Below are 56327 nucleotides of genomic sequence, written 5' to 3' on the forward strand. Positions count from 1 at the left end.
CATCGCTGGCTGGAAAGGCATCGAAGCTTCCGACATGATCCTGATGCCGGACGACAGCACTGCCGTACTCGACCCGTTCACCGAAGACCCAACCCTGATCATCGTCTGCGACGTGATCGAGCCTTCGACCATGCAAGGCTACGACCGCGACCCACGTGCGATCGCCAAGCGTGCCGAGGAATACCTGAAGTCGACCGGTATCGGCGACACCGTATTCGTAGGCCCGGAGCCAGAATTCTTCATCTTTGATTCGGTCAAGTTCAAGTCCGACATCTCCGGCTCCATGTTCAAAATCTTCTCCGAACAAGGTTCGTGGATGTCCGACCAGGACGTGGAAGGCGGCAACAAAGGCCACCGCCCAGGTATCAAAGGCGGCTACTTCCCGGTTCCACCATTCGACCACGACCACGAAATCCGTACCTCCATGTGCAACGCCATGGAAGAAATGGGCCTGGTCATCGAAGTTCACCACCACGAAGTGGCCACTGCCGGCCAGAACGAAATCGGCGTGAAGTTCAACACCCTGGTGGCCAAGGCTGACGAAGTTCAGACCCTGAAGTACTGCGTACACAACGTGGCTGATGCCTACGGCCGTACCGCTACCTTCATGCCTAAGCCACTGTACGGCGATAACGGTTCGGGTATGCACGTTCACCTGTCCATCGCCAAAGATGGCAAGAACACCTTCGCTGGCGAAGGTTATGCCGGCCTGTCCGACACCGCCCTGTACTTCATCGGCGGTATCATCAAGCACGGTAAGGCCCTGAACGGCTTCACCAACCCGTCGACCAACTCCTACAAGCGTCTGGTCCCAGGTTTCGAAGCACCGGTAATGCTGGCCTACTCGGCGCGTAACCGTTCCGCCTCGATCCGTATTCCTTACGTGTCCAGCCCTCGCGCTCGCCGTATCGAAGCCCGCTTCCCGGATCCGGCAGCCAACCCATACCTGGCCTTCGCTGCCCTGGTAATGGCTGGCCTGGACGGTATCCAGAACAAGATCCACCCTGGCGACGCTGCCGACAAAAACTTGTACGACCTGCCGCCTGAAGAGGCCAAAGAGATCCCACAAGTGTGCGGCAGCCTGAAAGAAGCCCTGGAAGAACTGGACAAGGGCCGCGCGTTCTTGACCAAAGGCGGCGTATTCAGCGACGACTTCATCGATGCCTACATCGAGCTGAAAAGCGAAGAAGAAATCAAGGTTCGCACCTTCGTACACCCACTGGAATACGAGCTGTACTACAGCTGCTGATCCGGTAGCGCCGCGTAAAGTGGCGTGATGAAAAAAGACCGCCTTCGGGCGGTCTTTTTTTTGCCCGGGATTTAGTTGACCGGAACCTGAAACGAATGAAAATTGTGGGAGCTGGCTTGCCTGCGATAGCGCACCACCAGCCACCTGATGTATGACTGATACAGCGCAAATCGTCGCACCGCCGCCCCCACAGGAGATCACCCTTGAAGTTTCGACTTGTGTTCGCTCTGTTATTTTTCAGTGCTACAGCAAACGCAGCGCCCGCCACCCTCGAACCGCTGCTCAACAGCATCGCCGAACGCCTGGCCATCGCCGACCAGGTGGCCCTGAGCAAATGGGACAGCCACAAGGCCGTGGAAGACCGCCCCCGCGAGCAGGCCGTGCTCGCCAGTGTGAGAACCCAAGCCCCCGGCTACAAACTGACGCCTGAGGCGGCCGAGCAGTTTTTCTCGGCCCAGATCGAGGCCAATAAACTGGTGCAGTACACCCACCTGTCCGACTGGCACTTCAAAGGCAAGGCACCTGAAACCCCGCGCCCGGACCTGGTCGGTAAAATTCGCCCGGCGCTGGATGAGCTGCAAAAACATTTGCTGCAACAACTGGCCGACTTCAGCCCAGAGCGCACCAACCCACAGTGCCCGCAATGGGTAGCGCAGGCCGTGCATCAACCGCTATACGACCCGCTGCAGCAAATCGCGATGACCCGCGCCACCGCCGAGCTGTGCATCTACAAAGGTTAAAGCCTGCAAACCCAATCAAAAACTGTGGGAGCGGGCTTGCTCGCGAAGGCGGCGTGTCAGCCAATACCTATCTCGACTGAACCACCGCTTTCGCGAGCAAGCCCGCTCCCACATTTGGACAGCGTGCATTCAGCCACCCGTGAGACAGCTTCCTGAACAAACCTTCCAAAACCGCACTATATTGGTGCGGTAGGTTGCACCTTTCCCACCCCATCAGCCCATTTTGGTTCGAAACTTCCTGAGCAAGCTGGCATAACGCCACAGTTTCGCGCCTCAAACGCCCATTTCAGGGGTTTCGCGCTTCTTTTCGGAGCCTTGGTTTGGTTTTTGCATTTTCCTTGTATCAGCGTGTGCCCGAAGCCTGCGCCTTGCTCCAAAAGAGGTCCCGATGACCATCAGCGATGCACTGCACCGTTTGTTACTCGACAACCTGACCACCGCGACCATCCTGCTCAATGACGACTTGCGTCTTGAGTACATGAACCCGGCGGCGGAGATGCTCCTGGCCATCAGCGGCCAGCGTAGCCATGGGCAGTTCATCAGCGAATTGTTCACCGAGTCGGCCGAAGCCTTGAGCTCGCTGCGCCAGGCCGTGGAACAAGCGCACCCGTTCACCAAACGCGAAGCGATGCTCACCGCCCTCACCGGCCAGACCCTGACCGTCGACTACGCCGTAACCCCGATCCTGAGCAACGGCGCCACCCTGCTGCTGCTCGAAGTGCACCCGCGCGACCGCCTGCTGCGTATTACCAAAGAAGAAGCGCAGCTGTCGAAGCAGGAAACCAGCAAGATGCTGGTGCGCGGCCTGGCCCACGAGATCAAGAACCCGCTGGGCGGGATTCGCGGTGCCGCGCAGCTGCTGGCGCGCGAACTGCCGGAGGAGCATCTCAAGGACTACACCAACGTCATCATCGAAGAGGCCGACCGCCTGCGAAACCTGGTGGACCGCATGCTTGGCTCCAACAAGCTGCCGTCGCTGGCGATGACCAACGTGCACGAAGTGCTGGAGCGTGTTTGCCAACTGGTCGAAGCCGAAAGCCAGGGTTGCATCACCCTGGTGCGCGACTACGACCCAAGCATCCCCGACGTATTGATCGACCGTGAACAAATGATTCAGGCCGTGCTCAATATCGTGCGCAACGCCATGCAAGCCATCAGCAGCCAGAACGAGCTGCGCCTGGGCCGCATCAGCCTGCGCACCCGCGCCCTGCGCCAGTTCACCATTGGCCATGTGCGCCATCGCCTGGTGACCAAGGTCGAGATCATCGACAACGGCCCGGGCATTCCTGCGGAACTGCAGGAAACCATCTTTTTCCCCATGGTCAGCGGCCGCCCGGACGGTACCGGGCTGGGCCTGGCCATTACCCAGAACATCATCAGCCAGCACCAGGGTCTGATCGAGTGTGAAAGCCATCCCGGCCACACCACGTTCTCGATCTTTCTGCCACTGGAACAAGGAGCCCCATCGACATGAGCCGTAGTGAAACTGTCTGGATCGTCGATGACGACCGTTCTATCCGCTGGGTCCTCGAGAAAGCCTTGCAACAGGAAGGCATGACCACCCAGAGCTTCGACAGCGCCGATGGGGTGATGAGCCGCCTGGCGCGCCAGCAGCCGGATGTGATCATCTCCGACATCCGCATGCCCGGCGCCAGTGGCCTGGACTTGCTGGCGCGGATTCGCGAGCAGCATCCGCGCTTGCCGGTGATCATCATGACCGCGCACTCCGACCTGGACAGCGCTGTCGCGTCTTATCAGGGCGGTGCCTTTGAATACCTGCCCAAGCCATTCGATGTGGACGAGGCGGTAGCACTGGTCAAGCGCGCCAACCAGCACGCGCAGGAGCAGCAAAATCAGGAAGCGCCACCGGCCCTGACCCGCACCCCGGAAATCATCGGCGAAGCGCCGGCGATGCAGGAAGTGTTTCGCGCCATCGGGCGTTTGAGCCACTCCAACATCACCGTGCTGATCAACGGCGAGTCCGGCACCGGTAAAGAGCTGGTGGCCCACGCGCTGCACCGCCACAGCCCACGGGCGGCCTCGCCGTTCATCGCGCTGAACATGGCGGCGATTCCCAAGGACCTGATGGAGTCCGAGCTGTTCGGCCATGAGAAAGGCGCGTTCACCGGTGCAGCCAACCTGCGTCGCGGCCGCTTTGAACAGGCTGACGGCGGCACGCTGTTCCTCGACGAAATCGGTGACATGCCGGCCGACACCCAAACGCGCTTGCTGCGCGTGCTGGCCGACGGTGAGTTCTATCGCGTTGGCGGCCACACGCCGGTCAAGGTCGATGTACGCATCATCGCCGCGACCCACCAAAACCTCGAAACCCTGGTGCACGCGGGCAAATTCCGTGAGGACTTGTTCCACCGCCTCAACGTGATCCGCATCCACATTCCACGGATGTCGGACCGTCGCGAAGACATCCCGACACTCGCCCGCCACTTCCTCAGCCGCGCCGCGCAAGAACTGGCAGTTGAGCCAAAGCTGCTGAAAAGCGAGACCGAGGAATACCTGAAGAACCTGCCATGGCCGGGCAACGTGCGCCAGCTGGAGAACACTTGCCGCTGGATCACGGTGATGGCGTCCGGGCGCGAAGTGCACATCAGCGACCTGCCGCCGGAGCTGTTGAGCCTGCCGCAGGATTCAGCACCGGTGACCAACTGGGAGCAGGCACTGCGTCAATGGGCGGATCAGGCGCTGGCACGCGGCCAGTCGAACCTGCTCGACAGCGCCGTGCCGGCGTTCGAGCGGATCATGATCGAAACCGCCCTGAAGCACACTGCCGGCCGCCGCCGCGACGCCGCCGTGCTGCTGGGCTGGGGCCGCAACACCTTGACGCGCAAGATCAAGGAGTTGGGGATGAAGGTCGATGGTGGGGATGATGATGAGGGTGATGAGGGCTAGACCCAAAATCCACTGAAATTCCAAGTGGGAGCTGGCCTTGTGTGGGAGCTGGCTTGCCTGCGATGCAGTCACCTCGGTGTGTCAGTCACACCACAGTGATGCTATCGCGGGCAAGCCCGGCTCCCACATTTGTTTTGTGCCGCGACAACTACTGTGCACCGCTTCAATGCACCACGAACCGGCATCGGGCACGGATCCAACACCGGAAACGCCCATCCAATCAAGAAAATATTAAAAGCCAAAAACACCAAAGCCCCGTACTCCGGGGCTTTGCGCTTTCTGGCGTAATTTTTTGGCACACATTGCAACTTCTGGCACGCGCCCTGCAATAACCCTTGTACAACCCAGTTTCGGGGACCTTGGTACAGGCAGGCCGAGAATCCCCTCTTTACACCCGGGGTGCTTGATGCGAACCGCGTCGCGCTCCACACCGCTTTGGGGAACCCCGGTACAGGCAGGCCGGGGACTCCCTCTTTAACACCGAAGCCTTTAAGGCTTCACCCCGTTTTGGGAGCCCTGGTACAGGCAGGCCGGGAACTCCCTTCTTTACACCCGGGGCTTATGCGGCACAGCGCCCATAGCCCCAGCCCGTTTTGGGAACCTTGGTACAGGCAGGCCGGGGATTCCCTCTTTTATTGCTCTTGGAGATGGACCTCCAGCCGCCAGCGGCCATCGACCTTCTCCCCCTTCCACTCTCCATGCAACGGCCGAGCCGCCACCAGGTTCAGCAGCAGGCCGCCATCGGTCTTGCGCACGCGCCAGTTCACATCCTTGTCATTCACCTTGAGTTGACCGCTGGCCGCCTTGCCCTGGGCGTCAAACAGCAAAGCCACGGTGCCGTCGACATGCTCGCCGTGCAGCTTGGGTTCGCTGTTAAACCACACCACCACACCGTCTGCCGTGATCTCGACCTGTTGCAGCTCAATGGGGTCCGGGGTGGTCAGGCGGCCGATCATCAGGCCGATCATCAGCCCCACAATCGCCAAAGAGCCCATCACCCGCGGCAATAGCTTCGGCCTTGGGTCGTCTTCAGGGGTAGAATGCAGCGCATCTTTGCCTTCGGAGCCGTGCATGTTTCACGTCATCCTTTTTCAACCAGAAATTCCGCCGAATACCGGCAACGTTATCAGGCTGTGCGCCAACAGTGGCTGCCACCTGCATTTGATCGAGCCGTTGGGCTTCGACATGGACGACAAGCGCCTGCGCCGTGCCGGGCTGGACTACCACGAGTACGCCACGCTCAAACGCCACGCCGACCTGGCCAGTTGCCTGGAAAGCCTGGGGCACCCACGGCTGTTCGCGTTCACCACCAAGGGCTCGCGGCCGTTTCATGATGCCAGCTTTGCCGAAGGCGACGCCTTCCTGTTTGGCCCCGAGAGTCGCGGCCTGCCGGCCGAGGTGCTGGATGCCCTGCCTGATGGCCATCGCTTGCGATTGCCGATGCGTGAAGGGTGCCGCAGCTTGAACCTATCGAACACCGTCGCCGTTGCCGTCTACGAAGGCTGGCGCCAACTGGGCTTCAAGTAACACACAAAACAAAATGTGGGAGCGGGCTTGCTCGCGAAAGCGGTGTGTCAGTCACTGAAGATATCGACTGAAGTACCGCATTCGCGAGCAAGCCCGCTCCCACATTTGATCGGTGTCGCTGTTTAGAACCGCTTACTGAACAGTCGACGAACCTTCCTGTTGCATGCGCTGCAGCTCTTGAGCGTACAGGGCATCGAAGTTCACCGGAGCCAGCATCAGCGCAGGGAACGAGCCACGGGTGACCAGGCTGTCCAGGGTCTCACGGGCATACGGGAACAGGATGTTCGGGCAGAACGCGCCCAGGGTGTGGCTCATGGACGCTTCGTCCAGGCCCTGGATCAGGAAGATACCAGCCTGTTGCACTTCAGCAATGAACGCCACTTCTTCACCGTTCTTGACGGTAACGGAGAGGGTCAGCACCACTTCGTGGAAGTCACCTTCCAGGGCTTTTTGACGGGTGTTCAGGTCCAGCGCAACGCTTGGGGTCCATTCCTGGCGGAAGATGGCCGGGCTTTTCGGCGCTTCGAACGACAGGTCACGCACGTAGATCCGCTGCAGCGAAAACTGTGGGCCTTGAGCTTCTGCTGCTTCGGTGTTCTGTTGGTCAGTCATCGCAGATCCTTCTTGATCTTGGGGTCTTTTAGGGTTTATGAGTCAGACGAGCAGCAGCGCATCGAGTTTACCGGCGCGCTCCAGGGCGAACAGGTCGTCGCAACCACCGATATGCCGGGCGCCGATCCAGATCTGCGGCACGGACGTGCGCCCCGCCTTCTGGGCCATCTCGGCGCGCACCTGGGGTTTGCCGTCGACCTTGATTTCTTCGAAGGCAATGCCCTTCTTCTCAAGCAGGGCCTTGGCCCGCATGCAGTAAGGGCACCAATCGCTGGAATACACGACAACCTGACTCATATCACTTCACCAGCGGCAGGTTATCGGCCTTCCAGCTGCCGATACCGCCGGACAGTTTGGCGGCAGTGAAACCGGCCTTGAGCATTTCACGGGCGTGGGTGCCGGCGTGCTGGCCTTGGGCGTCGACCAAAATGATGGTCTTGGCTTTGTGTTTTTCCAGCTCGGCCAAGCGCGCGATCAGCTTGTCTTGTGGAATGTTCAGGGCGCCAACGATGTGGCCGCCGGCGAAATCCTTGGCTGGGCGGATGTCCACGACAACGGCCTCATCCTTGTTGACCAGTGCGGTCAGCTCCGACGTGCTCAGGCTGCGGCCACCGCGGCTCATTTCGTGAGCGATCAGCAGCGCCAGCAGGATGACGAAGGCACCCGCGAGCAGGTAGTGGGCAGTGGCAAATGCAATCAGGTGATCAACCATCAAGGAGGTTCCAGGGCGTTAAAATGGCGGTAAGTATACACAGCCGTCCGGGGGGGCCAACCCCCGTAAAGCGGTGACGTGGTTGGAACTTCGCTTTAAACTGCCACTCCCTTTTCAATTGTCTTCCTTTATTACGCCGCGAGAGGATCTATGACTACTACGCCTAAACCTTTGGTCCTGATAATTCTCGATGGCTTCGGACACAGTGAAAGCCACCACGACAACGCCGTGTACTCGGCCAACAAGCCGGTACTGGACCGCCTGACCGCCACCGTACCGAACGGTTTGATCTCCGGTTCAGGCATGGACGTCGGCCTGCCGGACGGCCAGATGGGCAACTCGGAAGTCGGCCACATGAACCTCGGCGCCGGACGAGTGGTATACCAAGACTTCACACGCGTGACCAAATCGATCCGCGATGGCGAGTTTTTCGAGAACCCGACCATTTGCTCAGCCGTAGATAAAGCGGTCGCCGCCGGCAAAGCCGTGCACTTTATGGGCCTGCTGTCCGACGGCGGTGTACACAGCCACCAGGACCACCTGGTTGCCATGGCCGAACTGGCCTTCAAGCGCGGCGCCGAGAAGATTTACCTGCACGCCTTCCTCGACGGCCGCGACACCCCGCCCAAAAGCGCGCAATCGTCCATCGAGCTGCTCGACGCCACGTTCGCAGCGCTGGGCAAAGGCCGCATCGCCAGCCTGGTCGGCCGCTACTTCGCCATGGACCGTGACAACCGCTGGGACCGCGTTTCCCAGGCTTATAACCTGATCGTCAACGGCGAATCCGAGTTCAACGCCGCCACCGCCCAGCAAGGCCTCGAAGCCGCCTACGCCCGTGGCGAAAGCGATGAGTTCGTCAAGGCCACCACCATCGGTGAGCCGGTGAAGGTTGAAGATGGCGACGCCGTGGTGTTCATGAACTTCCGCGCCGACCGTGCCCGCGAGCTGAGCCATGTGTTCGTCGACGCCGGTTTCAAGGACTTCGAACGCTCGCGCCAGCCGAAAACCGAATTTGTGATGCTCACCCAATACGCCGCCAACATCCCGGCCCCGTCGGCCTTTGCGCCGGGCAGCCTGGACAACGTGCTGGGCGATTACCTGGCAAAAAACGGCAAGACCCAACTGCGCATCGCCGAAACCGAAAAATACGCCCACGTGACCTTCTTCTTCTCCGGCGGGCGTGAAGAACCCTTCCCGGGCGAAGAACGCATCCTGATTCCGTCGCCAAAAGTCGCCACCTACGACCTGCAACCGGAGATGAGCGCACCGGAAGTCACCGACAAGATCGTCGATGCCATCGACAACCAGCGTTATGACGTGATCGTGGTCAACTACGCTAATGGCGACATGGTGGGTCACAGTGGCAACCTGGAAGCCGCAGTCAAGGCCGTGGAGTGCCTGGACACGTGCGTCGGCCGTATCGTTGACGCGCTGGAGAAGGTGGGCGGCGAAGCGCTGATCACCGCCGACCACGGTAACTGCGAGCAGATGTCTGACGAATCCACCGGCCAGGCCCACACTGCGCACACCACCGAGCCGGTACCATTCATCTACGTTGGCAAGCGCGACTTGAAGGTCCGTGAAGGCGGCGTGCTGGCGGATGTGGCGCCAACCATGCTGAAACTGATGGGGCTGGAGAAGCCGAAAGAGATGACCGGCACATCAATCCTGGTCTAAATCCCGGATACACCACAAAACACTGTGGGAGCGGGCTTGCTCGCGATAGCATTCTGCCAGTCAACTACACAGTTCACTGACACACCGCTATCGCGGGCAAGCCCGCTCCCACATTGGTATGTGGCGTCCAGGCGATATCTTGCCCTCCAGCCCGAATTGGGCGTTTTTTTTGCTGCGCTTGGCGGGCATACTAGGCCGTCCCTTTCCCTGGTGTCGCCCGCCTCTATGCTTCGCGCCTTGATTACCCTCGCTCTTGTCTGCCTGCTCCAACCGGCGTTTGCCGATGAGCGCGCACAAACCCAACAACAGTTGGACGCTACGCGTCAGGACATTACCGAGCTGAAAAAACTGCTCGGCAAGCTCCAGGAAGAAAAATCCGGCGTGCAGAAAGACCTGCGCGGCACGGAAACCGAAATGGGCAAGCTGGAGAAGCAGGTCCAGGAGCTACAAAAAGAATTAAAGAAGAGCGAGTCGGAACTGGAGCGACTCGACGGTGAGAAAAAAAAACTCCAGAGCGCACGCGTTGAACAGCAACGCCTGATCGCGATCCAGGCTCGCGCCGCCTACCAGAGCGGCCGCCAGGAGTACCTCAAGCTGCTGCTCAACCAGCAGAACCCGGAAAAATTCGCACGAACCCTGACTTACTACGACTACCTGAGCAAGGCGCGCCTGGCGCAATTGAAGGGTTTTAACGAAACCCTGCGCCAACTGGCCAATGTCGAGCAGGAAATTACTGATCAGCAGTCACAACTGGCGGATCAGAAAAGTGCCCTCGACGCCCAGCGCGACCAGCTCGACAAAGTGCGCAAGGAGCGCCAGTCGGCCCTGGCCAAACTCAATGACGACGTAAAGGCCCGCGACGCCAAGCTCCAGGCCCGCGAGCAGGACCAGGCCGACCTGGCCAAAGTACTCAAAACCATCGAAGAAACCCTGGCTCGCCAGGCACGTGAGGCCGAAGAAGCGCGGCAAAAAGCGCTGATCGCCCAGCAGGAAGCCGAAAAAAAGCGCCAGCGTGAGGCCGAATTGGCGGCCACTACCGACGCTCCAGCGCCGCGCAAGCCCGCGCACGCAGCGCCTGGCCCGCTGGTTTCCAGCAGCGGCGAGTCATTCGGTGGGCCGTTTGCTTCAGCGCGCGGCAAACTTCCATGGCCAGTTGATGGTCGACTGCTGGCACGCTTTGGTGAAACCCGGGGCGATGACACGCGGGCCAAGTGGGATGGGGTGATGATCAGCGCCGCCGCCGGCAGCCAGGTCCACGCCGTGCACGGCGGGCGCGTGGTGTTTGCCGATTGGCTGCGCGGTGCCGGTTTATTGGTAATTCTTGACCACGGTAATGGCTATTTGAGCCTTTATGGCCACAATCAGACTTTACTCAAGTCGGCAGGTGATGTTGTAAAAGCCGGTGAATCCATCTCCACTGTGGGTAACAGTGGTGGCCAGGACACCCCGGCGCTGTACTTCGCTATTCGTCAGCAGGGTCGCCCGAGCGATCCCGCACAATGGTGCCGTTCCCAAGGATAGGGCCGCATCTACATTAGGAGTTCGTTCGACATGCTGCATTTGTCCCGCCTCACTTCGCTGGCCCTGACGATCGCCCTGGTGATCGGCGCGCCCCTGGCTTTCGCCGATCAGGCCGCACCTGCGGCGCCTGCTGCTACAGCCGCGACCACCAAGGCACCGCTGCCGCTGGACGAGCTGCGCACCTTTGCCGAGGTCATGGACCGGATCAAGGCAGCCTATGTCGACCCTGTAGACGACAAGACCCTGCTGGAAAATGCCATCAAAGGCATGCTCAGCAACCTTGACCCGCACTCGGCCTACCTGGGCCCGGAAGACTTCGCCGAGCTGCAGGAAAGCACCAGCGGTGAATTCGGTGGCCTGGGCATAGAAGTGGGCTCTGAAGACGGCAACATCAAAGTGGTGTCGCCGATTGATGACACCCCGGCGTCCAAGGCCGGCATCCAGGCGGGCGACTTCATCGTCAAGATCAACGGCCAGCCAACCCGCGGCCAGACCATGACCGAAGCCGTCGACAAGATGCGCGGCAAGCTCGGCCAGAAAATCACCCTGACCTTGGTGCGCGACGGCGGCAACCCGTTTGACGTAACCCTTGCCCGCGCGACCATCACGGTCAAGAGCGTGAAAAGCCAGCTGCTGGAGTCCGGCTACGGCTACATCCGCATCACCCAGTTCCAGGTCAAGACCGGCGACGAAGTGGCCAAGGCCCTGGCCAAGCTGCGCAAAGACAACGGCAAGAAGCTCAACGGCATCGTGCTCGACCTGCGTAACAACCCCGGCGGCGTGTTGCAGGCGGCGGTGGAAGTGGTCGACCACTTCATCACCAAAGGCCTGATCGTTTACACCAAGGGCCGTATCGCCAACTCCGAGTTGCGCTTCTCGGCCACCGGCAACGACCTCAGTGAAGGCGTGCCACTGGCGGTACTGATCAACGGCGGCAGCGCCTCGGCCTCGGAAATCGTCGCCGGCGCCCTGCAAGACCAGAAACGCGGCGTGCTGATGGGCACTACCAGCTTCGGCAAAGGCTCGGTGCAAACCGTGTTGCCGCTGAACAACGACCGCGCATTGAAGATCACCACAGCGCTGTACTACACGCCGAACGGTCGCTCTATCCAGGCTCAGGGCATCGTGCCGGACATCGAAGTGCGCAAGGCCAAGATCACCAACGAGGTCGACAGCGAGTTCTACAAAGAGGCGGACCTGCAAGGTCACTTGGGCAATGGCAACGGCGGCGCCGACCAGCCAACCGGCAGCGGCGCCAAAGCCAAGCCGATGCCACAGGACGATGATTACCAACTGGCCCAGGCGCTGAGCCTGCTCAAGGGCCTGAGCATCACGCGCAGCCGCTGATATGCGTGTTGCCCTGATCATCGCTGTGCTCTGCAGCCTGGCCGGCGTCGCCCATGCGACCCCGGCCAGCGAGCCTTCCAAAGCCTACCTGACCCTCATCATCGACGACCTGGGGCAAAACCTGCCCCGGGACCGTCGCGTGCTGGCCCTGCCTGGGCCGGTGACTACGGCGATCATGCCCGACACGCCCCACGCCGCTGAATTCGCCCGAGAGGCGCACAAGGCCGGCAAGATCGTGATCCTGCACATGCCCATGGACCCGGCCACCGGCCCGTTTGCCTGGCACCCGGAACTGCCCATCGAAGAACTCGGCAAACGCCTGGACGCCGCCTTCAAGGCCGTGCCCTACACCGCCGGCATCAACAACCACATGGGCAGCCGCATGACCGCGCAGCCAGAAGCCATGGCCTGGTTGATGGCCGAACTGCAGCGGCGCAACAAGTTCTTCGTCGACAGCCGCACCAGCGCGCAAACCGTGGCGGCGGCCGAAGCTCAGAAAATCGGTTTGGCCCATGTCTCGCGGGATGTGTTCCTCGATGACGAGCGCACCGAGGCGGCCATCACGACTCAATTGCAGACGGCAATCAAGCTGGCCCACAAACAGGGTTCGGCAGTGATGATCGGCCACCCTTACCCGCAAACTCTGACGGTGCTTGAGCGCGAATTACCCAAGCTCAAAGCCCAAGGCGTCGACTGGATTGATATCAAGTTGATGATCAGCGTGCGCAGCAACCAGGCGATGGCGGCACACGGTAAAAACGGCACCTATCGCCCTGCCTCTAGATAAGTACAGCTGGCACCGCCACCCGGTCCTGAATAGTGAGCCTTCAAACTCACTATTCAGGACGCTCCATGAACATCCCCACCCTATGTATTTCCGGGCTGCTGCTCGCCAGCATTTCGGGGGCGCTCAATGCAGCACCCAAAGATTTTGGCGAAGGCCTGGCCAACTCCGGCCCCGCACGCATGCTGACCAATGCCCGTCGCGAACACGACTACTGGAATGGCATTGGCCGGATCAGAAACGACGAGCAGACGCTTTGCACCGCCAGCCTGCTGGACACACGCGATGAAAACGGTCTATCAGGCCCAGCCTATGTCGTAACCAGCAGCCACTGTTTGCATCGCCTGAACAGCTCCGTGCAAAAGGATCTGCCGATCAAGGGAAGCATCAGCTTCAACTATTTCGACGACACCCTCGACGCGCTCAAAACCTTCCCGTTGAAAACGCTCAAATGGGGCAATAGCCAAGGCGCCGACTTGGCCATTATCGAACTGCACAGCTCACTGGCCGACTTGATCAAGGCAGGCATTCGCCCCTTGAAGCTTGCCGACCAGGTACCTGCTGACGGCACCGACATCCTTGCCTTGATGGCGCCAGAGTGGAACACCCTGCACCTCTCAGCCTGCGTCCAGCAGGCTTCCCAGGAGTTGGTGGAGCAACCTTTCGTATGGCGCGAAACCATGAAGAATCAGTGTAATGGAACCGAACGCGGTAGCTTCGGAGGCCCACTGCTGGACCGGCAAAGCAACTTGTTATTCGGCATTCTGAGCACCAGCACGCGCGATCAACCGCAAGAGCGCAAATGCCAGCGTGACGCCCCCTGTGAAGTGATCGACGGCATGCCCGCCTGGCAGCCCGAAACCAACTACGGCAGCCCGATCACCTTTCTCAATCAATGTTTTGTAAAAGGCGTATTGCAGGCCAACAGCAAGCACTGCGACCTCTATCCGATCGTATCCATCGCCTTCAAAAACCCTGAGCCGATCCAGCAGTACTTCACTCATCAACCTGACGGCAAAGGCAATGACATCGTACCGCGCTGGAACCTGACGTTCGCCACCAACACCCCGTTTTACCGCTACAAGACCACCCGGCGCGCCATCGACTGCGAAAACCCCGTGCACTACAGCTCGCCGATCAAGGCGGACAATGCCTGGATCAACGATGCCATCGACGCGCAGGCCGGCCTGCACATGCTGTGTATCGTCGGAGTAACCTCAGCCGAGCAGACGGTCACGAACAACATGATGAGAAATGCCCTGACCCTGGCCGTTGAACTGGCCGAACCGGGCCCAACCCGCGCGCCCAGCCTTACCATCAACCTCGACAGGCTGGGGTTGTTGGCCTACACCGTCATATGGAATCTGGACCCGCCGTTCATGCGCCGCTACCTCTATAAGTACGGACCCGCTGCCACCACCGATTGCGCGAGCACCTCCAACTACCTGTCGATCCCCGGGAAGCCCGAACTCGATGGGGAGGATGAAGACCCACCGATCGATCTGGTGTATCCACTCAATGACTCTGCGGGCATGCCACAGCAAAAATTCGCCCAACTGATCAGCGTGCGCAATACGCCAATCAAGATCTGCACCTACGCATTCGATCAGGCCGATCAACCCTCGACCCTGCGGATCGATCTGCTCAAACCGCGCTGACCGATCGAGCATTAATCTATATAGCTACCACTCGGCGATATCAGAGCTGATCAATAGTGAACTCTCCAATCAACTTGAGAGTTCTTCTATGGACCCCTTGCAATACAACGACCTGCTCATCAGCTTTACCAGTGAGTTCCTGCCACTTTGGAACGACAAGGGATCCGGCGCGCACAAAGCCGTCAGCCTGTGGCGGCCCAGCACGGCACCCGATGCACTGAGCTCGTTTTTCTCCTTGGGCGATATTGCGGTGGGTCACTATCGCAATATCAACCAAGGCAAAGTCGTCGCTGTGGTCAGCGACGCCAACAAGGTCGATGGCACGGCCCTGCGCCCACCGGTCGATTACCAATTGATGTGGCACGATGAAGGAACCGGCGCACTCAGCAACGCGTCTATCTGGCGCCCAATACCGCCAGAGGGTTACGTGGCGATGGGGCTGGTGTACGGCGTGAACTACGACAAGCCCTCGCGCCACGCCGTGCGCTGTGTCCGTGAAGACCTGGTGGTGCCGTCCAAAGTGGGCGAGCTGATCTGGAACGACAAAGGCAGCGGTTCCACCAACGACTTGAGTACCTGGTCGATCGCGCCTCTCGATGCACCTGCGGGGGAAATCTACTTGGCCCCGGGCACGTTCATTGCCAATAACAGCTATGCAAGGCCAGCCCTTGTGACCTATTCGCTGCGCCTGGCTCTGAGCGCGCAGCTCAACGAACTGCCGCCGCCGCCAGCTCTTGTCGGGCATGAAAGCCCTGCCCTTGATGAAACCGGCCCCACACTTCAGGTGTGCGAGCTGCCCTGGTTCTGTGTAAAAGACCCGGAATTGACGGCATTTGAACAGTTTCAATCCTCGTCGGTTTACCGGCTGGAGCGCACTGATCACCACCTGCTGGCGGGCTTCGGGCACAACACCGAAACAACCAACCAGCCGTTCATGTGGACCGTCACCAAAGGCGAGCTGGGAGGGCATGCCAAGGCCCTGGCATTCAACGCCAATGTGGATCTGAGCAAAGAATGGCCGGTGTACGCGCATGCCTTTGAGCTGGCGTTCTCGGCACATCTGGATCGAAACTTCACCCATACCCAACGTTCAGCGAAAGGCTGGGGTCACCCTTCGCAGCTGGAAGTCATCACTTACGTTGCGCCGAACAAGGCCGTTGCGGCCTACCTGCTGCACAGTGAATACCGCCTGCTGCGCCAGGATGGCAGCCAAGTGTCAGGCACAGTGAGCTACGTTAATGGCGATCACGTGTACTTGAGTGAGTCGCGGGAGGCCGAGCCGCAACCCGAAGAGACGCCTGCGCCCTTGAACACCCCTGAAACGGCGGAACCTGAGTCAGAGGTAACGGGCTACGATCTGTTCGACGACACCCTCACCCCGTAGTTGATCAAGTGCCGCCTGGAGCTTGGCAACTACGTCATCCGGCACCTCTTTGTTCAGCGCCAGGTACAGCTGGGCGCTGTTGAAACGCAAGACGGTTTTGAGCTGGGTTACCCCGACCTGGCGGGCCAGATAACGGCCCGCCGGGTCGCCAGTGGCCCACAGGTCGATCTGACCCTCCATCAGCTTTTGCGCGTTATCCTGATCGCGCAGCGCAACGACGGGGTTAAGCCCTTGCTTTTCGAGTGTCTCGGCAATGGCGTCGCCTTTGTAAGCGCCGATCCTGTAACGGCGCGCATGCTCAAGGTCCGCCAGTTCAATCTTGCTGTCGGCCTTGGCCAACATCACCCAATCATCCGGGCCGATGGGGCCGACCCATTTGAACAAGGCTTCACGATCCGGCAGGCGCGCCATCACGAATACGCCATAACCGGGCTTTTCCAGGGCGAGTTTGTAGATTCGCTCCCAGGGAAAACGCAGGGTCAGGTTATAGGAAATGCCGGCACGCTTGAAGGTCTCGCGGACGATGTCCACCGCGATGCCTTCAATGTTGTCTTCCTTGGCGAAGTTCTTGCCGTTTTTCGCCATGTTGTAGGGCGGGAAGTTTTCCGTCAGTAGCACTAGGGAGGCATCAGACGGCGCTTCGGCACGCGCGGAACCTGCCAACAGGATGGAAGTACTGGCGAAGGCGAGCAGCAGGTGTTTGAACATGAAGGTTACCGAAATCCATGGCAAGCGCAGAGAGTGCCCCGCGCCTGCCAGGGTGTCCAGCAGCGTTTAGCGAACGACGATACCGCGCGCCGCCATGTAGGCCTTGGCCTCTGGAACGGTGTATTCGCCAAAGTGGAAAATGCTCGCCGCCAGCACTGCGCTGGCATGGCCTTCGGTCACGCCGTCAGCCAGATGCTGCAGGTTGCCGACGCCGCCGGAGGCGATCACCGGAATGCCCAGCGCATCGCTGATGGCGCGGGTTACGCCCAGGTCGAAGCCGTTTTTCATGCCGTCCTGGTCCATGCTGGTCAGCAGGATTTCACCGGCGCCCAGGCCTTCCATTTTCATCGCCCACTCCACCGCGTCCAGCCCGGTCGGTTTGCGCCCGCCGTGGGTGAAGATCTCCCAGCGCGGGGTTTCGCCCGGGCCGGAGACTTTCTTGGCGTCGATGGCAACCACGATGCACTGCGAGCCAAAGTGCTGCGCGGCTTCGCCGACGAACTCCGGGTTGAACACGGCGGCCGTGTTGATCGAAACCTTGTCTGCGCCGGCATTGAGCAGGTTGCGGATATCTTGCACGGTGCGCACGCCACCGCCCACGGTCAGCGGAATAAACACCTGGCTGGCCATGCGCTCCACGGTGTGCAGCGTGGTGTCGCGGCCGTCGACGCTGGCGGTGATGTCGAGAAAGGTAATCTCGTCGGCACCTTGCTCATCGTAGCGACGGGCGATTTCCACCGGGTCACCGGCGTCGCGGATGTTCTCGAACTTGACGCCCTTGACCACGCGACCGTTGTCGACGTCCAGGCAAGGGATGATGCGTTTGGCCAGCGCCATGGTCAGTCCTCAGCCGTTGTAGGCGTCGCAGTAAGCCTGGGCTTCGGCGACGTCCAGGGTACCTTCGTAGATTGCACGGCCGGTGATGGCGCCGATGATGCCGGGTGCTTTCGCGTCCAGCAGCGACTTGATGTCGCCCAGGTTATGGATGCCGCCGGATGCAATCACTGGGATTTTGGTCGCAGCGGCCAGCGCAGCGGTGAACGGCACGTTGCAGCCCTGCATCATGCCGTCTTTGGCGATGTCGGTATAAACGATGGCGGAGACGCCGTCGGCTTCGAACTGCTTGGCCAGGTCGATGACCTGCACGGTGCTGATTTCGGCCCAGCCGTCGGTGGCGACGAAACCGTCTTTGGCGTCCAGGCCCACGATCACCTTGCCAGGGAACGCGCGGCAGGCTTCGGCAACGAACGCAGGGTCCTTCACGGCCTTGGTGCCGATGATCACGTAGCTCACGCCAGCCTTGACGTAGTGCTCGATGGTTTCCAGGGAGCGGATACCGCCGCCGATCTGGATTGGCAGGTTGGGGTAGCGCTTGGCGATGGCGGTGACCACTTCACCGTTGACCGGCTGGCCTTCGAAGGCGCCGTTCAAGTCCACCAGATGCAGACGACGGCAGCCCCCTTCCACCCATTTGGCAGCCATGCTGACCGGGTCATCGGAGAACACGGTGGAATCTTCCATGCGGCCTTGGCGCAGGCGTACACACGCGCCGTCCTTGAGATCGATAGCGGGGATAATCAGCATCTGGCAAACCTTATTCGATAGTCAGCAATGCTTGGGAAATCAGGGTTTCTCAAGCGACCACAAGTCGCTTTCGATGCTTTCGAACCTTTCTTTAAGGAGCGTCTGCGTGTCGAAAATCGCCTTGTTGTAATAGTGCGGCGCAACTTCGGTGGTAAACAGCTCAAGAATCTCGGCGACCTCGAACGAGCCCAGCTTGAGCTCGAAACGGTCCTCCATGAAGCGCTTGATCTTGAGGGTAGCCTCACTCTCCTGTTCAGGCGTGAGGCTCAAGACCGGCAGCTTCGGCTTCTTGGCCATTACCAGCGGCCATCCCACGCGGCGAAGTTCTGCAGCAATTGCAGGCCATGGGTATGGCTCTTCTCCGGGTGGAACTGCACCGCAAAGCGCGAACCTTCGGCCAGCGCTGCGGCGAAGTCGACGCCGTAATGCCCGCCACCCACCACCTGGCGCGGGTTACCGGCGGTGATGTAGTAGCTGTGCACAAAGTAGAAACGCGCCAGGTCCGGAATGTTGTGCCACAGCGGGTGATCCACCGCCTGGCTGACTTCATTCCAACCCATGTGCGGGACTTTCAGGTGGGCGCCGTCTTCGTGCAGATCTTTGCCGAAGAACTTCACCTGGCCGGGAAACAGGCCGATGCAGTCCACGCCGTCGTTCTCTTCACTGTGCTCAAGCAAGGCTTGCATGCCCACGCAGATGCCGAGGAACGGGCGATCCTGGCTGACTTCACGCACCAGGCTGTCAAAGCCCAGGCGGCGGATCTCAGCCATGCAATCGCGAATCGCGCCAACACCGGGAAATACCACCCGGTCGGCCTCGCGAATCACCTCTGCATCGCTGGTGATCAGCACCTTGCCGGCCCCCACGTGTTCGAGGGCCTTGGCCACCGAGTGCAGGTTACCCATGCCGTAGTCGATAACCGCGACCGTCTGCATTACAGGACGCCCTTGGTCGACGGCATTTGCCCGGCCATGCGGTCATCGAGCTCCACGGCCATGCGCAGCGCGCGGCCGAAAGCCTTGAACACGGTTTCGATCTGGTGGTGAGTGTTGGTGCCGCGCAGGTTGTCGATGTGCAGGCTGACGAGTGCGTGGTTGACGAAACCCTGGAAAAACTCCTGGAACAGGTCAACGTCAAAGCCGCCCACAGTGGCGCGGGTAAAAGGCACGTGCATCTGCAAGCCTGGGCGGCCGGAGAAGTCGATGACCACGCGCGACAGCGCTTCGTCCAGCGGGACATAGGCGTGGCCGTAGCGGCGGATGCCTTTCTTGTCGCCGATCGCCTTGGCAAACGCCTGGCCGAGGGTGATGCCAACGTCTTCCACCGTGTGGTGGTCGTCGATATGCAGGTCGCCCTTGCTGACGATATCCAGGTCGATCAGCCCGTGGCGGGCGATCTGGTCCAGCATGTGCTCAAGAAAAGGTACACCGATATCAAATCGGGCCTTTCCGGTGCCATCCAGGTTGATCGAGACTTTAATCTGGGTTTCCAGAGTGTCGCGCTCGACGGATACCTTACGTTCGGCCATCACCAGCTCCGCAAAATCATTGGGCGAAAAAGGCAGCCATTATAGGGGCGCGGGCGCCAAACAGAAACATCGGAGGGGATAAGACTGATGGAGTGTCGGGGATAGACATGTCAGTACAAGTGTGGGAGCAGCTTTGTGTGGGAGCGGGCTTGCTCGCGAAGGCGGTGGGTCAGCCAATACATGTGCTGACTGATCAATCGCCTTCGCGAGCAAGCCCGCTCCCACAGGGTTAGTGGAACAGTACTGCGGTTTTCTGCAGAGTTACCCACACGCCCCACGCCAACGGAATACCCACCACCAGCCAGGCTGCGATCGCCAACGGCACAGTGCCGGAAGCCGCTTTCCACTCAAGCGAGGTGGAAGCATCAGCACCTTTGTCGTGGCCCAGCGCCTGCTCGGCAGCCAGTTCGGCGTCGGTCATGAAGTACTTGTCCGCCACCGGGCGTACCAGCAGGTTGCAGATGAAGCCCAACACCAGCAGGCCGGCGAGGATGTACAAGGTGATGTCGTAGGCCGCCGCGCGTTCAACGCCGATGCTCAGCTGATACTCACGCAGGTAGTTCACCAACACCGGGCCCAGCACGCCGGCCGCGGCCCAGGCGGTCAGCAGGCGACCATGGATCGCGCCGACCATTTGTGTACCGAACAGGTCGGCCAGGTAAGCCGGAACCGTCGCAAAACCACCGCCGTACATCGACAGGATGATGCAGAACGCCGCCACGAACAGCGCCACGTTACCCAGGTGCCCCAGGTTCGGGATCAGCGCATACAGGGCAAAGCCCAGTGCAAAGAACACGAAGTAGGTGTTTTTGCGGCCCAGATAGTCAGAGAACGATGCCCAGAAGAAACGGCCACCGATGTTGAACAGGCTCAACAGACCGGTGAAACCTGCAGCGATGGCCGCGATGGAGGCCAGTTGACCCGCGTCCAGCTGACCAAACGTCAGGCCGTTACCCAGCAACTTGCCACCAAACACTTCCTGCAACAGCGGCGAAGCCATGCCGAGGATGCCGATACCGGCGGATACGTTCAGGCACAACACCAGCCAGACCAGGCGGAATTGCGGGGTTTTCCAGGCCACGTTCACGTGGACGTGGCGGTGGGTGATCATCGCGTTGCTGGCCTTTTTCGCCGGCGCGGTCCAGCCCTCAGGCTTCCAGCCGGTCGGCGGAACGCGGTACGACAGTGCGCCACCGATCATGAACACGAAATAGATCACAGCCATGACCACGAAGCTCTGCCACACGCCCACGCTGGTCGGCGAAGCAAAGTGGCCCATCAAGGCTGCAGCGAGTGGGGCGCCAACCATCGCGCCGCCGCCGAAGCCCATGATCGCCATGCCAGTGGCCATGCCGCGCTTGTCCGGGAACCACTTGATCAGGGTCGAGACGGGCGAGATGTAGCCCAGGCCCAGGCCAATACCGCCGATCACGCCGGAGCCGATCCACATCAGCCAGATCTGGTGGGTATAGATACCCAGCGCCGAGATCAACAGGCCGCCACACCAGCACAGCGCCGATACAACGCCGGCCTTGCGTGGCCCGGCATGTTCCAGCCAGCCGCCCCAGATCGCTGCCGAGCAGCCCAGGAAGATGAAGAACAGGGTGTAGATCCAGCCCAGCATGGAGATGGGCCAGTCGCACTGGGACGAAAAGATTTGCGCGATGAAGCTCATGTCCGGCGCGCAGGCGACCGGTGCGGTGATACCCAGGGCTTTGGACAGTGGCAGCCAAAACACCGAGAAACCGTAGGCCATGCCGATGCACAGGTGAATGGCCAGGGCGGCCGGCGGAACCAGCCAGCGGTTGAAGCCGGGCTTGGCGATGATGCGCTCCTTGGACAGGAACGCAGGCTGTGCGGCAGTTGAACCTGCCACAGTGCTAGTGCTCATTGGTGTTTCCCCCAGTTATTAGTATGTGTCCGTCAGGCGCTCTCTCCCTCGGCCTTGCACGCAGAGCGTTGGCCGTTGTTGTTGAGTAAAGCTCCATTTAAGCGCGACGTTGTGTCGCAGACGACAGACGAACCTGCGCAGATTAGCACCTGCCGATGACAGAAAAACCAAACTGATATCACCTTTTTCGCGTTATCTGGTTTGTTTGACGCCAAAATCCTGTTTCGCACCCCGCAGATACAATGTAACGATCCGTGAACTGACGCACGCCGCCTGGCGTTATACTCTGCGGCTAAATTTTGAAATCGACATACAAGGACTCGCCCATGAAAGCGTTCGGCAAAATCCTGGGTCTGGTACTTCTCGGGCTGTTGCTGATCATTGTGGCCCTGGGCTTTGCCCTGACCCACCTCTTCGATCCCAACGATTACAAAGACGAGATTCGCCAGATTGCCCGCGACAAGGCCCACATCGAGCTGACGCTCAATGGCGACATCGGCTGGAGCCTGTTCCCGTGGCTGGGCCTGGAGTTGCATGAAGCCAGCGTGGCGACCATGACCAACCCGACCCAACCGTTCGCCGACCTGCAGATGATCGGCCTGTCGGTGCGCGTGCTGCCGCTGCTGCGCCGCGAAGTGCAGATGAGCGACGTTCGCGTGGAAGGCCTGAACCTGCGCCTGATCCGCGACAAGCAAGGCCACGGCAATTGGGAAGACATCGGCAAGAACGTGACCGAAGCGACTGCCAATACGCCAGTGCCAGCTCCGACGCAAACCCCGGCTGAACCCGAACCGGAAAAACCGCCAAAACCGATCCGCCTGGACATCGACAGCCTGACCATCAACAACGCCCGCGTTGAATACAACGACGAGCAGACCGGCAAGCAGTTCAGCGCTGAAAGCATCCAGTTGAGCGCCGGCGCGGTGCAAGAAGGCGCCAGCGTCCCACTCAAGCTCACTGCATTCCTGGGCAGCAACCAGCCACTGATGCGCATCAAGACCGAGCTGAACGGTAATTTGCGTATCCAGCGGGCGTTGCAGCGCTACCAGTTCGAAGACATGAAGCTCAGCGGCGAAGCCACCGGCGAGCCGCTGCAAGGCAAAACCGTGACCTTCTCCACCCAGGGCCAATTGCTGGTGGACCTGGCGGCGAACATTGCCGAATGGACCAACATCAAGCTGTCCGCCAACCAACTGCGCGCCTTGGGCGAACTGAAGGTCAACGACCTGAGCAAAACCCCGCAACTGAACGGCGCGCTATCCATCGCCCAGTTTGATCTGGCCAAGTTCCTCGACAGCGTCGGCCACCCGTTGCCGCCGATGGCCGAGGGCAGCCTGAGCAAGATTGAACTGGTCAGCCGCCTCAAGGGCACGCCGACCAGCGCCGCCCTGGAAGACCTGAACCTGAAGCTCGATGGCAGCACCTTGACCGGGCGCATTGCCGTGGATGATTTCGCCAAGCAGTCCTTGCGCGTACAGCTCAAGGCCGACACGTTCAACGCCGACAATTACCTGCCGGCCAAGTCCGAGTCCGCCAAAGGCGCCGCCGCTGCCCGCCAGGCCGAAGTGCAAAACAGCGAGATGGGCGCCATGGCCGCCGGCGGTACCACACCGCTGCCGGACGCACCGACCAAAGGCGCGTGGAGCACCGACAAACTGTTGCCGCTGACCCGCCTGCGCACCCTCGATGTAGACGCTGACCTGGCGTTCGGCCAACTGACCCTGAGCAAGCTGCCGATCCAGAACGCGGCTCTCAAAGCCTCCGGCATCGACGGCCAGCTCAAGCTCGACACACTGAGCGGCGGCCTCTACAACGGCACCTTCCAGGCCAACGGCACACTGGATGTGCGCCAGGACATCCCGGTGCTGGCCCTGCAAACCCACATCAAGCAAGTGCCGGTTGAGCGCATCCTGCAAGCCCAGGGGCAAAACCCGCCGGTGAAAGGCCAGATCACACTCGACAGCAACCTCACCGGCCGTGGCAACAGCCAGAAAGCGCTGATCGACAGCCTCAACGGCACCGCGAGCTTCGTGATCAACAACGGCATGCTGCTCAACGCCAACCTGGAACAGCAACTGTGCACCGGCATCGCCCTGCTCAACCGTAAAACCCTGAGCACCACGCCACAAGGCAAGGACACGCCGTTCCAGGAACTGCGCGGCAACCTGACCTTCCGTAATGGCGTGGCGAGCAACCCCGACCTGAAAGTGCGTATCCCGGGGCTGACGGTCAACGGCAACGGTGACGTCGACCTGCGCGTGCTGGGCATGGATTACCGTGTGGGCATCATCGTCGAAGGTGACCAGCGCGAAACGCCGGACCCGGCCTGCCAGGTCGGCACCAACTTCCAGGGCATCGAAGTACCGCTGCGCTGCCGTGGCCCGCTGGAACTGGGCGCCAAGGCCTGCCGCCTGGACAAGGACGGCTTGACCCAGGTCGCCGTCAAAGCCGCCGGCAACAAGCTCAGCGAGAAGCTGGAAGAGAAACTCGACAAGGTCAACCCACAGCTCAAAGACGCTTTGAAAGGCCTGTTCAAACGATGAGAAACGAGCAGTTTTCGACGGCGGTGCTCGACTGGTACGACCGCCACGGCCGCCATGACCTGCCCTGGCAACAGGGCATCACGCCTTACCGGGTGTGGGTTTCGGAGATCATGTTGCAACAGACACAGGTCAGCACAGTGCTGAATTACTTCGACCGGTTCATGGCGTCCCTGCCAACGGTCGAAGCGCTGGCCGCCGCACCCGAAGATGAAGTGCTGCACCTGTGGACCGGCCTGGGTTACTACACCCGCGCACGCAACCTGCAGAAGACCGCCAAAATTGTTGTCGCCGACTATGGCGGCGAGTTTCCCAAGGATGTCGAGAAGCTCACCGAGCTGCCCGGCATCGGCCTGTCCACCGCCGGCGCAATCGCCAGCCTGAGCATGGGCCTGCGCGCACCGATCCTCGACGGCAACGTCAAACGCGTGCTCGCGCGCTTTACTGCGCAAGAAGGCTACCCGGGCGAGCCGAAGGTGGCCAAGCAACTGTGGGCCACCGCAGAGCGCTTCACGCCGCACGACCGCGTCAACGCCTACACCCAGGCGATGATGGACATGGGCGCCACCCTCTGCACGCGCAGCAAGCCCAGCTGCCTGCTGTGCCCGCTGGAAAAAGGCTGCGAAGCCCACATGCTTGGCCTGGAGACGCGTTACCCGATCCCCAAGCCGCGCAAGACCATCCCGCAAAAGCGCACGCTGATGCCGCTGCTGGCGAACGCCGAAGGCGCGATTCTGCTTTATCGCCGCCCTTCAACCGGTCTGTGGGGCGGCCTGTGGAGCTTGCCGGAGCTGGATGACCTGCAAGACCTCGAACACCTCGCCAACCAACATGCGCTCCATTTGGGAGAGCAGCAGGAATTGCCGGGGCTGGTCCACACCTTCAGCCACTTCCAGCTGGCCATCGAGCCGTGGCTGGTGCAGGTCGAGGAAACCGCCCATCACGTGGCCGAGGCCGACTGGCTCTGGTATAACCTCGCCACCCCGCCGCGCCTGGGCCTTGCCGCCCCGGTAAAGAAACTGCTGAAGCGCGCGGCCGACGTATTGAACGCAGGAGTTCCGTCATGACCCGCACCATCATGTGCCGCAAGTACAAAGAAGAATTGCCAGCCCTGGAGCGCCCTCCGTACCCGGGCGCCAAGGGCCAGGACATCTTCGATCACGTCTCCGCCAAAGCCTGGGGCGACTGGTTGAAACACCAGACCCTGCTGATCAACGAAAAACGCCTGAACATGATGAACGCCGAAGATCGCAAATACCTGGCGGGCGAGATGGACAAGTTCTTTTCCGGCGAAGATTACGCCAAGGCCGACGGCTACGTGCCGCCTGCTCAATAATTGATCAAAAACCGGGGTCGGCACGTAAGCGACGGTAATAATTAAATATTTTTTGAAAACTTGCTTGACGACCCCCTGAAAAACCCGTTTAATGCGCCCCGTTGCCCAGATAGCTCAGTCGGTAGAGCAGGGGATTGAAAATCCCCGTGTCGGCGGTTCGATTCCGTCTCTGGGCACCACTAATACCGAAAAACCCCAAGCGAAGATGATTCCTTGGGGTTTTTTATTGCCTGCGATTTAGTGGCCGCCAAGCGGCAGCCAACCTTGAGGGTTATTTATCGCGTGGCTCAATCGTTTAGCTGTTACTGAATTTTCTGTTTCAAGGTAGTTATTGAATGACCCGGTACTTGTTCTGCGCGCTGTTGCTGCTCACGGCGCTGCTCAGTGGCTGCGCCACAAAAATGGATGTCTCGATCGACGCAACACCGGATCCGGACTATCACTTTGATCGACAGGCCCCGGTACTGGTGACCACCTCGGTGGGCGGCAACGCGCAAAGCACACTGAATGCCCGTTACTACCTGCGGGACATGGTCAGCGCGATGAAGGACCAGGGCTTTCGCGAGGTGTACACCGACGCCACCCTGCCCAAGCAACACGCGCCAATCAAAATGACCGTCCTGCTTGATGTCGACAGCCGCCAGGTTACCTACCGGTACACCGCGACCGAATACGGCCAGGTACCCACCAGCACCACCACGCAGTGCAAGAAGAACAAGAAAAAAGACGACCAGTTGACCTGCACCAGCAAACCGAACACCACCTATGGCCCGGTGGGCACCTCGGAGCGAACCGGTTACACCACGCTCACCACCTTCACCGCCACTGCGCGAGATGAAGCGAGCAGGCGCGCGGTGTACCTGCTGCGGGTGATGTCTTACAACGAAGATTGCGACGCGACCAAGATCGAGGCCTTTCTGGTGGAACAGGGCCTGCAGAACCTGAATTTTCAGGACCGCGTGCATCGCAACTACACCGTCACGATGCCTGAGGGCTACCAGTGCAAATAAGCTGCACCGGCCTAGTTGAGTAAAAACACCATCAGCGGGTTGTCATTCAGCCGCCCTTCGAAGGCCGGCGCCTGCTGCTCCATGGACGTCCCCTTGAGCAGAGCCGCCTCTTTGCGCGGCACCAATACCCATGAAGGCCGCGGCAAGGTTTTCAACTTTTCCGGCTCATTGCCACCGACAAACAGCGGTTGCTCCTCATGATCCAGGTTCATCATGTAGCGCACCGCCCAGGTGTCGCGCCCCAGATCAACAAAGACCAAAGGACCAGGCTGCGAAGCGCGTAACGCCTCCACCTGGCTGACAAACTTGCGAGTATCGAATTGCAGGTCTTTTGCGGGATCAATCACCACCACCAGCAGCAGCCATTGCGCCGCCAGGGCGATCACACTGAGTGAAATCAGACGCAAGTCGCGGCGCCAGGCAACCAGCGCCGCCACTTGCAGCACCACCAATAGGCCGATCAGCAACGGCAGCGACACATCAGGCCAGTAGCCGTGCTTTTGCCACGCATGCCGACACACAAACAGCACCACCACGCACAAGGCCGGTAGCGCGACGACAAGCCCTTCATAGCAGCGGCGCACCCCCACTAGCCAGCTTTGCGCCTGAAGCAAGCCATAGGCGGCGACAGCCGCAAACATCGGCACCATCGGCAGGATGTAATAGGCACGTTTGAAATGCGGCACCGAAAGCCCGAGCAGAATCATCAACCCGCAGGCCGCGAGCCGAACCACCAATTGCACATCGTTATTGACCCAGCGCTCGCCCCAGCGATGGCGCAGCGCGATCAACGTTGCCAGCGCCAATGGCACCACCGGGAAATACCGGTACAGGCTCAATTTGAAGTAGAAGTAAAACGGCTCGCCCGACTCATCAAGGCGCCCGCCAACCTGCATCTTGAACACTTCGTCGGCAAAAGCATCGCCCCCGCTGAACCGCGCGAGCTTCATCAGCACCCACCAGCATGCCCCAAGCAATAACAACCCGACGAAACCGTGAATCAGCACCTGCTTGACCCGCACCCCGGGACGACCCAACGCCCAGTACACACAGACCACGCCACACACTTCGATCAGCCCCAGCGGCCCGCGAATCGCAAACGCCAGGATAAACAACGGAAACACTGCCAGCTGCCTTGCGCGCGACCCCAGACGCTCGCCGCTGTGCAGCAGGTAGAAGCTGCCCACGCACAACAGCGCGACCATCTGATCCAGGCACACCGAGCGCGATTTATCGAGCAACTGCGTGGTGAGCAGCGTCAGCAATACCGTCAACAACGCCCAAGGCCGGCCGGACGGCACGAGTAAGCGATAGATCAGTGCGATGACACCCGCCGACGCCAGCGCGGTCGGCAGCACGTTTGCCAAGTGGTTCGGCGCACCAAACAAACGGGCAAATACATAGCTGAAGAAGGTGGCAGTACCGGGATAGTCCGCGTAGGGCTGACCATAAGTGGTAGGAAAAAGGCTCGCGCCGTTGCGAAACATTTCCTGCATGAAGAGCGCCCAGCGCCCGTCAAACCCTTGGGGTTGCTGATCCCAGATCCCCACGGTGAACAGCAAAAGAGCGATCAGGAAAATGCCCAGGGATTCCAGGCGAAACCGGCTGCGATGATCCATCAGTATTCCTTCCAGGTAAGGTGCGCCGACGCCATGTTGCCGACTCACCCCCTGAATAGCGCCTGAACAGACCGAAAGATTTTCGGGTTTATCGACGAGCGCGCCACACCAGAGCCGGGATCAGCCGGATGTAGAGCAGCTCGCCCACCAGCTCCACCAGTGTTTGCAGAATCACCGTCGTCGCGGCCAGCCCGCGCACGTCCTCGGGCAACGCCAGCGCCAGGGGCAGCACCACCAGCGAGTTACGGGTAGACGCACTAAAGGTGACTGCCCGCGCCGTCTTCGCCGGTAACGCAAACAGCCGGGCCGCCAGCGCGCCCGTCAACGGGGCCAGCAGCAGGAAACCCACGTAAACCGGAACCACCGGCAACAGCAAACCGATATCCCGCACCACCGAAGTTAGCTGAGAGCCGATCACCACAAACAACACCAGTGCCATTGCCGGCACCGGCAGCCACGCCCAGGCCGTGTTCCAGGCATTGATAACGCTTGAGCGTCGGGCCAGAGATGCCGTCAGCACGGCCAGCACCATCGGCAGCACAATCAACAACACGAACGCTTCTACAAAAGGCCCGACCGCCACCACGACTTCAGAATGCGCCCCCAGCATGAACCCCAGGTACACCGGCAGCAGCACCAGTTGCAGCAGTAACAGAACTGGCGTCGCGGCCAGCATCAGCCGCGAGTCACCCTTGCCGATATGAGTGAACACCACCACGTAATCGATGCACGGCGTGAGCAACACCAACAGCGCTCCGACCAATAACGCCGGGCGATCCATCAACCCTCGGGTCAACGCCCAGACCAGCAAGGGCACCAGGATGAAATTGGCGAGCAGCAACGCGCAGATGAAGCGCTTGTTGCCAAGGCCCTCGTGCAGATCGAGAAAGGGAATTTGCAGGAACATGGCGTACATCAACACGGCAATGGCGGGCGTGACCCATGCGCCCAGACTTTGAGCCGACACGGGCGCGAGCACGCCAAACGCCGCCGCCAGGAGGACGGCGGCGAAGTAAATCGGGATTTGGTTGTGCTCGAGGGTGTCACGGGTCATGGGCTGGCTCTGGCTGATCAATGGATTGCAAGCCTAAGCACCCGGGAAGATAAGGTCGAGCGCCGCGACATTTCCTACGCCAAGACCACGATAAATTTGTTAGTTTCGGTTTCCAATAAAAGCGCGTGGCCCCAATACCCCCAAAGCGCGAGGATCGAGCCGCCCCATGAACCTGCCCACCCGCCCCGCCCCAGAAGCCTTTCACGAACCTGCTGCCGACGGTTATGCGATCGGCGGCTTCACCTGGCGCCACATCCGCACCGACCCGGCGCGCCCCGTGGTCATCATCAACGCCGCCACCTCCGTGCGTTGCCGCCACTACTCGCGCTTTGCAGACTATTTGTTCGCCCAGGGTTTCGACGTCATCACCTATGACTATCGCGGCATCGGCGAATCGCGCAGCGGCTCGCTGAAAGGCTTCAAGGCGTCCTGGTCGGACTGGGGCGTGCTGGATTTCGAGGCGATGCTGCAACGGGCGCAACGCGAATTTCCGGGGCAGCCGATTGATGTGGTTGCGCACAGCTTTGGCGGCTGTGCAGCCGGGCTGGCAGCCTCGGGCGCAGCAATCCGCAGGATCGTGACGGTCGGCGCCCAATTCGCCTACTGGCGCGATTACGCGGCGAGCACCCGTTGGCGGATGTTTGGCAAATGGCACGTGGTGATGCCCCTGCTGACAACACTGTGCGGTTACTTCCCCGGCAAACGTATGGGCTGGCTGGAGGACACCCCGGCTGGCGTGGTGCACGACTGGGCAACCCCCACACCTCGATACGAAACACGCCCCAGCGGGAAAGCTCTGGGCGAGCCGCCCTTTGGCCGCGTAAAGGCGCAGGTACTGGCCATCAGCATCACCGACGATCCCTTCGGCACGGTCGCGGCGATCGAGCGGTTGCTGGGTTATTTCAACGCCAGCGAGCGCACCCACCTGCGAATCGCCCCCGAGGACATCGGCGAAAAACACGTCGGGCATTTCGCGTTCTTTCGCAGTGAATATCAGGACAGGTTGTGGCCGATTGCGCTGGCGTGGCTGCAACAGGGCGCACTGGCACAAGACACACCAGGGCGCCAGGTGACGGGCCGCACCTAGATTCCCTTGGGATTTGCCCCAACCTGCGCTTCAATACTCCACCTGAATCCACACCCCAAGGACGTTGAGCCCATGGCCTCGCCGAACAAGCAGCAAAAACGTGCCCACCGGGCCAAGGCCAAGGCCAAGCAAAACCGTACCCAGCGCGCCGTCGCGACCAAGCCGGATGCGTTCGCCGGCGATGACAGCCGTATTGACCTGGAGTCGGTGGATTTAACCGAGTTGTTTGTCGAGATGCGCACCGCAGGCGAGACCAGCCAGCAGGCGTTGTGCGCGGCATTCCTGGCGCACCCGCTGTTGGCGCTGGTGCTGGAGCAGGAAGGCGAAGAGGAAGCCACCGACTTTATCTTCGCGGCACTGATCGAGTATCGCCAGTGGGCCACGGACAACGATGATGAAGCGGCCGCGTTGGCGTGGATTGAATCGCCGCAGTTTCAGGCGGACTACGTTGCGGCCTCCCAGGCTCTCGCCAACCCAGCAGACTGACGCAAAACAAAATGTGGGAGCGGGCTTGCTCGCGAATGCATTGGATCAGTCAGCACATCTGGTGACTGACACTGCGCTTTCGCGAGCAAGCCCGCTCCCACATTTGAACTGCGGCGCATTAAGCACTGCATTCCATCACTTCAATTGAGTACAGCAGCGCCCACCCTCTGCGCCTTGCGACGGCTCGCCACAACCAGCCCCGCCACCACCACCAGCAAGCTCAGAATCCCGGTCGCAATAATCTCGACCCGGTGCGCTTCCTGGAACAGCATGATGGTCAATGTACCGACGATGAATACCATCACCGCGTAAGTCAGGCCCGGAAACAGCCACATCTTGAACACGATTTTCTCGCCGGCTGCCGTGCGCTTCTGGCGCATGCGCAGTTGCGACACCGCGATCACCAGATACACCAGCAGCGCGATAGCGCCGGAACTTGCCAGCAGGAATTCGAACACCGCTGCAGGGGCCACATAGTTGGCGAATACCGCCAGGAACGCCGCGCCGGTAGACAGCAACACCGCCCAGTAAGGCGTGCCGCTCTTGTTGGTGCGTTTGGCCACGGCCGGTGCGTCACCGCGACGGCCCAGGGAGAACAACATGCGCGAGGCAGTGTACAACGCCGAGTTCAAGCAGCTGGTCACGGCAACCAACACCACCAGGTCAACGATCAGCTTGGCGTTAGGAATGCCCATGCGTTCCAGCACGGTCTGGTAGGAACCTACCGCCGCCAGGGTCGGATCGTTCCATGGCACCAGCGACACCACGATGAAGATCGACAGCAGGTAGAACAAACCAATCCGCCAGATCACCGAGTTGGTGGCCTTGGTGATTTGCTGGCCAGGGTTCTTCGATTCGGCAGCCGCGATGGTGACGATCTCGGTGCCCATGAAAGAGAACATGGTGGTCAGGATCGCCGCCAATACCGCGCCCATGCCGTTTGGCATAAAGCCCTGGGTATCGAACAGGTGCGACACACCACTGACCTGGCTGGTCGGCAGGAAGCCGAAAATCGCCGCCAGGCCGAGGATCACAAAGCCCACAATCGCCACGACTTTGATCAGCGCAAACCAGAACTCGAACTCACCGTAGTTCTTCACGCTGAACAGGTTGGTCGCGGTCAGCAGCAACGTGATGATCAGGGTAAACGCCCAGATAGCCACGTCGGGGAACCAGGCGTGGAGGATGGTCGCAGCGGCGTTGGCTTCCAATGGAATCACCAGCACCCAGAACCACCAGTACAGCCAACCGATGGTGAAGCCGGCCCAGTGCCCGATCGCGCGGTCGGCGTAGGTGGAGAACGAACCGGTGTCAGGCGAGGCCACGGCCATTTCGGCCAGCATGCGCATCACCAACACCACCAAGGTGCCTGCTGCGGCATACGCCAGCAGTACGGCGGGCCCGGCGGCAGCAATCGCGTGGCCGGAGCCGACAAACAAACCGGCACCAATAACGCCGGCAATCGACAGCATGGTGACGTGACGCGGTTTGAGCCCCTGTTCGAGGTCATTGGAGCTTTGCGTACTACTCATTGACACACCTTTGCGAGGAATTGCGAAAACAGTCCGCCCGGCCTGCGATCTTTCTCGTGAAAAGAAACCAACGGGGCGTTCTTTATTTTTTACGCAAGATTTGCGCCAAAATGTTTCACAGCCTTGTTTGACGCGGCCTGCAGCGCATTCCAAATATGCACGCAAGTCATTGAGAATAATGGCATTCCGCTATAGCGTTACCGGGCGACTCACTTTCAAGACGTATAAACGCACCAAAAACACACACAAAAAGTGCGTGACGCTCCATTAAAGGGCTGATAAGCGCCGTTTGCCCGGTTAACCCTTCCAACACCCGGCCAAAGCTGGCACCATCGCGCCCTTTTTTACGCGAAGCCTGTGGATTTATCGGGTTCAAACGTCTGTTGGTTGTTGATAGCGCGACACGCTGCTGCGCTGATGCGACACCCTGCCGCAGACCACCCGTTTACCGCCCGCCGGGCTGTTGGCTGTCATCCAAACGCTATGCTAGCTTGGCGCCTCGCCAGGAAGGCAGCCCAACAGCAGGCACGCAATGAACACAATGAGGACCGCACATGGCCGAGGCCGCGCCCGCGCTTGAAATCCGCAACTTGCATAAACGCTACGGTGAGCTGGAGGTACTTAAAGGTATCTCGCTGACCGCCCGCGACGGCGACGTGATCTCGATCCTGGGTTCCTCCGGTTCCGGCAAGTCCACCTTTTTGCGCTGCATCAACCTGCTGGAAAACCCGCACCAGGGCCAGATTCTGGTGGCCGGCGAAGAGCTCAAGCTCAAGGCCGCAAAAAACGGCGAGCTGATGGCCGCCGACGGCAAACAGATCAACCGCCTGCGCAGTGAAATCGGTTTTGTGTTTCAAAACTTTAACCTGTGGCCGCACATGAGCATCCTCGACAACATCATCGAGGCGCCCCGCCGTGTGCTCGGCCAGAGCAAAGCCGAGGCCATCGAAGTGGCCGAAGCCTTGCTGGCCAAGGTCGGCATCAGCGACAAGCGTCACGCTTACCCGGCGCAACTGTCGGGCGGCCAGCAACAACGTGCGGCCATCGCGCGCACCCTGGCGATGCAGCCCAAGGTCATCCTGTTCGACGAGCCAACCTCGGCCCTTGACCCGGAAATGGTTCAGGAAGTACTTAATGTGATCCGCGCACTGGCCGAAGAAGGCCGCACCATGCTGCTGGTCACCCATGAAATGGGCTTCGCCCGTCAGGTGTCCAGTGAAGTGGTGTTCCTGCACCAGGGCCTGGTCGAAGAGCAAGGATCGCCACAGCAGGTGTTTGAAAACCCGCTTTCGGCGCGCTGCAAACAATTCATGTCCAGCAACCGCTAACGGAGCAACATGCATGCAGAACTATAAAAAATTCCTTCTGGCTGCGGCCGTCTCGATGGCGTTCAGCGCCACGGCCATGGCAGAAACCTTGAAAATGGGGATCGAAGCGGCCTACCCGCCCTTCAACAACAAAGACGCCAGCGGCAACGTGGTAGGTTTTGACAAAGACATCGGCGATGCCCTGTGCGCCAAGATGAAAGTCGAGAAGTGCGAAGTGTATGTGTCCGACTGGGACGGCATCATCCCGGCCCTGAACGCCAAGAAGTTCGACTTCCTGGTGTCCTCGCTCTCGATCACCGATGAGCGCAAGCAGGCTGTCGACTTCACCGACCCGTACTACTCCAACAAGCTGCAATTCATCGCACCTAAAGCCACAGCGGACTTCAAAACCGACGCCGGTTACCTGAAGGGCAAGATCATCGGCGCCCAACGCGCGACGCTGGCCGGTACTTACCTGGAAGACAAGCTGCCGGACACCACCGCCAAGCTGTACGACACCCAGGAAAACGCCTACCTCGACCTGACGTCCGGCCGCCTGGATGGCATCCTCGCCGACAAATACGTGCAGTACGAATGGCTCAAGAGCAAAGACGGTTCGGCCTATGAGTTCAAAGGCGACCCGGTGGTAGAAAGCGACAAGATCGGTATCGCCGTACGCAAGGGCGACCCGCTGCGCGAGCGCCTGAACAAAGCCCTGGCAGAGATCAAGGCAGACGGCACCTACAAGAAGATCAACGACAAGTACTTCCCGTTCAGCATCGAATGATGCTGAGCGACTTGCCCGGCGCGCTCCGTCGAGCGCGCCGGCTTTTAGCAATGCCTGCCGCGATATGAAAACACCATGAATTTCGATCTCTACGGATTCGGCCCGGCGCTTGCCGCCGGCGCGCTGATGACCGTCAAACTGGCGCTCACGGCCCTGTGCCTGGGGCTGGTGCTCGGCCTTGCCGGCGCCCTGGCCAAGACGTCCCCGTACAAGCCGCTGCAATGGCTTGGCGGCGCTTACTCGACCATCGTTCGCGGTATTCCCGAACTGCTGTGGGTGCTGCTGATTTATTTCGGCACGGTCAATTTGATGCGCGCCCTGGGGGAGTTTTTTGGTAACCCCGACCTTTCCCTGAGTGCCTTTGCCGCCGGGGTGATCGCCCTGGGCCTGTGCTTTGGCGCCTATGCCACGGAAGTGTTTCGTGGTGCGATTCTCGCCATTCCCAAGGGCCACCGCGAAGCCGGTGTGGCGTTGGGCCTGTCGAAGTTGCGGATTTTTACCCGGTTGATCATGCCGCAGATGTGGCGTATCGCCCTGCCGGGCCTGGGTAATCTGTTCATGATTCTGATGAAGGACACCGCGCTGGTGTCGGTGATCGGCCTGGAAGAAATCATGCGCCACGCGCAGATCGGCGTGACCGTGACTAAACAGCCATTCACCTTCTTTATGGTCGCAGCCTTCATGTACCTGGGCCTCACCGTACTGGCAATGATCAGCATGCACTTCCTGGAAAAACGCGCCGCCCGCGGCTTTGCAAGGAGCACCCAATGAGCGGTGACTACAGTTGGCTGTCGCATTTTGACCTGGGCCTGAATTGGGCCGTGATCATCAAGTGGCTGCCCAAACTGGCCCAAGGCGCGACCCTGACGCTTGAGCTGGTGGCCATCGCCGTGATCGCCGGTTTGCTGCTGGCGATTCCGCTGGGTATCGCCCGCTCCTCGCGCCGCTGGTACGTGAGCGCCCTGCCCTACGCCTACATCTTCTTCTTCCGTGGTACGCCGCTGCTGGTGCAGTTGTTTCTGGTGTATTACGGCCTGGCGCAGTTCGACGCCGTGCGCGAGAGCTTCATGTGGCCCTACCTGCGCGACCCGTTCTGGTGCGCCACGGCCACCATGACCCTGCACACTGCGGCCTATATCGCCGAGATTCTGCGCGGCGCGATCCAGGCCATTCCGCCGGGTGAAATCGAAGCGGCGCGTGCCTTGGGCATGTCCAGGCCCAAAACGCTGTTCTACATCATCCTGCCGCGCGCCTCGCGCATCGGCCTGCCGGCCTATAGCAACGAAGTGATCCTGATGCTCAAGGCCAGCGCCCTGGCCAGTACTGTGACCTTGCTGGAACTGACCGGCATGGCGCGCACGATCATTGCGCGCACTTATTTGCCGGTAGAGATCTTCTTCGCCGCCGGGCTGTTCTACCTGTTGATGGCCTACATCCTGGTGCGCGGCTTCAAGTTGCTGGAACGCTGGCTGCGCGTCGATGCCTGCCAGGGACGTTGAAGCGCGCTTTAACGCGCTGGATGCATTCCTGATCGAGCATCAAGGGCTGTGGAAACCACGGCCCTTTACGCATCTGCACTTGCCCTGGGAAACAGCGCACCCGCAGTTGGCGCAGTGGCTGCGCCAGCGTTCGTTGGCCGAGGCGGAAGCCAGCCATAACCAGCCCCACGCGTTACAGGCGCCAGCGCCTTTTCCACAGCTCGCCGAACAAGCGCAGCGCTTGAGTGCTGTGGATAAGTTACCGTTGCAACCCTTGAAGCCTGCGCTCCATCGCCTGAACGTGGAGGTGCCCGGTCGCAAATGGCAGCAGATCGAAGCCTTCGGCGCCGCGCTGCAATTTGCGCAAACACCCACACATTGGTTGGACTGGTGCGCCGGCAAAGGCCACCTCGGCCGCCGCCTGCTGCAACCCGGCCAGCAACTGACGTGCCTGGAATACGATCCGGCCTTGATCGCCGCAGGCCAGGCGCTGAGCGATCACCATGGCTTGTCCGCCCGCCATCAACTGCAAGACGTGATGGCCGATGTGGCGATCAACCCCGAACACACACCCGTTGCCCTGCATGCCTGCGGAGACCTGCACGTACGCCTGCTGCAACTCGCCACTGCGGCCGGTTGCAAAAGCCTGGCGCTGGCGCCGTGCTGCTATAACCGCATCAACGCTGAGAACTACCTGGCACTGTCGGCTGCTGGCCGCGCATCGCAGTTGCAGTTATCGATTGAAGACTTGGGCCTGCCCCTGAGCGAAACCGTCACCGCCGGCAATCGTGTACGCCAGCAGCGCGACACTTCCATGGCCCGCCGCCTGGGCTTTGACCGCCTGCAACGGCAACTGCGCGGCTGCGACGACTACCTGCCCACGCCGTCCCTGCCCGCGAGCTGGCTGGACAAACCCTTCGCCGACTACTGCCAGGCGCTGGCAAGCCTCAAGGGTTTATCCACAGGGGAAGAAAATTGGGCCGAGCTGGAGGCACACGGCTGGCGCCGTTTGGCCGAAGTGCGAAACCTGGAATTGGTACGGGGCTTATTCCGACGCCCACTGGAAATGTGGCTGGTGCTGGACCGGGCACTTTTCCTCTCGGAACAGGGCTACAAGGTTGAGATAGGCACCTTCTGTGAATCCACGCTCACCCCGCGCAACTTGATGGTGCTGGCGGAGCGCGATTAAGGCGCAAAATTTCCTACACGCGCCCTGTGGATAACTCTGTTGATGGAATCTTTACAGAAGCTGTAGCCATCTGCGTTACGGGCCAAAAGGCATGCTGGTCATTTTTTGTTCATAAAATAAAACGCACACAAAACAGGCAGTTGCAGCGTGTTGAGAACGGCTCCACAAAATGGCTGTTTCGTGACAGCTCCAACCAACCGATTGTGCATAAGCATCTGGCGATAAGCGCATAAAGCACACTTTAGGCGCGCCTTTTCGGCGCCTTCAGCAGTTGGCAAATCTCGTTGAAATCATCACTGGCCAGCCGTTTCGCCACGTTGTCCAACGGGTCGGAGGCAAACGCCAGCGCCTCGTTGATTTTCATGTCGCGATGAACCTCCAGCGGCGCTTTGCCAAGCCGCTGCTTGAAGGCCTCAAGCATATCCAGGCTGAAGGCATTGCTCTCGTCCACCTGGTTGACCACCACATGCACAGCCGGTGGCCGCTCACCCTCAAGGTGTGGCGCAAGCAATACATCAAGATGGTCCAGGGTGCCCAGACACGCGGCATCGGCTTGCACAATCACCAGCACCACGTCCGCGACGTTGAGCGCTTGATGAAAGTAAACGTTATTACCGGCTGGGGTATCGATGATCACCGTCTGCCGCTCGCTCAAGCCCAGGGAAGCGAGGCGCTGTGCGAGCCAGGAAGGTTCGTGTTTAAGCCAGCGTTCGAGGTTTTCCTGCTGCTCGATGTCGATATCGCCAAAGGTAATCACCTGGCAACCGGCGAAACCAAGCTGCTGCAATTGCGCCCACTGCCCATGTTCCAGGCTGGTACGGCCGAGCCCGGGCAGTGATGCACTGACGCCGAAATGATGGTGCAACGCATTTTGCGGGTCCAGGTCCAGCGCCACCACCGATTCGCCATGGCGCTGCAAACCGCTGCTCAAGGCCGTGGCCAATGTACTTCGACCGACGCCGCCATTGATCGACACTAACGCCACCACTTTCGGGCGCAGCGCAGCGGTTTCAGGCGGTCGGGGGTGGCTGCCTTCGTCGGCAGGCACGCTGCCGAAGAAGTGCATGCGCGCATCAATGCCGTGGGCATCGTGGGTCACGTTTTTGCCGAACAATGCCAGCAGTTCTTCACTAAGGCTCATGGCCTGCTCCTCACGACGCAGCTTAAAGACGTGAAGGGTCGGCAAGCAGGTACTCACCGCAGGTCTTTTTATAGGCGTCCCAGTTGAAGCATTCTGTGACAGACACGGCAAAGTGTCATTATTTTGATGTTTTAACTGGTTGTTTTTTAGACAAGTGGTAAATGGTCAAATTAATGACCAAGCCATTCCTTAATGCAAACGCACCGTGAGGGCGCGGCATAACGCATTCACATCCTGGCAGCCGATGCTGTTGAGCAGCGGGTCAAGCGGATCGTTTCCGTAGGCCTGCGCCTCACGGAACGCCGGGTCCCGGTGGACCGCGCCCAACACCGCGTCGCCAAGGTGCAGCTTGAACACAGTGGCCATGTCCTGGCTGAACGCGTGAGCGCCGTCGACCTGGTTGATCACATAAAAGCGCTCCGGGGACGCCTCACCCTCAAGGTAAGGCGCGAGCACTTCATCCATCTTGGCCAAACGGCGAAATGAAGCCGCGTCAGGCTTGACCACCACCAGCACCACATCGGCCATCGACATCGCCTGATTAAGGTAAACCGTGTTGCCCGCCGGCACGTCGATCACCACTGTGTCCTGGCCGTTCAGGCCCAAACCGCCCAAGCGCTTGCCGAGAAAATCGAGGTCCTGGCCCAGCCAGCGCGTCAGGCTTTGTTGCTGCACCAGGTCAGTATCACCGAACGCCACCAGACGACACCCGGCAAACCCACGCTCGGGCAATGCCTGCCAGGTTTGATTGAGCAGGCTGGTCGCACCGATGCCGGGCAGCTCAGCGCCGGGGCACAAGTGGTGGCGCAGTGAATTTTGCGGGTCCAGGTCCAACGCCAGCGCCGGGTGGCCTTGGCGTTGCAAACCACTGGCAATCGCCGCCGCCAATGTACTGCGCCCTACACCGCCGGTGGCAGACACCACCACCACGACTTTCGGCGCCAGCGGGTCCGAATACACCTCGCCACGCGGGCCTTCGACCAACTCTGACGGGCGCAAGTGATTCGCAGCGCCTTGGTTCAACTGATCCAGCAGATGCTGTAAAGGCGCCGGGGCCGATTCCGGGGTTGCATCGGGCTGGCTAAAAGAGTGCATACCCAGCGCGGTATATAGTTTTGAAATGTGATCTGTACGCCCCACTGACTGCCTCCTCCTCTCGCAAACCGCTGGTTAAGTAAGGCGCGCATTGTGTGATATCACACTGATGGTGTCAGTATTTTGCTGTTTGTAACGAAATGCTTTCAGATGAGTGGCATGGCGCCATTTTTATGGCTCAGCACGGCATTTTAAATTTCTGTTTCTAAATCAATGAACTACTGAATTTATGTACGATTTTTGATCGGTACTCCCCCATTTACGCCAACCCTGATTCGTCTTCGTATCAGCACGTACATAAATCCCCAGCCAATACACAACGAGACAAAACCCGCGACTGCAGACACAGCCCGGATACCTCCCAGGCATTCAATGGCCTCACCCCAACCATTGACCCAAGAGGCCACCACCATGAACCCGAACAACTGGAAAACCCTCATCGCCGCCAGCCTGTTTGCCGCCAGCTTCACCGCCCACGCAGGCGTCAGCCACAAGCCCGACATCCAGCGCGTACTCGCCACCACCGAAGACACCCGCTCCGGCTGCGGCGTGGTCAACGCCCACCTGACTTACCTCGACTCCAAAGGCCAGACCCAAGTGCTGGACTACATGAAATTCACCGATAATTGTGGGGATGGAAACTGAGCCGCTGAGTTGTCCGATAAAGCGCCCTCGGAGCGGCGAAAAAGCTGCGATCGCAAAAAAACCTCTGCATCTGCAAAAATAGTCAGAATTCAGGGGTTTACAGATGCTTGCCAATCGCTATAATCGTCGCCCTAACACGCCGGTATAGCTCAGTTGGTAGAGCAACTGACTTGTAATCAGTAGGTCCCGGGTTCGACTCCTGGTGCCGGCACCATATAAAACAAGGCCTCGCAGCGATGCGGGGCCTTGTTGTTTCTGCCAAACGTACAAATAGACGTACATTGTTTTCCATTGCGCCTGAGTTATCCACAGAATCGAGCGGTGCCGTTTATCTGAAAAGCCAGCCCTCCCCCGGCGTCCAGCCAACCGAATACAATCTCCTAAAACTGTAGTGAAAAATTCAAAGGCCGCTGGTAATCTTCCGGCCACGTTCGCCAGACATTTAGGGATGGAGGCGAAAATAGAAGCTCTGGAGCCGCGAACCTCCGGGGCTTTGCTTTTCCAGGAGGATATCCGCGTAATTGGCTGTCATAACAACATTTGGTACCGTCCGCTCACGCTCATCGGTATTGAGGGATGGTGGTGGCAATAGAGGTGCTGGAGGTATGGCGAATTCGGGGCATCGTCACTCTACTATTGAGTAGATGACGATCGACACAGCTAAAACCCAGGCTGAGGTCAGCAAAACCCCCATGCATGGGTGGTAATAATCCATCGTCACTTCCTTATACCTAAATCCTCCTTTCAAATCAGCTTAGCGTAAAACCGCGCGCGCATACGCCAGTCAATCCCGCAGCGCGATCACGGCACCATCCCCATCGTCAGTAATGGCGAGAATTCGTTGAGCATGGCTGGGTCAAATCGGTTTCCAACATGCTAGATTTTTTTTCAACCTGCTGCAGGTGTGATTTGACTAGCCCTCGTATAACTTGTGAAACAGTTCTGTCCTCAAAAATCGCAGCTTTTACCAATCTCTGTTTGGTCTGAGCATCAATTAGAATTGTGATCCTTTCAATATCTTTTTGCATGTTAACCTGTATATCTGCAAGCCTTAAAACCATACCGCTACACCCAACTTGCAAGGCCCTCTTGCCCAGTCGGAGACCCAATGATGGCGCTTGTGACTAAATTTGATGCACGCTCACATAAGCGCCCTGCTATTTTGGCTCGATCATAAGCCGCTGCCAACTCTCCCGCTCTCCAACCTACCCGCTGAGCAGGTCGGAGAGCACCATGGTGGCGCAGGAGGCTGACGCGCGTCCTTTTTCGCCGCGCCTGAATTATCCACAGAATCGAACCATGCTGCCTATCTGAAATACCGCATCCCCTGGCGCACTGCCGACCGAACACAATCCCTTTTTTCTGGCTTTACTTCCGCACCGACTCACACGTTTAATCAAGGCGGGACGCTGACGGGCAGCAAGACAGCATGCACGCTTAGTTATCCGCCAGCGATCCCACTCATTTAGTTTCAATCATTTGAGCTGGTTGACAGATCGGGCAAATCGCTCCAAACCCTGGTTGACAGAACCCCGAATTCGCCATAACGGGATTTTCCGTGGCGAAATCCAGATAACGGGATTCGGTCCGAATGGTGCGCCTGCTCCGCTTTTCCTACGTGGATTGAGGTGCATGCTAATTTTCACGACCACGAATGTATGTCAATTCGCAATCGCCCTGACGTACGCCTGGCACGTTCGCAGCGCGATCAGTCCTTGATGCCTATCGCCGGTGATGGCAAGGATTTGTTGAACCCTCTGCATTCTTGAGTTCAACTGTTGTTTCTGTCCATACTCCCCCGTCAACTGTCAACCGAAAACCCATCATGGCCCTCACCAAACCCAACCAGCAGCTGCGCCGCGACCTGGCGCAAATAGGCTTAACGCTAAAAGCAGGAACTCTCCAGGAGGCTGACAATGGGTCATTCTGCTGAGTATCAAACCGAGCTGTACATCAAGCAGCTTGAGCGGATGGCCCAAAACCTTTTTGATCAGAGCAAGAAATTCCGTGAGGGCGGCCTGGAAGAGCTGTCGGGCTCAACACTCGAACAAGCTTCTCAGCTCACGCGCGCAATTGGCCATTTGAGAAAGATCATGGAGGAATAGACATGACCCTGACCAAGCCCAACCAAGACCTTAAACGCGACCTGCAAGGTATCGCCTCCGATCTCAAGTGGTCAGCCGTGGAGCTGATGAGGATTGCCGAGCGCCTGAGCCTGGCAGGCAATGAGGCGGACGCCCAGGCGGTGCTGAGGATGTGCACTGTGTTTCATGCGGACGAGGATCGGCTGGCTGGGTATGCGGATGAGGTGAAGACGGGAAGGATTGTGCGGGGGAAGGCTCAGTGATGTATAAAATTGCCTTTCTGTGACTTCTCGTCGCTTTATAGCATCTAATCTTTACCTAATAGGTAAAGAAGGGTAGCCTTTAGGAGTGAAGCTTGAAACTGGACTTCAAAGACAAAAAGCTTCGCGATCTATGTGAGCAAAGCCGTGTTGCGGAGAAAAAGCTAGGAGCTGATTCGGCCCGTAAATTGAGATCTAGGCTTTCTGATATTGAAGCCGCGACCACAGTTCTCGATCTCGTTGCTGGCGCCCCTCACCCCCTTAAGGGCGACAGGAAAAATCAGTTCTCAGTCAGTTTGGCCGGCGGATGCAGGATTGTATTCGAGCCCGATCACGACCCACTCCCGCTGCGCGATGATCAGTCTTTGGACTGGTCTCAAGTATTTGATGTGAAAGTTATTTTTATCGGAGATTACCATGAATGATTTGGCCGTTTCGTTTGCGCCAGATTGGGTGTCCCCGCCTGGCGACACCATCCTCGACCTCATCGAGGAGAAGGAATGGACTCAGGATGAGCTCGCTACAAGGCTCGGGGTGTCGGCAAAGCTTGTAAACCAGTTAATCAAAGGCAAGGCAGCCTTAAGTCAGGATACAGCCCTCAAGCTGGAGCGCGTACTAGGCAGTACTGCTGCATTTTGGATTTCACGAGAGGCTCTCTATAGGGAGCAGCTATCTCGTGCAGAGTCCAAGGCGAAGCTTGGTCAGTGGACGTCTTGGCTTGACTGCCTCCCTTTAAAGGAGCTGATGTCTTCAGGGGCTATTGAAAAATGCCGAATTGTTGAAAAAAACAAGCCCGGACTAGTAGAGCAATGTCTGAAGTTTTTCGGCGTTGCATCTCCTGACGAGTGGACGGATCACTATTCTGGAATGCAGGTAGCGTTCCGGCGTAGCCGAGAGGACCAAAGCGATATTGCAGCTATTTCCTCCTGGCTTCGAATGGGTGAGATTGAGGCTGAACAGTTCTCTGGACCGAAATACGATCGAGATAAATTTGAAAAAGCCTTGATTGAAATTCGCTCACTAACCACAAAGAGCCCCAAAGACTTTGAGCCTCGAATGAGGTCGCTTTTCACTGATGCTGGTGTAGCGTTCGTACTCGTACCTGCCATTCCGAGATCCCATGTAAGCGGCGTTGCCAGGTGGCTTAACCCTCATAGGCCGCTAATCCAGATGTCCCTTTATGGAAAAACTAACGATAAGTTTTGGTTCACCCTGTTCCATGAGTCAGCGCATATTTTGCTTCATGCTAACGAAAAGAAGTCTGTTTACCTCGACGATCCAAGCAAGCGGAACAACGAAGATCCGAAGGAGATAGAGGCAAACGATTGGGCAGGAAACTTTATGATTCCAAAGCAGTATTCGCACGCTTTGGCTGGGCTGAAGACCAGAGATGCGGTACAGACCTTTGCACGCCAGCTCGGAGTTCATCCGGGAATTGTCGTGGGTCGACTTCAGCACGATGGGTTGATAGAAGTGTCCTGGATGAACGACTTGAAGCAAAGCTTCAGGTTCGCCGAAACCAATTAAATCAAAAGCCCGGCCCAGCGCCGGGCTTCTTGTTTCTGATGGTTCTCAGTTCACTCGCCGCTCATCTTCTTGACCTGGATTGACTCACATCATCAACGTAGCGGCATAATGCCATGGGAATTCGCTACGGAGGTTCGGGTTATGAAAAATGTAATCTGGTACACAGCCCTTGCAATACCACCGATGATAGCGATTGCTGCATTTTCCCTTGAGAGCCGCTACACATATGGCATTCAGGATCGTGGACTTGCCAGGCATCGGAAAAAGTTAAGAACCATAGGGAAGGTTGCTGTCGCGGTTAGCGTATTGGCGATTGCAGTTACGGTTATCTATCTGATTAAGAATCCTCAATAGGGCCCCAAGCAGGGCTTCTTGTTTCTGCCCTTCCCTACCCAACTGCTCTATTCGAGATGTCAATATGCTCGCAGATCTTCCCAAGATGCTTCAAAGCCCAGAGGCGAAGGCCAAACGCATGTTGCAGCTCGGCGAACCCCATATTCACTCTTTGACCACTTTTGTTGACCAGCTTCGCGAGAGTGCCGGACCAGGTGTGGGGATCCCCTACTTTGACCCTTGGGATGGCGGCGTTGACGCTGAAGCGTTGTTCCTGCTGGAGGCGCCAGGGGCAAAAGCGGTTGCTTCGGGCTTTATTTCACGGAACAATCCTGACGAAACTGCGAAGAATATGTTCGAGCTTGGGGTCGAGGCTGGCATTGATCGCAAACACACAGTGCTTTGGAATGTCGTACCTTGGTACATCGGGACTGGCACGAAAATACGAGCAGCCACCCCTCTAGATCTCGAGGCAGGGCTTCAACCGCTGCCTCGATTGCTGGCACTGCTACCAAAGCTACGGACTGTCGTTTTACTGGGGAGAAAGGCAGAGAAGGCCGCAGCAACCATTGCCTCAGTCCGGCCCGATCTGAAGCTGTTCATTTGCGCCCACCCGAGCCCGCTATACGTAAATAACGCAACTGGTAACCGCGAAAAAATTCTTAAAATTCTTCGTCAGGTCAGTGCACATTTACAGCAACGTTAACTCGCAGAGCCCGGCTAAGCTTCGGGCTTCTCATTTTGAACCTGGCCTCAGCCCGTCATAACTCCGCTCACACGTCAAACCAGCTATTCGGGAGTGGTCATAAGCCGCTGCCAGCTCTCCCGCTCTTTTGTCAGCCCGCTGGAGCAAGTCGGAGAGCACCATGGCGGCGCGGGTGGCTGACGCGCCTCGCTGGGCAGATCCGGGATCGCTGCAGGAAGCGGCGGCAAACTTACTGGCTTCGACGTACAGGCGGTCACCAGCAGTAGCAGCAATGCTGCCATCAACATCTGCAGCTTTGTTTTGTTCTCGCGCATCACTTCCCGCCTTATTTACGGCCGACTGGCGGCGTTGATCTTCTTCACGAGCCTCGCTCACAGCCCTGGCAATCGCAAGAGCCTGGGCAATGTCACGATCTGCAATCTGTTTCCCATAGCGCCAGGCGTCCACTTTCAATGTGGAAAAACAAGCAATGGCCATCGCCAGAAGCAGAACGAGCAGCTTTTGCGCCGGCGTCATGCCAGCACCTGCAGCGCTTTGTCATACAGCCCCTGGCGGTCAGCCTGGCCATTGAGCCCGCCATTGATGCGCCGTGTGATCTTCGTGAAGTCCTTCTGATCCGCCAAAGTGTTCAGGCCACGGGTGGACCAGAACCAGGCAGCCGACATCGTGGCGTACTGCGGCTGCTCCAGCAGCTCAGGCTTATTGATCAGATCAACGCCCAAGGCTTCACCACAGGATTTGTAATTCGCCCGGCCGGTAATCTGGATCAAGCCCCGGCCACGGTATTTGGAGCCGTCACCCGACAGCGTGTTGCCCAGGTCGGCGCGGCCCTCGTAGCCGAGCTGTTGCGACGTCGGCCCCCAGATCTCGCGCACCCATCGCAACTGGCCCGACTCATGTCCGACTTGGGCGATGAAAGCGGCAGCCCGCAACGCGCCAACAATGGCATAGCGGTTCATCGCCGTGTTTAACGCAGAAACGAAAACGCCGGCTTGTCGGCCGGCGTTCGGGAGGATCTGCAGCAACTGCTGCTCGGTGATCAGCATACTTTTCTCCAGGCGAAAAAAAGCCCGGCGCAATGGCCGGGCTCTGTTTTTGTCTTATTTACTGCTCAACCGCTTTGTACAGTCTGAACAGTCTCGCTGCGTACATTGCGTGCCCAAGATCGTTTGGGTGCCATTTAACACCCGCAGAGGTGCCCCACCCGCTCGCCTCCGGGATAGCCGCGAAGTCCATCACCGACATGTACTGGAGCGATTCCTCCAGGGCAACGATGTACATTTCATGATCTACAGCTGCGGTCTCGTCGGTGTACTTGCCGTTTGCGTCGAGCGGTGCCATTGACCACGGGCCCAAGGCGATTACCTTTGGCTTGCTGGACATGGCCCGAGCCTGCCGGACAAGCGTTGCGTACTGACGGTGAAATAGGACCGGGTCCTTGGTGGCGTTGTCATGCTCGCCCAGTTGCAGAACCACCAAATTGGGCTTGGTATCTGCCACCATCGGTAGGCCGGCAACACGGTCGGCAACCGAGCCGCTGCCACCATAGGTGTGGTAGCACTTGACCACATACTGGTTTCTGTCCTTGGCGATCATCGCTGTGAGCAGGTTGGAATAATCTGTCTTGGAGCTGGAGGCGCCCATGCCCGATGTGTGAGACCAGCCAAGCTCGCGGATCGTGTCCTTGTTGAAGGCGTGCCGCGTGATGCTGTCTCCGACGAACAAAACCCGGTAGGCCTTATCAGAAGAGGCCGGACATTTAACGTGCTGGTCGAGCTGAGATTGTTCCGCCATGACAGCGCTTGAGAAAAAAAACGCTGCCAGTAAAAGCTTGCCGTGCATCAAACCGCTCCTTTATTTGAGGTGCGATTGTAGCACGGCGCCATGACCAAATAATTCAGATCATTCAATACGTATTGACAGATGTAACGATGTGATTAGATCCATCCCACTGCATTTGGATCAATGCCGTTTTCCCGTTGGGGATTGTTGTTACCACTGGAATAGCCCCAAACAAAACATAGTTCCAATTGAAAATAGACCGCGGGCCGGTTTCAGTATTGTAAATACGCATCGAGACCCGATCACCTGCCGCCAACATATCGCCATGCAGAGACATGCTGTTGATGTTTCCAGAAAGCGGAATTCGTACAGCCATCGACTGCCATGAAAAGTTTTTGTCAAAATCATATGCAGTTAACACTTCACCACGCGGAAGGGTTGAACCAGAACTGACGACCTTCCAGCCCTGAAAAGCGGCTACCGACTCATCGTAAGAAACCCTTGCTGAGGCTCCCTTTCCAGCCAACAGAACACCACCTATCGCGACGGTCGTATAAGGATCGTCAATGAATATGTCGAGCTCTTTCTGGGGGTTGCTTGTAACAATGCTGTTGACTGTTACGTTAAACGTGTTCCTGAATACAACGCGCTTTCTTGCAATATCAACGTTTACGGCAGAATCGTTACTCGAGTAAACGATTTCAGACGCAAGAATCCCTGTCATCGGTCCATAGGTGCTAACTGCTGGAGAAACAACCGGATCTACGCAGAAATCACCCAGCACTATCGCGCTGGCACCAACGAAGTATCCTGCATTGATTCTTGGGCGTGCAGCATTATCCAGGCGAATGTGAAACCCCGGTGTAGGAGCAGAATAATTCCCGCCAGTAATGGTCACGTTGTCGTTGTACAGCGGAGTGAAGCCAGCGGTACCGTCTTTATAGAAGCCGACATGAACGGAGCAGTTGCCTATCCCGGTGAAACTAACGTCAATCTCGGTATCTTGGGTTCCTGCCACGCCGTTTGCGTTGTTCTCGCTGAACGCATCTCGACTGTACACAGTAACGCCTTGATGGTTTCCGTCGCCGCCACACTGTTGGATCTTTGTCTTTGTGGCTCGGCTGTAAACGCCGGCGCCGTTGATGTTGTCAGAAACGACCACGAAAGCCTGAACGGTGGTGTCATAGGCCAGGCAGCGACGGAACGTTACGCTGTTCATTTTCGTGACAAAGCCATTTGGCCCGCCGTATGCGATGCAGTCCTCTACAAGAATGTTTCCACCGTAACGGCCTGCCGGGTCGCTACCGTTCTGCTCCCACAGATGGTTGTGGTTGTTCGCCCGGGTGTTTACGGACTTCACGTAAATATCGCGCGTGGTTTCGCTAACGCCGAACAGGGCATTATTGCCAGTAGCGAAAGCATCGATGTTCATGTTGCCAAGAACGCAGCTATTGGAACCGGTGAAACCAATCGTTCCGACTACGGTTGTGCCGCCCGAGGACCATTGCTTAGTCGTGCGGTTCATGAGTGTTGAGCCGGCACCGACAAGTGTGCAGCCGGTCGGCACGATGATTTCAAGCGCCTTGATGATGCCAGCCGGCAGACGAACCCTTTTGTATTGATTCAGGTATCCGACAATTTTTGCGGATTGATCAGTAGTACCCGTGAGGTCGAGGTCTGTGGGCTGGAAGAAGCCGGCATTCAGGAACGGCTGAACATACTGGCGCACCGAGGCATCGCCAACGGACACCAGTTTTGGCGCGTCCGTGGCCCAGGTACCGGTTAGGGTCAGCGGTAGTGAACTTGGGTTTTTGACCTTGTACAGATCACCAGTATTTGCAGGGTATTGGACCAGCTGGTTTGCTCGCTCCACCACACCTCCGGCGGCGTACTGAACGTAGATCGCCTCCCAACCAATGTTTTGCAATTGGTTCGAGAATTCGAACTGCATCCCAGTCCATGTTTTTAACGCTTTCCCAAGCCTGCCCGGCCACGTCAAGGCGCTACCGTTAACGAGCTGGTCGAGGATTTGGGCGTTGTCGCGAAGGTCGCGCGGATCAGTCGAACCGCTCGGTTCAACAGGGTTTCCGGTGCTATAGGCCATGGTTTTCCCCGAGGCAAAAAAAAGCCCGCTCAACGGCGGGCCTTGGAAGGTTTGGTGCTTACGCCGATGCGGGCGGATAGTTGTCATCGTCCGCATAGAACACGGGCGAGTACTCAGTTGCCGTGACAGCACAGGAGCCGTCTTGGTTTGGGGTTATCTCGGTAATCATTGCCGGGTAGCCGACCTGTTCACTCGGACCGAACAGGAACCTTGCGGTCTCAATGCTCAGATCGGTGACGATATCGAAGTCGATTGCGCTGAGCGGCACCAGCACTTGGTGAAAGCCAGCATCCATAGGCTCAAACAGGCTTGTGACCGTACCGTCGTGCCGCCGTATAACAGCGCGCGGCGCTACCATCGACCAGTCCATCTCTTCGCTTAGCGTGAGCAGGTATTGACCGCTCAGCTGCTCCACTGCGGTGATCAGCGCACTACTGGTGGTGTTCGGGATGTCATCGGCCAGGGTGATGTGGTCGATATCGTCAAACACCAAAGCATCCATCTCCGTGTCGACGCTGTACCCCCAGCGCGAGAACTGGTACTTGCGCAGCTGTCTCATGCCGATACGCCAGGCGCGCGTTCTGTCTGACACTCCGTCGAGTTGAATCTTGTCCACCTTCAACCCAAGGCTTCCAGGGAGCCGGCATTTCACCGTCTCCTTGCGGTTGGTGTACTGGTCGACATATTCAACGTCCACCCCGTCGAAGTCGTCAGGGCTTGGTGCCGTGAAGCTGGACGTCAGCTCGCTGGTCATTTCGTGCGGTGTGATTACTCCGCGTGGCGGTTGTAGGCCTTCGCGTTTGACGCTTAGCAGTCCGTTCCCGCTGGAAAGGTGCGACATTCCAGCGGTGAAGATGCCCTGTAAGACCTCCCTTACCGCCGCGGGCTTCTCATGCGACATATCGTAGAGCTCGCTGCGCGGCGTCCAATAGTCCTGATCGACCGAATTGAGAGCTTCCATATCGATCAGCGACTCATCGATCCCGAGACCCTGGCAGACATGCAATGCAGCCCCTTTGATTGAGCGCGCCGGCGCGTTGTCGTAGATGCGAGTCGGCACACAGTTGATCTGCCGTTCAGACTGAGCGCTGAGGCGGTCGCCACCACGGATGTCCATGGTGATGACGGTGATCCCCTCGTAAGAGCCTGGATCAGGCAGCAGGGTGCGCAGGCCATACCACTGAATAGCGTCACGCACCTGACCACCCTCGACCGGCTGAACTCGCCGCATTTGAAACTCAGGGCGCAGCGGGTAAGGGAAAACGATTTCGTGGGTGAATCCGATCTGGTCAGGGGTCGCATCGGTGTAAGTGTGGGTGATGGTTGTCCAGGCACCACCTACGGCCGAATCCCTCCACCGCACCTCGATGGATTTGGTGAGCATTTTTATGTTGCCGGACTTGCTGTAGTAGCAAAGCCCTTGGCTGAAGAAAACATCATATTCAGCCATGGTGGCCAGCTCGTACTCTGGGCAGCCCATGAATGAGCCGATCCAATTCCCAGCCCCACCGCTGCCCGACATTGAGAAATCAAGCAGGGTTCTGGCTGTGAATCCAGCCCAGGTGTTGTCGACTACGCCGGCGTCAGTAAGTCGCTTGACGGTTGCGGTGAGTCCTGAAACAGAGACGATTTGAAACCTGGATCCTCGGTAGGCAATGGAGAGCCTTTGCTGGCCAGCAGCGACACCAGTGAAAGGCGTGCCGTTGTCAAAGCTCAGCGTGATGCTCGCAAGCTGTTCCGGCGTCCCGCCGGTAGAGGCAGTGCCGACGGTGTAGGTCGGCCCCGAGCCGAAGATAGGTACCGGCGCACTGGTTTGAGAGATCGTGCCGCCTTTGTAAGGGCTGAGCGGCTCAATCAGGCGAATCCTCCCGGAGCTGTCTTGTGCAACAAGACCGGTGCCGGACAACTGGGAGGTGATCGTCGATACAAGACCGCTCATGTTCACATAGTTGGTGTTCAGGGATATTGTCTTGGTTACCCCCTGGAAGGTCACAGACCACACCACCGCGCCCGAAGTGAAGTCATAGGCGGTCGGTGAGGCGCTACCGGTAACCATCGATGGCGAGCCGCCAATACCCGGAACCGGTGCGACGTAAGGCAGCACGCTGGCCACCGTCAGGTCGATTTCAGAGTCACTTCCCAGCGTCACCTTCATGCCTGCGAACGGTGCAAGGTCTGACAGTGCACCGGCGATTCGGCTGTACGACCCTGCGGTTGTTACCGTGAAGGTGTCTGGGGTTACAAGCCGAACTACGGTTCCGGCGTCCCATGACTCAGGGAAGCGAGGACTGTTACCCAGCAGGGATATGGTATTGCCGCTGATCAGCATTGAATCCGCAAGTGCAGCAGACTCGGCTGGCGCGGTACTGGAAAGGTCGAGCCCGGCGGTGCCCGCATTTGTTCCGCCAACCTCTGTAACCGGGTACCAATTTCTGGCGCGCGCATCACCCACAAGCGATGCGCCGGGCTCGTAGATGGAGTAATTCAAGTCAGAACCAAACGCCGCGAATGGCGTGTCCCCGACCTTCCAAGTGCTTGGAGGGATGGCATGCCGCCCCCGGCCAACGGACATGGCGAGAGTGGTGACCATCTCCCTTTTGTTCACGAACCGCGACACAGGCGGCACCAGCAGGTCAGGATAGACCTTTGCCATGCCCAGCACTTCACGGATGGGAGAGTTCAGCTTTGCGTGGTTTCCTGTGGCGGTAGCCGCATCAAGGTCATCGCCCTGCTGCTGTTTCGAGGTCTTCGCCTTTGGCATGGTCAGCACCATGACGATCGATATAGCCGCCAGCGCGACCGCGGCCCAGGCTGCAACTACCGCGGCACTGGCCCGGGCTTCGGGGAAAATCTTCACGTCAGTGGCGTGGTCAATCGTGAGCTCTGACCACTTATAAACAGGCACCGCAGCCCCTTCGATCTCAATGCAAATCGGGTGCACTGCATTGAGGTCGAAGCCCTTGGCGTTCGCCGATAACCAATTCGCTAAGGAAATTGGCTCATTAACCTGGTGCGACTCCAGCGGCAAGCAATCACCCGCTTTGACGCCAATTCGGGATGAGTAAATTTCTATCACTTGTAATACTCCACCCGCACGAAGCGGCGCTTAAGCCTGTGCAAAGGCAGGCAGATTGTCCGTTGCTTTTCGGTGATTTCCATTGCCTCAAGTGATGCACCACAACGAACCACAACGCCGACGTGACGCATCTCGCTGCCTTGGTAGAGCGCGATCAATGCGCCCTCCTCCGGCTCGCACGGCGTGAGCGTCGGGAACCACTTCCCCGCCACCTCTACCATTGAGCCGTCGCCTGCGCGGATGTCTGCCCACTCCGGCCAATCCGGCAGGTTGAGGTCACGACGGACCTCCAACACCAGGCCGTAGCAGTCAACCAGCGGCCACACTCTCCCGCCCTCGAGGTACCGGCCCTGAAGGTATTTGTCGTGATCGATCATTATTGGTACCGCATGCCAGGGAAAAGGGTGCCGATGTAGTTGTAGCGAAGCCAGAGGGTTTCCAGCAGGTTGAAGTAGCCGGCCACGATCTGCGCTTCTGTTGCCGTCACAGATCCGTTTTTCACCTTGTAGCGCAGGATCTTCGATGGATGTACCAGGTCGGTGCTGATGTACTCCCTGTACACCATGTTGATTTCCCGGCGATCCTTCAGTGCGGCGCGCAGGAACCCGGAGACGCTGCCGTCGATATTGCACAGCGCGAACTTAAGGTCTTGCTTACCATCGCTACCGCGCTTTGGAAGCGCAATCGATATACCGCAGGCTTTAAACATCGCAAGCCCGCCAGTCTCGAGCCCGACTTCCAGATCCTCAAATCCATCAGTGAGAAAATGGTGAGCAGAACCGTCAGTGATCTCAAGGGTTCCATGAAGGATTTCTGTGCCGCCGCTAGAGTAAAGCCGGTTAAGTACAAAGCTCGTCATGACGGCCAATCTCTATTAATTGCCAGATCAATAATGTTCATGGCAGCGATGTAATCGGGTGCATACAGAGCCCAGCCACCAGTAAGGATTGGGCGCTCCCACAAGACGAGAACTGCGCGAAACTTCCAAAAGCTGATCCCTTCAAGCGTTGGCCCCTCGTAAATATCCTTAAAGTGGGCCTTGTAGTGTTTGAGCCCTTGAGGTGTTTTAAGAGGACACTCGAACCACTGGCTTCCAGATATCAAAACCTCTTCGAACCAAGACTCGAAGAGCTGAGCCTCCATGTCACTGAAAATCCAGTTGACCGTTGTTTCTGTGGGAGTGGATGAATACTTGCGCCGATACCTGGTACGGCCGGTTTGCATCTCGGTGCCCATCATGGGGCTGACGGGCTTAAATCCGTATCCATCTCTCAGGCCGCACGGCAACTCCGCTGGAAACTGAATCATCGCGCCGCCCTCCCCATTCCCAGCATCTGCTGAATTTCTTTCGCCGACTTTCCGTTATCACGAATGTCGGAAACGAACTGATCAATCACCCATCGCCCGTCCATCTGCCTTGACCGGCTCTGCCCGGCCCTGCTCGCGTCCTCAATCACATTTACAACCGGTGCGCCAGCAGAGCTATTTCCGGATTTGATACTCTCGAGTGTGGAGTCAAGCTTTGCGCTTGTCTCAGCCGTGGTTACCCGCTCGCCCTTTTCAAGCAGCCAGGTGCCGGTCTCTGGAATAGAGTCGATACCGTCATGCGCCATACCAGCCAGTGCAGCACTGGCCACGCCGGCCACCATGGGAGCCGTAGTGGATGCAGCGAGAGTTGCTGCAGCAGGCGCCAGCGCTGGGCCCACAATCGGAATAGCAGCAGTCGAAGCATAAGCTGCCAGGGTCGCCTGGAAAGCCGTCGCCTGGGCATTTGCTATAAGTGCTGGTGCTGCCGAGGCTTGCGTGGTTTTCCCAACAATCAGCTGAATAGCCTGATACACCAGCCACTGAGCGGCCATATCGGAAAGAGCCTTGATGGTTGACTTTGCAAAGCCTGTGACAAGGTTGGTTAACGCCTCACCGGCGGTTTCTGAACCGGTAGCCACATCGGTGAAGAACTGGCTAAGGCCGCTGGTTGCATCCCCTAAGAGGGAGGCCGTTGTTTCTGCTGCCTGCGCCGTATAGTTCGTCGCTGTGTCTACGTAGTTTTGCCACGCATCGCTGACACCTGTCATCCAGTTGGATTGGGCTTCATCCTGCTGGTTGTAGAAGTCTTGCTGGATGACCATGCGCTCGGCAAGGGCCTCCTCGAGAAGAGCAGTCTCGTTGTCGTATCGGATTTTGGCGTCTGGATCGCCAAGCACCTCGGCCTCCTTATACTGCTTGAACATCTCGGCGCGCTGTTTGGCATAGTCCTGCTGGATGGCCAGATCTTCCTTGAGACGTCCTCTGAGCTTTTCGCCAGTACCGGCCCCCGCCAACTCCATCTCAAAGCCTTGGCGAACAACTGTGTTGCTGTCTTTAAGGTTGGCCTGCAGCGTGGCAAGCTTCAGATCTTCCTCGTTCTGCTTTTTGAGCTTTATCTTCGAATCCAACTCAGCAGCCAAATCCTGAAGAACCTTCTGCCGCTCTTCGCTCACACCCTTGAGCTTCCCGGTCTCCAGTTCGAAGGCGAGCTTTGCAACTTCGCTGGCCTTGCGATTCTTGCCGGTGGTTTCATCAATCAGGTCGATCTGGCGGCGGTAGTTCTGTTCGGCGTCCGTACCGCGCTTCGCCAGCGCCGCAGAGGCAGCTTTTGCGGAGCTCGTAGTGCGCTCGTCAGCCTTTTTTGACTCCTCCGCCGCTTTCTTTATCGCATCAACGCTTTTCTGCTTGGCTACGAGCAAATCGCCTTCGCCAGCTTTTAATCCCTCTACGAACCCGCCGCTGATTCGGGCGGCAAGTTTCTCCGCCTCGGTTCTTTTCCCAACTGTTGCGATCTGCTCATCCAGAGCCTTGGCCATATCCTTGTAGACTTTAGAAACTGGCACATCTACTGGGTTAGCCAGGATCCCGTTCAACTGCTGAATTTGGTCGCCCAGCCCAGCAACTTTTTGCCTTGCCGTATCAAGTTCGCCTTGGGCCGTAACCAGCGAAGCATTCCATTCCTGCTGACGCTTATCGTCAGGGTAATCCCGTAAAAGCCTTTGGTATTGACTGACCGCCGTCTCGGCATCGATCGCAGCGAGCTGAGCATCGAGCAGATGAGCGTTAATGTCTTGTAGCGCTGAGCGAGCTTGGTTCTTTGTAAGACCGTCAAAAGACTTGCTGAGCCAATCAACTTTTTCCGCCAAATTGCCAGCACTTTCCTTTGCATCGTCACTGCGCGTCATAAAGTACGCGAGCGCCGCACCTGCTGTAATCGCAATACCAACAGGTCCACCAAGCAAAGCCATAGCGGCGGACGCCGCTCTTGCTGCAACCCCCATTGCAGCTATCCCAGCAGTGGCTGCAATTGATGTCCCGGACAAGCGCGCAGCCGCAAGAGAGGCGCCTATTGCTTGCGCTTGCAGCAAAACGAAGCTGGCTGACGTAGAAACTGCGGAAGCCGCCAAGCGCGCTGTCATCACAGTGGCGAGTACAGTAACGGCAGTTCCTAGCCCCTCAATCGCTGCTTTCGCGGTGGGAGAGCTGAGCGCCTTATTTAAACCTTCGACCGCGGCCTTAGCCGAATCAAGACTGCCCTCACCAGTAAGTAGGCCGGAAATAGTGTTCTGCAAGGCATCAAGCGACCCGCCAAACGTATCACGCGCTGCGCCGGCGGCACCGCCGTAGGTCTCCTCCAACGATTTAAGAATGATCTGCTGAGCGCCGGCTACATCGCCTGTCGACTCTAGTGCAGTTGCAAGCCTCTTCTGTTCGTCAGTGAATCGGAAGCCCTGCTTGCTGAGCGCGGTCAATCCCTGGGAAGGAATATCCAGAGCCCGTCCAATCGTTTCAGCTGCATCTTTAACGGTTGTTCCGGTCCGCGCAGCCATATCAGCGGCTGACTGTAGTGCGCGGTTAAATTGATTTCCGACGATACCGGTGAACGCCAATAGCGTGGTTTGCGCCTGGTTAATATCACCACCAGAAAAGGTCGTTGCCTTTTCCAGCGCGTCAGCCATCGAGTTCAATTGATCTCGATTAAAACCCGCAGATTCACCAGTTGATTTCAGCACGGCGCCTAGCTGGGCCTGCTCCTGCTCCGCGTTTTTCGTCTCCGTCACGAACCTACCGAAAATGCTGGCTACCGAAAAAGCACCAACAACACCTGCTGCAGCGCCAGCGAGAGCGTTCCAGGCAAGGGAAGCCTCGCGCGCTGCTTCAGTCATCTCCTTAGATGTTTTCTTTGCAGCTCTACCAGCCTGATCCATTGGCCCAGTGAATCCACCAATCTTGGCAATCAGGTCAAGAGTCAGAGTGCCAAGTGATCCAGCCATAGCTTCCTCCAGGAACAGC

At 58.6% G+C, this 56327-nt stretch carries 54 protein-coding genes and 2 tRNA genes (1 of these 56 cut by a window edge); 31 read left to right on the forward strand and 25 right to left on the reverse strand.

Annotation, left to right across the window (positions count from 1 at the left end):
- The 4 genes from glnA to ntrC all read left to right on the forward strand — a co-directional run.
- Window positions 1-1249: the 3' portion of a glutamate--ammonia ligase gene (gene glnA, locus AB4P94_RS04385; RefSeq protein ID WP_090401023.1), read on the forward strand. The gene continues 158 nt to the left of window position 1, outside the view; the window shows 1249 of its 1407 coding nt (coding positions 159-1407); its start codon lies off the left edge, out of view; the stop codon is at window positions 1247-1249.
- A gap of 203 nt (window positions 1250-1452) precedes the next feature.
- The gene (locus AB4P94_RS04390; RefSeq protein ID WP_395609554.1) at window positions 1453-1989 is read left to right on the forward strand and encodes a chorismate mutase; all 537 of its coding nucleotides are present in this window, start codon (window positions 1453-1455) and stop codon (window positions 1987-1989) included.
- A 388-nt stretch (window positions 1990-2377) separates the two neighbouring features.
- Window positions 2378-3463 (forward strand): nitrogen regulation protein NR(II), encoded by a 1086-nt coding sequence (gene glnL / locus AB4P94_RS04395; protein WP_056860661.1) that lies wholly within the window; start codon window positions 2378-2380, stop codon window positions 3461-3463.
- Window positions 3460-4896 (forward strand): nitrogen regulation protein NR(I), encoded by a 1437-nt coding sequence (ntrC, locus tag AB4P94_RS04400; protein WP_003218003.1) that lies wholly within the window; start codon window positions 3460-3462, stop codon window positions 4894-4896. Before glnL ends, ntrC begins: the two co-directional genes overlap by 4 nt.
- A 632-nt stretch (window positions 4897-5528) precedes the next feature.
- Here the strand turns inward: ntrC and AB4P94_RS04405 are convergent.
- Window positions 5529-5969, reverse strand: coding sequence for a hypothetical protein (locus tag AB4P94_RS04405; RefSeq protein WP_395609555.1), 441 nt, complete (start codon window positions 5967-5969; stop codon window positions 5529-5531).
- On the opposite strand from AB4P94_RS04405, the gene AB4P94_RS04410 reads away from it, so the two are divergent.
- A complete protein-coding gene (locus tag AB4P94_RS04410) occupies window positions 5968-6423 on the forward strand; it encodes a tRNA (cytidine(34)-2'-O)-methyltransferase (RefSeq protein ID WP_003171120.1) in 456 nt (151 codons plus the stop codon). The genes AB4P94_RS04405 and AB4P94_RS04410 overlap by 2 nt on opposite strands.
- Window positions 6424-6555: 132 nt before the next feature.
- On the opposite strand, the gene secB is transcribed toward AB4P94_RS04410, so the two are convergent.
- The 3 genes from secB to AB4P94_RS04425 are packed head-to-tail and all read right to left on the reverse strand — an operon-like array spanning window position 6556 to window position 7747.
- Window positions 6556-7035 (reverse strand): protein-export chaperone SecB, encoded by a 480-nt coding sequence (gene secB / locus AB4P94_RS04415; protein WP_012721755.1) that lies wholly within the window; start codon window positions 7033-7035, stop codon window positions 6556-6558.
- 42 nt (window positions 7036-7077) lie between these two features.
- Window positions 7078-7332: a glutaredoxin 3 gene (grxC, locus tag AB4P94_RS04420; RefSeq protein WP_395609556.1), complete on the reverse strand. Its 255-nt coding sequence runs from the start codon at window positions 7330-7332 to the stop codon at window positions 7078-7080.
- Window position 7333: 1 nt separating this feature from the next.
- Complete coding sequence (locus tag AB4P94_RS04425) at window positions 7334-7747, reverse strand: rhodanese-like domain-containing protein (RefSeq protein WP_016972258.1); 414 nt, start codon at window positions 7745-7747, stop codon at window positions 7334-7336.
- A 150-nt stretch (window positions 7748-7897) separates the two neighbouring features.
- On the opposite strand from AB4P94_RS04425, the gene gpmI reads away from it, so the two are divergent.
- The 6 genes from gpmI to AB4P94_RS04455 all read left to right on the forward strand — a co-directional run bounded on the left by gpmI (window position 7898) and on the right by AB4P94_RS04455 (window position 16118).
- Window positions 7898-9424, forward strand: a complete 1527-nt coding sequence (gpmI, locus tag AB4P94_RS04430) for a 2,3-bisphosphoglycerate-independent phosphoglycerate mutase (RefSeq protein WP_395609557.1) — start codon at window positions 7898-7900, stop codon at window positions 9422-9424.
- A 225-nt stretch (window positions 9425-9649) separates the two neighbouring features.
- Window positions 9650-10945 carry a murein hydrolase activator EnvC family protein gene (locus tag AB4P94_RS04435; RefSeq protein ID WP_395609558.1) on the forward strand — a complete coding sequence of 432 codons (1296 nt, stop codon included), beginning with the start codon at window positions 9650-9652 and terminating at the stop codon, window positions 10943-10945.
- A gap of 30 nt (window positions 10946-10975) precedes the next feature.
- Entirely contained in the window at window positions 10976-12292 is a 1317-nt protein-coding gene (locus tag AB4P94_RS04440) for a S41 family peptidase (RefSeq protein WP_395609559.1), read from the forward strand.
- A gap of 1 nt (window position 12293) precedes the next feature.
- Window positions 12294-13079 (forward strand): divergent polysaccharide deacetylase family protein, encoded by a 786-nt coding sequence (locus AB4P94_RS04445; RefSeq protein ID WP_395609560.1) that lies wholly within the window; start codon window positions 12294-12296, stop codon window positions 13077-13079.
- 65 nt (window positions 13080-13144) lie between these two features.
- Window positions 13145-14734, forward strand: a complete 1590-nt coding sequence (locus tag AB4P94_RS04450; RefSeq protein ID WP_395609561.1) for a trypsin-like serine protease — start codon at window positions 13145-13147, stop codon at window positions 14732-14734.
- An 88-nt stretch (window positions 14735-14822) separates the two neighbouring features.
- Window positions 14823-16118 (forward strand): Vps62-related protein, encoded by a 1296-nt coding sequence (locus AB4P94_RS04455; RefSeq protein ID WP_395609562.1) that lies wholly within the window; start codon window positions 14823-14825, stop codon window positions 16116-16118.
- Here the strand turns inward: AB4P94_RS04455 and AB4P94_RS04460 are convergent.
- The 7 genes from AB4P94_RS04460 to AB4P94_RS04490 all read right to left on the reverse strand — a co-directional run bounded on the left by AB4P94_RS04460 (window position 16071) and on the right by AB4P94_RS04490 (window position 21829).
- The gene (locus AB4P94_RS04460; RefSeq protein ID WP_395609563.1) at window positions 16071-16826 is read right to left on the reverse strand and encodes a substrate-binding periplasmic protein; all 756 of its coding nucleotides are present in this window, start codon (window positions 16824-16826) and stop codon (window positions 16071-16073) included. The two genes, AB4P94_RS04455 and AB4P94_RS04460, sit on opposite strands and share 48 nt — an antisense overlap.
- Window positions 16827-16892: 66 nt before the next feature.
- Entirely contained in the window at window positions 16893-17663 is a 771-nt protein-coding gene (gene hisF / locus AB4P94_RS04465; protein ID WP_016972251.1) for an imidazole glycerol phosphate synthase subunit HisF, read from the reverse strand.
- A 9-nt stretch (window positions 17664-17672) separates the two neighbouring features.
- Window positions 17673-18410: a 1-(5-phosphoribosyl)-5-[(5-phosphoribosylamino)methylideneamino]imidazole-4-carboxamide isomerase gene (hisA, locus tag AB4P94_RS04470; RefSeq protein ID WP_003187784.1), complete on the reverse strand. Its 738-nt coding sequence runs from the start codon at window positions 18408-18410 to the stop codon at window positions 17673-17675.
- A gap of 39 nt (window positions 18411-18449) precedes the next feature.
- Complete coding sequence (locus tag AB4P94_RS04475; protein ID WP_395609564.1) at window positions 18450-18707, reverse strand: DUF2164 domain-containing protein; 258 nt, start codon at window positions 18705-18707, stop codon at window positions 18450-18452.
- Window positions 18707-19345 carry an imidazole glycerol phosphate synthase subunit HisH gene (gene hisH, locus AB4P94_RS04480; RefSeq protein ID WP_395609565.1) on the reverse strand — a complete coding sequence of 213 codons (639 nt, stop codon included), beginning with the start codon at window positions 19343-19345 and terminating at the stop codon, window positions 18707-18709. The genes AB4P94_RS04475 and hisH overlap by 1 nt, the downstream gene beginning before the upstream one ends.
- The gene (gene hisB / locus AB4P94_RS04485) at window positions 19345-19938 is read right to left on the reverse strand and encodes an imidazoleglycerol-phosphate dehydratase HisB (protein ID WP_395609566.1); all 594 of its coding nucleotides are present in this window, start codon (window positions 19936-19938) and stop codon (window positions 19345-19347) included. The genes hisH and hisB overlap by 1 nt, the downstream gene beginning before the upstream one ends.
- 229 nt (window positions 19939-20167) lie before the next feature.
- On the reverse strand, window positions 20168-21829 hold the full coding sequence (locus AB4P94_RS04490; protein ID WP_395609567.1) for an OFA family MFS transporter: 1662 nt from the start codon (window positions 21827-21829) through the stop codon (window positions 20168-20170).
- A gap of 326 nt (window positions 21830-22155) precedes the next feature.
- Here AB4P94_RS04490 and AB4P94_RS04495 point away from each other — a divergent pair, with 326 nt between their 5' ends.
- The 5 genes from AB4P94_RS04495 to AB4P94_RS04515 all read left to right on the forward strand — a co-directional run bounded on the left by AB4P94_RS04495 (window position 22156) and on the right by AB4P94_RS04515 (window position 26715).
- A complete protein-coding gene (locus AB4P94_RS04495) occupies window positions 22156-24372 on the forward strand; it encodes an AsmA family protein (RefSeq protein WP_395609568.1) in 2217 nt (738 codons plus the stop codon).
- Complete coding sequence (gene mutY / locus AB4P94_RS04500) at window positions 24369-25436, forward strand: A/G-specific adenine glycosylase (RefSeq protein WP_395609569.1); 1068 nt, start codon at window positions 24369-24371, stop codon at window positions 25434-25436. Before AB4P94_RS04495 ends, mutY begins: the two co-directional genes overlap by 4 nt.
- Window positions 25433-25705: an oxidative damage protection protein gene (locus AB4P94_RS04505; RefSeq protein WP_016972243.1), complete on the forward strand. Its 273-nt coding sequence runs from the start codon at window positions 25433-25435 to the stop codon at window positions 25703-25705. The genes mutY and AB4P94_RS04505 overlap by 4 nt, the downstream gene beginning before the upstream one ends.
- 103 nt (window positions 25706-25808) lie before the next feature.
- Window positions 25809-25884: transfer RNA gene (locus AB4P94_RS04510), tRNA-Phe, on the forward strand.
- Between the two features lie 156 nt (window positions 25885-26040).
- On the forward strand, window positions 26041-26715 hold the full coding sequence (locus AB4P94_RS04515) for a hypothetical protein (protein WP_395609570.1): 675 nt from the start codon (window positions 26041-26043) through the stop codon (window positions 26713-26715).
- Window positions 26716-26726: 11 nt separating this feature from the next.
- On the opposite strand, the gene AB4P94_RS04520 is transcribed toward AB4P94_RS04515, so the two are convergent.
- A complete protein-coding gene (locus tag AB4P94_RS04520; RefSeq protein ID WP_395609571.1) occupies window positions 26727-28334 on the reverse strand; it encodes an ArnT family glycosyltransferase in 1608 nt (535 codons plus the stop codon).
- An 88-nt stretch (window positions 28335-28422) separates the two neighbouring features.
- A complete protein-coding gene (locus AB4P94_RS04525; RefSeq protein ID WP_395609572.1) occupies window positions 28423-29388 on the reverse strand; it encodes an arsenic resistance protein in 966 nt (321 codons plus the stop codon).
- Window positions 29389-29554: 166 nt separating this feature from the next.
- Here AB4P94_RS04525 and AB4P94_RS04530 point away from each other — a divergent pair, with 166 nt between their 5' ends.
- Together AB4P94_RS04530 and AB4P94_RS04535 are read left to right on the forward strand one after the other, a co-directional pair.
- Window positions 29555-30475: an alpha/beta fold hydrolase gene (locus AB4P94_RS04530; protein ID WP_395609573.1), complete on the forward strand. Its 921-nt coding sequence runs from the start codon at window positions 29555-29557 to the stop codon at window positions 30473-30475.
- 72 nt (window positions 30476-30547) lie between these two features.
- The gene (locus tag AB4P94_RS04535) at window positions 30548-30961 is read left to right on the forward strand and encodes a hypothetical protein (protein ID WP_395609574.1); all 414 of its coding nucleotides are present in this window, start codon (window positions 30548-30550) and stop codon (window positions 30959-30961) included.
- A 140-nt stretch (window positions 30962-31101) separates the two neighbouring features.
- Here AB4P94_RS04535 and gabP read toward each other — a convergent pair whose 3' ends face one another.
- Window positions 31102-32493, reverse strand: a complete 1392-nt coding sequence (gabP, locus tag AB4P94_RS04540; protein WP_395609575.1) for a GABA permease — start codon at window positions 32491-32493, stop codon at window positions 31102-31104.
- Between the two features lie 554 nt (window positions 32494-33047).
- Between gabP and AB4P94_RS04545 the strand changes: the two genes are divergently transcribed.
- From AB4P94_RS04545 to AB4P94_RS04565, 5 genes are all read left to right on the forward strand, one after another.
- Window positions 33048-33821 (forward strand): ABC transporter ATP-binding protein, encoded by a 774-nt coding sequence (locus AB4P94_RS04545; protein WP_017138656.1) that lies wholly within the window; start codon window positions 33048-33050, stop codon window positions 33819-33821.
- 13 nt (window positions 33822-33834) lie between these two features.
- Window positions 33835-34587: an ABC transporter substrate-binding protein gene (locus AB4P94_RS04550; RefSeq protein WP_017138657.1), complete on the forward strand. Its 753-nt coding sequence runs from the start codon at window positions 33835-33837 to the stop codon at window positions 34585-34587.
- A gap of 75 nt (window positions 34588-34662) precedes the next feature.
- Window positions 34663-35358 carry an ABC transporter permease gene (locus tag AB4P94_RS04555; protein ID WP_043047309.1) on the forward strand — a complete coding sequence of 232 codons (696 nt, stop codon included), beginning with the start codon at window positions 34663-34665 and terminating at the stop codon, window positions 35356-35358.
- Window positions 35359-35396: 38 nt separating this feature from the next.
- Complete coding sequence (locus AB4P94_RS04560; RefSeq protein ID WP_053253900.1) at window positions 35397-36086, forward strand: ABC transporter permease; 690 nt, start codon at window positions 35397-35399, stop codon at window positions 36084-36086.
- Window positions 36067-37254 (forward strand): methyltransferase, encoded by a 1188-nt coding sequence (locus AB4P94_RS04565; RefSeq protein ID WP_395609576.1) that lies wholly within the window; start codon window positions 36067-36069, stop codon window positions 37252-37254. Before AB4P94_RS04560 ends, AB4P94_RS04565 begins: the two co-directional genes overlap by 20 nt.
- A 241-nt stretch (window positions 37255-37495) precedes the next feature.
- Here AB4P94_RS04565 and bcsQ (AB4P94_RS04570) read toward each other — a convergent pair whose 3' ends face one another.
- Window positions 37496-38395 carry a cellulose biosynthesis protein BcsQ gene (gene bcsQ, locus AB4P94_RS04570; protein WP_395609577.1) on the reverse strand — a complete coding sequence of 300 codons (900 nt, stop codon included), beginning with the start codon at window positions 38393-38395 and terminating at the stop codon, window positions 37496-37498.
- Between the two features lie 189 nt (window positions 38396-38584).
- Window positions 38585-39490 carry a cellulose biosynthesis protein BcsQ gene (gene bcsQ, locus AB4P94_RS04575; protein ID WP_395609578.1) on the reverse strand — a complete coding sequence of 302 codons (906 nt, stop codon included), beginning with the start codon at window positions 39488-39490 and terminating at the stop codon, window positions 38585-38587.
- Between the two features lie 411 nt (window positions 39491-39901).
- Here bcsQ (AB4P94_RS04575) and AB4P94_RS04580 point away from each other — a divergent pair, with 411 nt between their 5' ends.
- The 8 genes from AB4P94_RS04580 to AB4P94_RS04615 all read left to right on the forward strand — a co-directional run bounded on the left by AB4P94_RS04580 (window position 39902) and on the right by AB4P94_RS04615 (window position 45045).
- Window positions 39902-40135: a DUF2790 domain-containing protein gene (locus AB4P94_RS04580; protein WP_395611296.1), complete on the forward strand. Its 234-nt coding sequence runs from the start codon at window positions 39902-39904 to the stop codon at window positions 40133-40135.
- A 138-nt stretch (window positions 40136-40273) separates the two neighbouring features.
- Window positions 40274-40349, forward strand: a tRNA-Thr gene (locus AB4P94_RS04585).
- A 1702-nt stretch (window positions 40350-42051) separates the two neighbouring features.
- Complete coding sequence (locus tag AB4P94_RS04590; protein ID WP_395609579.1) at window positions 42052-42240, forward strand: hypothetical protein; 189 nt, start codon at window positions 42052-42054, stop codon at window positions 42238-42240.
- 2 nt (window positions 42241-42242) lie between these two features.
- Window positions 42243-42482: a hypothetical protein gene (locus AB4P94_RS04595; protein WP_395609580.1), complete on the forward strand. Its 240-nt coding sequence runs from the start codon at window positions 42243-42245 to the stop codon at window positions 42480-42482.
- 92 nt (window positions 42483-42574) lie between these two features.
- On the forward strand, window positions 42575-42904 hold the full coding sequence (locus AB4P94_RS04600) for a type II toxin-antitoxin system RelE/ParE family toxin (RefSeq protein ID WP_076952815.1): 330 nt from the start codon (window positions 42575-42577) through the stop codon (window positions 42902-42904).
- Entirely contained in the window at window positions 42897-44006 is a 1110-nt protein-coding gene (locus AB4P94_RS04605) for an ImmA/IrrE family metallo-endopeptidase (RefSeq protein WP_395609581.1), read from the forward strand. The genes AB4P94_RS04600 and AB4P94_RS04605 overlap by 8 nt, the downstream gene beginning before the upstream one ends.
- Window positions 44007-44147: 141 nt before the next feature.
- Window positions 44148-44360, forward strand: coding sequence for a hypothetical protein (locus AB4P94_RS04610; protein WP_395609582.1), 213 nt, complete (start codon window positions 44148-44150; stop codon window positions 44358-44360).
- Window positions 44361-44424: 64 nt separating this feature from the next.
- Complete coding sequence (locus AB4P94_RS04615; protein WP_395609583.1) at window positions 44425-45045, forward strand: uracil-DNA glycosylase; 621 nt, start codon at window positions 44425-44427, stop codon at window positions 45043-45045.
- A gap of 30 nt (window positions 45046-45075) precedes the next feature.
- Here AB4P94_RS04615 and AB4P94_RS04620 read toward each other — a convergent pair whose 3' ends face one another.
- The 9 genes from AB4P94_RS04620 to AB4P94_RS04660 form a co-directional block, all read right to left on the reverse strand.
- On the reverse strand, window positions 45076-45561 hold the full coding sequence (locus AB4P94_RS04620) for a DUF2514 domain-containing protein (RefSeq protein WP_395609584.1): 486 nt from the start codon (window positions 45559-45561) through the stop codon (window positions 45076-45078).
- Window positions 45558-46091, reverse strand: a complete 534-nt coding sequence (locus AB4P94_RS04625) for a glycoside hydrolase family 19 protein (protein WP_395609585.1) — start codon at window positions 46089-46091, stop codon at window positions 45558-45560. The genes AB4P94_RS04620 and AB4P94_RS04625 overlap by 4 nt, the downstream gene beginning before the upstream one ends.
- 58 nt (window positions 46092-46149) lie before the next feature.
- Window positions 46150-46887: an SGNH/GDSL hydrolase family protein gene (locus AB4P94_RS04630; protein ID WP_395609586.1), complete on the reverse strand. Its 738-nt coding sequence runs from the start codon at window positions 46885-46887 to the stop codon at window positions 46150-46152.
- Between the two features lie 64 nt (window positions 46888-46951).
- Window positions 46952-48931: a hypothetical protein gene (locus AB4P94_RS04635; RefSeq protein WP_395609587.1), complete on the reverse strand. Its 1980-nt coding sequence runs from the start codon at window positions 48929-48931 to the stop codon at window positions 46952-46954.
- A gap of 58 nt (window positions 48932-48989) precedes the next feature.
- On the reverse strand, window positions 48990-52007 hold the full coding sequence (locus AB4P94_RS04640) for a host specificity factor TipJ family phage tail protein (protein ID WP_395609588.1): 3018 nt from the start codon (window positions 52005-52007) through the stop codon (window positions 48990-48992).
- On the reverse strand, window positions 52004-52384 hold the full coding sequence (locus AB4P94_RS04645) for a nitrite transporter (protein ID WP_395609589.1): 381 nt from the start codon (window positions 52382-52384) through the stop codon (window positions 52004-52006). The genes AB4P94_RS04640 and AB4P94_RS04645 overlap by 4 nt, the downstream gene beginning before the upstream one ends.
- Window positions 52384-52866: a DUF1833 family protein gene (locus AB4P94_RS04650; protein ID WP_395609590.1), complete on the reverse strand. Its 483-nt coding sequence runs from the start codon at window positions 52864-52866 to the stop codon at window positions 52384-52386. The genes AB4P94_RS04645 and AB4P94_RS04650 overlap by 1 nt, the downstream gene beginning before the upstream one ends.
- Window positions 52863-53315: a hypothetical protein gene (locus AB4P94_RS04655; RefSeq protein WP_395609591.1), complete on the reverse strand. Its 453-nt coding sequence runs from the start codon at window positions 53313-53315 to the stop codon at window positions 52863-52865. Before AB4P94_RS04655 ends, AB4P94_RS04650 begins: the two co-directional genes overlap by 4 nt.
- Entirely contained in the window at window positions 53312-56308 is a 2997-nt protein-coding gene (locus AB4P94_RS04660; RefSeq protein ID WP_395609592.1) for a phage tail tape measure protein, read from the reverse strand. Before AB4P94_RS04660 ends, AB4P94_RS04655 begins: the two co-directional genes overlap by 4 nt.
- Window positions 56309-56327 lie beyond the last annotated feature (19 nt).

This window comes from Pseudomonas sp. B22129 (genome assembly GCF_044218875.1).
Classification (GTDB): Bacteria; Pseudomonadota; Gammaproteobacteria; order Pseudomonadales; family Pseudomonadaceae; genus Aquipseudomonas.

Coding starts and splice junctions, on each gene's coding strand:
- ntrC (WP_003218003.1), top strand. CDS start 3,460: ATGAGCCGTAGTGAAACTGTCTGGATCGTCGATGACGACCGTTCTATC.
- AB4P94_RS04590 (WP_395609579.1), top strand. CDS start 42,052: ATGGGTCATTCTGCTGAGTATCAAACCGAGCTGTACATCAAGCAGCTT.
- AB4P94_RS04425 (WP_016972258.1), bottom strand. CDS start 7,747: ATGGTTGATCACCTGATTGCATTTGCCACTGCCCACTACCTGCTCGCG.
- AB4P94_RS04535 (WP_395609574.1), top strand. CDS start 30,548: ATGGCCTCGCCGAACAAGCAGCAAAAACGTGCCCACCGGGCCAAGGCC.
- AB4P94_RS04450 (WP_395609561.1), top strand. CDS start 13,145: ATGAACATCCCCACCCTATGTATTTCCGGGCTGCTGCTCGCCAGCATT.
- AB4P94_RS04580 (WP_395611296.1), top strand. CDS start 39,902: ATGAACCCGAACAACTGGAAAACCCTCATCGCCGCCAGCCTGTTTGCC.
- AB4P94_RS04520 (WP_395609571.1), bottom strand. CDS start 28,334: ATGGATCATCGCAGCCGGTTTCGCCTGGAATCCCTGGGCATTTTCCTG.
- hisH (WP_395609565.1), bottom strand. CDS start 19,345: ATGCAGACGGTCGCGGTTATCGACTACGGCATGGGTAACCTGCACTCG.
- AB4P94_RS04460 (WP_395609563.1), bottom strand. CDS start 16,826: ATGTTCAAACACCTGCTGCTCGCCTTCGCCAGTACTTCCATCCTGTTG.
- bcsQ (WP_395609577.1), bottom strand. CDS start 38,395: ATGAGCCTTAGTGAAGAACTGCTGGCATTGTTCGGCAAAAACGTGACC.
- AB4P94_RS04435 (WP_395609558.1), top strand. CDS start 9,650: ATGCTTCGCGCCTTGATTACCCTCGCTCTTGTCTGCCTGCTCCAACCG.
- AB4P94_RS04625 (WP_395609585.1), bottom strand. CDS start 46,091: ATGCTGATCACCGAGCAGCAGTTGCTGCAGATCCTCCCGAACGCCGGC.
- AB4P94_RS04440 (WP_395609559.1), top strand. CDS start 10,976: ATGCTGCATTTGTCCCGCCTCACTTCGCTGGCCCTGACGATCGCCCTG.
- AB4P94_RS04565 (WP_395609576.1), top strand. CDS start 36,067: ATGCCTGCCAGGGACGTTGAAGCGCGCTTTAACGCGCTGGATGCATTC.
- AB4P94_RS04610 (WP_395609582.1), top strand. CDS start 44,148: ATGAAAAATGTAATCTGGTACACAGCCCTTGCAATACCACCGATGATA.
- AB4P94_RS04495 (WP_395609568.1), top strand. CDS start 22,156: ATGAAAGCGTTCGGCAAAATCCTGGGTCTGGTACTTCTCGGGCTGTTG.
- mutY (WP_395609569.1), top strand. CDS start 24,369: ATGAGAAACGAGCAGTTTTCGACGGCGGTGCTCGACTGGTACGACCGC.
- hisA (WP_003187784.1), bottom strand. CDS start 18,410: ATGCTGATTATCCCCGCTATCGATCTCAAGGACGGCGCGTGTGTACGC.
- AB4P94_RS04410 (WP_003171120.1), top strand. CDS start 5,968: ATGTTTCACGTCATCCTTTTTCAACCAGAAATTCCGCCGAATACCGGC.
- AB4P94_RS04405 (WP_395609555.1), bottom strand. CDS start 5,969: ATGCACGGCTCCGAAGGCAAAGATGCGCTGCATTCTACCCCTGAAGAC.
- hisF (WP_016972251.1), bottom strand. CDS start 17,663: ATGGCGCTGGCCAAACGCATCATCCCTTGCCTGGACGTCGACAACGGT.
- secB (WP_012721755.1), bottom strand. CDS start 7,035: ATGACTGACCAACAGAACACCGAAGCAGCAGAAGCTCAAGGCCCACAG.
- gpmI (WP_395609557.1), top strand. CDS start 7,898: ATGACTACTACGCCTAAACCTTTGGTCCTGATAATTCTCGATGGCTTC.
- AB4P94_RS04550 (WP_017138657.1), top strand. CDS start 33,835: ATGCAGAACTATAAAAAATTCCTTCTGGCTGCGGCCGTCTCGATGGCG.
- AB4P94_RS04505 (WP_016972243.1), top strand. CDS start 25,433: ATGACCCGCACCATCATGTGCCGCAAGTACAAAGAAGAATTGCCAGCC.
- AB4P94_RS04530 (WP_395609573.1), top strand. CDS start 29,555: ATGAACCTGCCCACCCGCCCCGCCCCAGAAGCCTTTCACGAACCTGCT.
- AB4P94_RS04475 (WP_395609564.1), bottom strand. CDS start 18,707: ATGGCCAAGAAGCCGAAGCTGCCGGTCTTGAGCCTCACGCCTGAACAG.
- AB4P94_RS04630 (WP_395609586.1), bottom strand. CDS start 46,887: ATGCACGGCAAGCTTTTACTGGCAGCGTTTTTTTTCTCAAGCGCTGTC.
- AB4P94_RS04645 (WP_395609589.1), bottom strand. CDS start 52,384: ATGATCGATCACGACAAATACCTTCAGGGCCGGTACCTCGAGGGCGGG.
- AB4P94_RS04515 (WP_395609570.1), top strand. CDS start 26,041: ATGACCCGGTACTTGTTCTGCGCGCTGTTGCTGCTCACGGCGCTGCTC.
- AB4P94_RS04655 (WP_395609591.1), bottom strand. CDS start 53,315: ATGATTCAGTTTCCAGCGGAGTTGCCGTGCGGCCTGAGAGATGGATAC.
- glnL (WP_056860661.1), top strand. CDS start 2,378: ATGACCATCAGCGATGCACTGCACCGTTTGTTACTCGACAACCTGACC.
- bcsQ (WP_395609578.1), bottom strand. CDS start 39,490: ATGCACTCTTTTAGCCAGCCCGATGCAACCCCGGAATCGGCCCCGGCG.
- AB4P94_RS04650 (WP_395609590.1), bottom strand. CDS start 52,866: ATGACGAGCTTTGTACTTAACCGGCTTTACTCTAGCGGCGGCACAGAA.
- AB4P94_RS04615 (WP_395609583.1), top strand. CDS start 44,425: ATGCTCGCAGATCTTCCCAAGATGCTTCAAAGCCCAGAGGCGAAGGCC.
- AB4P94_RS04605 (WP_395609581.1), top strand. CDS start 42,897: ATGAATGATTTGGCCGTTTCGTTTGCGCCAGATTGGGTGTCCCCGCCT.
- grxC (WP_395609556.1), bottom strand. CDS start 7,332: ATGAGTCAGGTTGTCGTGTATTCCAGCGATTGGTGCCCTTACTGCATG.
- AB4P94_RS04595 (WP_395609580.1), top strand. CDS start 42,243: ATGACCCTGACCAAGCCCAACCAAGACCTTAAACGCGACCTGCAAGGT.
- AB4P94_RS04660 (WP_395609592.1), bottom strand. CDS start 56,308: ATGGCTGGATCACTTGGCACTCTGACTCTTGACCTGATTGCCAAGATT.
- AB4P94_RS04525 (WP_395609572.1), bottom strand. CDS start 29,388: ATGACCCGTGACACCCTCGAGCACAACCAAATCCCGATTTACTTCGCC.
- AB4P94_RS04445 (WP_395609560.1), top strand. CDS start 12,294: ATGCGTGTTGCCCTGATCATCGCTGTGCTCTGCAGCCTGGCCGGCGTC.
- AB4P94_RS04455 (WP_395609562.1), top strand. CDS start 14,823: ATGGACCCCTTGCAATACAACGACCTGCTCATCAGCTTTACCAGTGAG.
- AB4P94_RS04635 (WP_395609587.1), bottom strand. CDS start 48,931: ATGGCCTATAGCACCGGAAACCCTGTTGAACCGAGCGGTTCGACTGAT.
- hisB (WP_395609566.1), bottom strand. CDS start 19,938: ATGGCCGAACGTAAGGTATCCGTCGAGCGCGACACTCTGGAAACCCAG.
- AB4P94_RS04555 (WP_043047309.1), top strand. CDS start 34,663: ATGAATTTCGATCTCTACGGATTCGGCCCGGCGCTTGCCGCCGGCGCG.
- AB4P94_RS04545 (WP_017138656.1), top strand. CDS start 33,048: ATGGCCGAGGCCGCGCCCGCGCTTGAAATCCGCAACTTGCATAAACGC.
- AB4P94_RS04620 (WP_395609584.1), bottom strand. CDS start 45,561: ATGACGCCGGCGCAAAAGCTGCTCGTTCTGCTTCTGGCGATGGCCATT.
- gabP (WP_395609575.1), bottom strand. CDS start 32,493: ATGAGTAGTACGCAAAGCTCCAATGACCTCGAACAGGGGCTCAAACCG.
- AB4P94_RS04490 (WP_395609567.1), bottom strand. CDS start 21,829: ATGAGCACTAGCACTGTGGCAGGTTCAACTGCCGCACAGCCTGCGTTC.